The following is a 55235-nucleotide window of genomic DNA, read 5'->3' as shown; positions in this document are numbered from 1 at the left end:
CGATGCCCGCGCCGCGCGCCCAGTCGACCTGCCCCGAGTCGTCGCCCTTGCCGGTGAACCAGTCGCGGCGCGCGAACACCGCCGCCGGGTCGATCCGGTCGCCGACCGGCACGCCCGGCACCCGTTTGGCGGCGGCGAGGAGATTTCCCGGCCGCAGCAACGCCTTGCTCGGGATGCAGGCCCAATAGGAGCACTCGCCGCCGAAGCGTTCGTGCTCGACGAGGGCGACCTTCAGGCCTCCGCGGGCCGCCCGTTCGGCGGCCACCTCCCCCACCGGACCCGCACCGATCACCACTACGTCAAAAGTCTGTCCAGACATGGGTTCAGGTCACACCACTACGCGGGATCACGCAAGCCAACGCTATCCTCGTGCTGAGAAGCTGCAAGTTATCGGCGGCACCGGGTGCCGTCGGGCCCGGTGCGCGCGAATACCACGTTCGAGCACGGGAGGTTTGTCGTGGCCAAGAACACGGCTGTGCAGGTGCTGGATGATCTGACCGGCGAGCCCGCGGGAGAGACCGTCGGGTTCGGCCTGGATGGCATCGACTACGACATCGACCTCTCCTTCGCCAACGCCGAGGCGTTGCGCGGATTCCTGCAGCGGTACGCCGACGCCGGCCGTCGCACCGGCGGCCGCAAGAACCGCCCGCGGCTCGTCCCGGGCGCGAAGCTGCCACGAGCCAAGGCGACGGCGAAGACGGCGAAGCCGGTCGCCGGCCGCGCGGCCGCGAAGAAGGCCGAGCCCGTCAGAACCCCGGCGCCGAAGCCCGCCGCGAAGGCCAAGGCCACCACGGCGAAGGAGACCCCGGCCAAGGCCACTCGCGCGAAGGCCACGGCGAAGGCGGAGCCCGCGAAGACCACCCGGGTCCGCAAGGTGGCGGAACCGAAGAAGGCCACCCCCGCGTCCACGCGCAAGGTGCCCACCGTCACGTTCTCCGCGGCCGAGTAGGTCCACACCGGACAGAGGTGCCAGGAGGGGCACCTTCATGGCTTTTGACGCCATGAAGGTGCCCCTCATGGCGTACGGGGTCAGGCCGCGCGCTGGGCGCCGTCCGCGTGCCAGGAGGGGTAGCGGTAGCGGGTGTGCAGCAACGCCCGCTGCCGCGCCAGTTCCGCCGCCGACGGCGGCCTCGGCACCAGCGTCCCGAGCAGCTGCGACGCCGCCGCCCGCACCGCCGCCTCGACCGCCGGGAAGCCGGGCCGCAGGCCGTGCTCGGCCAGTGACGCCACCGGGCTGCGGTGGGAGTCGAGCGGCCGCGGGTCCGGCGGCGCGCTCGTCAGGTAGCGGCCGACGAGCCCGGCGGACGTCTCGACCAGCAGCGTCGAGTGGGCCAGCAGCCCGGTCTTCGTGCGGAACACGGCGAAACCACACAGCTTGGCGTCGCCGACGAACAACCCGCGGTCGCCGATCCGCGGCACCAGCCCGAGCTGGTCGACGGCGGCGCTCATCACCTGGCCGAGCGCTTCCAGGGGCCGGTCGGCCGGACCGGGCAAGACCAAAGTCACGTTCAGGTTGCCCGGGTCGTGGAACACCGTGCCGCCGCCGCTGGCCCGGCGCAGCACCGGGACGCGGTCGCGGGCGCACTCGTCGACGCGCACCTCGCGCGCGATCCGCTGCCCGCGGCCCACCACGACACACACGGGGTTGCGCCAGAGCCACAGCACCGGTGACCCGGGCGCGACCCGGAGGAGTGCTTCGTCGAACGCCAGGTTTTCGGCCGGGTCCGTGAACGCGGCACGGACGTCCGACCCCGTCGTCATAGCGCTTTGAGTTCCTCCACGATCTCGCCCACCGACGACTTGGCGTCCCCGAAGAGCATGCTGGTCTTCGGATCGTAGAACAGGTCGTTGTCGATGCCGGCGAACCCGGAGCTCATCCCGCGTTTCAAGACGATCACGGACCGGCTTTCGTTGACCTTGAGGATCGGCATCCCGTAGATCGGTGAGCTCGGGTCGGTCTGCGCGGCCGGGTTCGTGACGTCGTTCGCGCCGATCACCAGCGCGACGTCGGTCTGGGCGAACTCGGAGTTGATCTCGTCCATCTCCTTGAGCTGCTCGTACGGCACGTCGGCCTCGGCGAGCAGCACGTTCATGTGCCCCGGCATCCGGCCGGCCACCGGGTGGATCGCGTAGGCGACCGTGATGCCCTTCTTCTCCAGCAGCTTCGCCATCTCGCGGACGGTGTGCTGCGCCTGCGCCACGGCCATCCCGTACCCGGGCACGACGACGACCTTGCTGGCGTAAGCCATCTGGATCGCGGTGTCGGCCGCGCTCGTCGAACGCACCGGCCGGGCTTCCTTCGTCCCGCCACCGGCCGCTACCGGGGGTCCGCCGCCGAAGCCGCCCGCGACGATCGCCGGGATGGACCGGTTCATCGCCTTGGCCATCAGGTTGGTCAGGATCGAACCGGACGCGCCGACGATCATGCCGGCCACGATCAGCGCGGTGTTGTCCAGCGCCAGGCCCATCGCCGCGGCCGAGAGCCCGGTGAAGGCGTTGAGCAGCGAGATGACCACCGGCATGTCCGCGCCGCCGATCGGCAGGACGACGGTGAGGCCGAGGATGCCCGCCGCGACGAGCAGCCCGATGATCAGCAGCTCGTTGCCGCCGCCGGCGATGATGACGACGGCACACACGACCGCGATCAGCAGGAGCAGCGCGTTGACCGGCTGCTGCAGCTTGCCCATGGTGACCGGGCGGCCGCTGATCAGCTCCTGCAGCTTGCCGAACGCGACGTTCGAGCCCCAGAACGAGATCGACCCGATGATCGCGGCGAACAGCGACGCGATCGCGATGTAGGCAGGTTCGTGCGCGTAACCGTCGGTGGAGTTGAACTCGACCCACGCGATGAGCGCGACCGCGCCGCCGCCGACGCCGTTGAACAGCGCCACCATCTGCGGCATCGCGGTCATCTTGACCTTGCGCGCCGACGGGACGCCGACGAGCGCGCCGATCGCGACGCCGAGGACGATGAGCAGCCAGTTGCCCATGCCCGGGGTCAGCAGGGTGGCGATGACGGCGACGCCCATGCCGACCGCGGCGATCCAGTTGCCGCGGACCGCGGTGCGCGGACCGGTCAGGCCCATCAGGCCGTAGATGAAGAGGGCGAACGCGACGATGTAGAGGATCGCGACGAAGTCGGTCACTTCTCGTCCTCCTCACCGGGAGCGGGTTTCTTGGCCTTGAACATCGACAGCATCCGGTCGGTGACGAGGAACCCGCCCACGACGTTGATCGTGCCGAAGGCGATGGCGATCACCAGCAGGATCTTGTTGAACACGCCGTCGACGCCGAGGCCGAGCACGACCAGGCCGCCGAGCAGCACGATGCCGTGGATGGCGTTGGTGCCGGACATCAGCGGCGTGTGCAGGGTGTTGGGCACCTTCGAGATGACGGCGAAGCCGACGAACCCGGCGAGTACCAGCACCGCGAGGTTCTGCACGAGCGGGCTCACGCGACACTCCCTTCGCGCCCGGCCACGCAGGCACCGGCGACGATCTCGTCCTCGAAGTTCAGCTCCAGCGCGCCTTCCTTCGTCACCAGGAGCTCCAGCAGCTCGGTGACGTTGCGGGCGTACAGCTCGCTGGCGTGCGAAGGCATGTCGGCGGGCAGGTTCAGCGGGGCGGAGATGGTGACGTCGTGCTCCACGACGTCCTCCCCCGGTTTGGTCAGCTCGCAGTTGCCGCCGGTCTCGCCGGCCAGGTCGACGACGACCGAGCCGGGTGGCATGCCCTTGACCGCGTCCGCGGTGACCAGCGTCGGCGCCTTGCGGCCCGGCACCAGCGCGGTAGTGATCACGACGTCGAACTTCGTGATGGCTTCGGTGAGCCGCCGCTGCTGTTCCTCGCGCTCCTCGGCCGTCAGCTCGCGGGCGTACCCGCCTTCGCCGACCGCCTCGATGCCGAGGTCGAGGAACTGCGCGCCGAGTGACTTGACCTGCTCGCCGACCTCGGGCCGGACGTCGTAGCCGGTGGTCTGCGCGCCGAGCCGTTTCGCCGTGGCCAGCGCCTGCAGCCCGGCGACGCCGGCCCCGAGCACCAGCACCTTCGCCGGCGGAACCGTGCCGGCCGCGGTGGTGAGCATCGGGAAGAACCGCGGGAGCTTCTGCGCGGCGAGCAACACCGCGCGGTAGCCGCCGATGCTGGCCTGCGACGACAGCGCGTCCATCGCCTGCGCCCGGGAGATCCGCGGGACCGCCTCCATCGCGAAGGCGCGTAAGCCCGCTTCTTCGAGCTTCGCGAGCCCTTCCGGGTTGCCACGGGGATCGAGGAAGCCGACGAGCACGGTGCCCCGGCTCAGCTTCGCGATTTCCCCGGGCGTGGGCGGGTTGACCTTGACGACGATCGGCGCGCCCCACGCGTCGCCGAGTTCGGCGCCCGCCTGGGTGTACACGTCGTCACTCAGGTACGCCCCGGCCCCGGCGCCCGGCTCGACGACGACGCGCAGCCCGCGCTGCACGAGCCGCCCGACCAGTTTGGGCACCATGGCCACCCGCCGCTCCCCAGGGCGTGATTCGGCCACCACACCCACGGTGAGCTGCTGACTCTGTTCGCTGTCCGCCACACGACCTCCTCATCGGCGAGGCACGATCCGAGGGTTGTACCACGCCGGACCGACAGTCCCCAGTGACGTGGGTCGCAAGTCCCGCCGGTTTGCCGGAAGATACGAGCGCCGAGGAGGAAACGTTCAGCTCGATTTCCAGTGCGGGACGCCGAGCAGGACCAGACGCAGCCGTTTTTCCGCCGTTCCGGTGATTTTCCCGTCTTCACCAGGGCGGGCTTCCAGCAGTTCGACAATCGTCGTGAGCATCACGGAAACGATCAAGTCGGCCAGCATGTGCAGGTCTTCGGTGCTCCACTCGCGCAGCTTCGGGAACCGGGCGAGGTCGATGGCGAGGTCGCCGGAGAACAGGCGCAGTTCGACGCCGATCGCCTGGGCGAGCGGGCCGCCGGCGTACCGCTCGCGGGTCAGGAACCGGAAATGGTCCTCGTGCACCCGGACGAATTGGTGCAGCGTCGTCACCGACGCGCTGATCATCCCCTGGTAGGTGTCCGGATCCGTGCGGGCGGAGCGGATCATGCCGCGCAGCGTGCGCGTCGCCTCTTCGACGAGGGCGACGCCCAGGTCCTCCATCGAGGCGAAGTGCCGGTAGAAGGCCGTCGGGACGATGCCGGCGCCTTTCGCGACCTCGCGCAGGGAAAGCGTGGCGAACGGGCGGTCGGCCAGGAGTTCGAGGGCCGTGTCCAGCAACGTCTGCCGGGTGCGCAGTTTGCGCTCTTGGCGGCTCACCGGCGTCAGTGGTTCGGACACGGGTTCCAGCGTACGGATGTCCACCGCGTTGCTCACGTCACATCCTCGGGGTCTCGCGTTGACAGGACGTCTACTCCTGCAGTGCACTATTGAGTGTACAAGCGTTCACTGTAATCGAGGAGGTCCCCGATGACGGCGCTCATCCCCCGGCGGGTGCGCGGCCTCGCCTCGCTGGCCGAGGCACTGCTGACGCCGCACGGGATGGACCGGTACCTGGAGCTCGTCGACCCGATGCTGGTCCGCCGCGAGATCCGCGGGCTGGTCACGGCGGTGCGCAAGCAGACGCCCGACAGCGTCACGCTCACCGTGAAGCCCAGCCGCGCGTGGCCCGGCTTCACGGCCGGCCAGTACGTCCGCCTGCAGGTGGAGATCGACGGCGTGCGGCGCACGCGCTGCTACTCGCCGTGCGGTTCGCAGTACGACGGCGAGCTGGAGTTCACGATCAAGGAGCAGGGCCTGGTCTCCGGGCACCTGAACCGCGCGATCGGCGTCGGCTCGGTCGTCAATCTGTCCACTCCGGACGGCGGGTTCACGGTGCCCGCCACCCGGCCGGATCGTGTGCTGCTGGTCAGCGGCGGCAGCGGCGTCACGCCGGTGCTCGCCATGGCGCGCACCCTGGTCGCGGAGGGCCACCCGGGCGAGATCGTGTTCCTGCACTACTCGAACGGCCCGGCCGACGCGCTGTACCGCACCGAGCTGGCCGAGCTCGCCGCCCGGCACCCCGGGCTGCGGGTGGTGCACGCGTACACCCACTCGAAGGGCGGCGACCTCACCGGGTTCTTCGCGCCGGAGCACTTGGAGCGGGTCGCGCCGTGGTACCGCGACGCTGAAGCGTTCGTCTGCGGCCCGAAGCCGCTGATGGACGCCGTGCGGGAACAGCTGGGTGAACGCGTGCACACCGAAGAGTTCACGCCGCCGGCGCTGACCTTCGACACGGCGAACGCCGAAGGCCAGGTCCGCTTCAAGCGCAGCGGCCGCGAGTGCGCGAACTCGGGGAAGCCGTTGCTGGAGCAGGCCGAGGAAGCCGGGCTGTCGCCGGAGCACGGCTGCCGGATGGGCATCTGCTTCTCCTGCACGCAGCTGAAGACCGCGGGGCGCGTCCGCAACGCGAAGACGGGCGAGATCTCCGGCGAAGAAGACGAAGAAATCCAGCTCTGCATCTCCGTCCCGGTCGGGGACGTCGAGATCGACGCTTAGGGAGTTTCACCATGACCGGTCTGCAGGACCGCCTGACCCCGGAACAGGTCGAGGAATTCGGCCGCGAGCTCGACGCGCTGCGGCAGCGGATCGTCGACGACCTGGGCCAGGAAGACGTCGACTACATCCACGACATCATCAAGAAGCAGCGCGGCCTGGAGGTCGCCGGGCGGGCGTTGCTGTTCGCCGGGTTCTTCCCGCCGGCCTGGCTCGCCGGCGTCGGCGCGCTGTCGCTGGCCAAGATCCTCGACAACATGGAGATCGGCCACAACGTCATGCACGGCCAGTACGACTGGACGCGCGACCCGGCGCTGAGCTCGCAGCGCTTCGAGTGGGACACCGTGGCGCCGGCGGAGAACTGGCGGCACTCCCACAACTACATCCACCACACGTACACGAACATCCTCGACAAGGACCGCGACGTCGGTTACGGCATCCTGCGGATGGACGACGCCCAGAAGTGGCACCCGTACTACCTCGGCAACCCGGTGTACGCGACGCTGCTGGCGCTCTTCTTCCAGTGGGGCGTCATGCTGCACGACCTCGAGATCGAGAACGTCGTCAAGGGCGAGCGCACGTGGGCCGAGAACGCGCCGGTGCTGCGTCGCATCCTGCGGAAGGCGGGACGGCAGATCGGCAAGGACTACGTCCTGTTCCCGCTGCTGACCGGGCCGCTGGCACCGCTGACGTTCCTCGGCAACGCGACCGCGAACCTGACCCGCAACCTGTGGGCGTTCGCGATCATCTTCTGCGGCCACTTCCCGGCCGACGTCGAGAGTTTCACGGAGGACGAGACCGCGGAAGAGACGCGCGGTCAGTGGTACCTGCGCCAGATCCTCGGTTCGGCGAACATCAGCGGCAGCCCGCTGTTCCACATCATGAGCGGGAACCTGTCGCACCAGATCGAGCACCACCTGTTCCCGGACATCCCGGCGCGCCGCTACCCGCAGATCGCCGGCGAGGTGCGCGCGATCTGCGAGAAGTACGGCCTGCCGTACCACACGGGCCCGCTGCACAAGCAGCTCTGGTCGGTGGCGAAGAAGATCGTCAAGCTGGCTCTCCCGCAGAGTTCGCCCGCGCCGACTACCGTGGAACCCGACCGGCAGCTCCGAGCAGCGTGAGGGTGACATGGTGGGTCAGTTCGAACGGGAGAAGGACACCCTGCAGGTGATCACCGAATCGGCCGCGACGCACGTCGGCAACATCGCGAGCATCATCACCGGGGCGATCCGCGACATCGCCCGCGAGACGGGTGACTGGCTCACCGACGTGATCGAGATGCGCGAAGCCGCGCAAAAGGCCCGGGACGACGACCCGGACACTCTCTGATCCGGGGGCGGGGCGGACCACGGTCCATCCCGCCCCTCCGGATGTCACCAGGGGACGACACCCTCGTGGAAGACGGGGGGGGGCGCCCCCGCGGGCCCGTCGCCGAAAACAAGCCGGCGCACTCCACGCGGCATTCGCGAAGCACGGCGGCTTCCCCGATCCGCAGTAGGGGGAAAACCGGATGGGCGCGCCCGCCGAACCCGGCGAGACTGGAGCGGTGACCAGCCTCGACCTGCCGCCTCCCCACCCGCTGCGCCGCGTGTTCGGCCCGCTCGCCACGCGGGACTTCTTCGCCGAGTACCTCTGGCTCTGGCTCTCCGCGCCGCTGACCGTGTTCGCCCTGATCAGCTTCCTGGTCGTGCTCGCCATCGGCGTCTGGCTGACGCCGGTCCTGCTCGGGTTCCTGGTCCTCGCGGGCGCCGTCTTCTACGCCCGCGGCCTCGGCGCCGCGCACCGGCGGCTCGCTCGAGGGCTGCTCGGCGTGAGCGTGCCCGTCCCGGGCCGTCCCCAGCTCAAGCCCGGGCTGTGGAGCTGGGTCAAAGCCCGCGTCGGCGATGCGGCGGGCTGGCGCGCGGCCGGTTACCTGCTGCTGCGTCTCCCGCTCAGCCTCGCCGGGTTGTTCACGGTCTTCACCGCGACGCTCTACGGCTTTGCCGCGACGACCTACTCGTTCTTCTGGTACCCGCTGGGCGAACGGCAGCTGCCGGTCTTCGACATCCACGCCGAGAGCTGGCTGGGCGCGCTCGCCTCGTCCGCGTCCGGGCTGCTGGTCCTCGTCGCCCTGCCGTGGGCGGTCCACGCCTTCACCGCGCTCGACCGGCTGCTGATCGTCGGCCTGCTCGGCGAGCGCGTGCTGTCCGAACGCGTCCGCGACCTCGAGGCGAGCCGCGCGACGGCGGTCGAGGACGCCGCCCTGCGCTTGCGGCGCATCGAACGCGACCTGCACGACGGCGCCCAGGCCCAGCTCGTGGCGCTCGCGATGAAACTCGGCCTGGCCAAGGACGAGCTGGCGGACGTCGACCTTCCCGAGGTCGAACAGCTGGTCACCGCCGCGCACGCCAACGCGAAGCAGGCACTGACCGAGCTGCGCGACCTCGCCCGCGGTATCCACCCGGCCGCTCTGGACGCCGGTCTCGACGTCGCCCTCGCCACGCTGGTCGCGACGTCGGGGATCGACGCGCGGGTCACCGTCGACCTGCCGCGCCGCCCGCCGCCGTCACTGGAGACGATCGTCTACTTCAGCGCCGCCGAGCTGCTCACGAACGCCGCGAAGCACGGCGGGACGACCCTGGTCGAAGTCGCCGAAGAGCGGGACGTCCTGTGGCTGCGGGTCCGCGACAACGGCCGAGGTGGCGCGCGGATCGTGCCGGGCGGCGGGCTGGCCGGCGTCGCCGAACGGCTGCGGACGGTCGACGGTGAGTTGGCCGTCACGAGCCCGCGGGGCGGTCCGACCGAAGTGACCGCGCGGGTGCCGCTGCCCCGCTAGGGTCGCCTCATGCGGATCGTCATCGCGGAGGACTCCACCATCCTGCGCCAGGGCCTCTTCGAGCTGCTGACTTTCCGCGGCCATGAGGTCGTCGCCGCGGTGAAGGACGCCGACGCGCTGCGAGCCGCGGTCGACGACCACACCCCCGACGTGTCCATTGTGGACATCCGGATGCCGCCGACCCACACCGACGAGGGCCTGCGGGCGGCGATCGCGCTCCGCCGCGAGCTTCCGGGCTGCGCGATCCTGCTGTTCTCCCAGTACGTCGAGACGAAGTACGCGGCCCAGCTGCTGGCCGGCCGCGCGGGCGGCGTCGGGTACCTCCTGAAGGACCGCGTCGCCGAGGTGTCGGACTTCCTCGACGCGCTGCGCCGGGTAGCGGACGGCGAAACGGTGCTCGACCCCGAGGTCGTCCGCCAGCTGTTCTCGGCCACGCGCCGGACCGACGCACTCGGCGGGCTGACTCCGCGCGAGCGCGAAGTGCTGGGCCTGATGGCGGAAGGCCGGTCGAACTCCGCCGTCGCCGCGAAGCTGTTCCTGTCCGCCGGTTCGGTCGAGAAGTACGTGTCGTCGATCTTCGGCAAGCTCGGCCTGCCACCGTCCGAAGGGGACAATCGCCGGGTGCTGGCGGTGTTGCGCTACCTGGACTCCTGAGCCCGTGGCTCCCTAGGCTGGGGCACATGTACTCCACCGAGATCGAGGTCCGCACCGGCTCCGGAGCCGTCGTCCACGACCTCACCCACGAGGCCGAAGCGTTCCTGCGCCACGCCGACGCGGCCGACGGGCTGCTGCACGTCTGGGTCCCGCACGCCACCGCCGGCCTGGCGATCCTCGAGACCGGCGCCGGCAGCGACGAGGACCTGCTGACCGCGCTCGACGAGCTGCTCCCCCGCGACGGCCGCTGGCGGCACCGGCACGGGAGCCCGGGTCACGGCCGTGACCACGTGCTCCCGGCGCTGGTGCCGCCCTACGCGACGATCCCGGTGCTCGGCGGCGTGCTGGCGCTGGGTACCTGGCAGTCGATCTGCCTAGTGGACACCAACCTCGACAACCCGGTCCGCAAGGTGCGGTTCAGCCTCCTGGCGGGCTGAGGCACCCGGCCACAGCGTCACCAGCAGGCCCGCGGCCAGGAGGGCGCCGAGCACCCAGAGCCCGGTCGTGACGTCGGGCGCGCCCGGCACGCCCTGCAGCAGGCTGCGCAGGCCTTCCGTGGCGAAGCGGAACGGCGTCCACGACCACAGCAGCGCGCGATAGGCCGGGTTCAGCAGCTCCGGCACCTGCCCGGCCACCGCGGGCGCGACCAGGTACAGCGGGCCGAGGACGGCCATCGCACGCAGGCCGAGCAGGCGCAGCAGCCCGGCTTGCAGGGCCGCGAACGCCGTCGCGGCGAGGAAGACGAACCCGAGGACGCCGGCGTCCAGCGGCAGCGCGGAGTCCCACAGCGCGAAGAACCCGGCCACCACCGCCGTGACGAGCACGCCGATGCCGATGACCTGCAGGAACCGTTCGCCGGCGCCGACCGTGCGGCCGGTGCGCTTGGCGAGCTGCGGCAGCGCCAGGCCCGCGACGAGCGCGCCGATCCAGGCCAGGGCGCTCGCGGCCAGGGGCGCGACCCGGCCGGCGAGGCTCACCGGGTGCAGCACCTCCTGCTTGGGCGCGCCGGCGAGCGCGGACGCGGCGCCGGTCAGCGCCTGCTGCGCGACCTGGGTGCCCGCCGGGTTGACCGCGCCCGACGTCACGACCGTCGCGGACGGTCCCGGCGCGAGTTCGAGCACGCCGTAGACCTTCTTGTCCTCCAGCAGTTTCCGCGCTTCGGCCGGGGTCGTGACGGTCCAGGCGAGCTGGCCGCCGCCGTGCGCGGCCAGGCGCTGGGCGATCTCCGGCGGCCCGGCGACGGCGACCGGGACGCCGTCCGGCGCGACGGTGGCCTGCGCGCCGAAGGTGAGGAATCCGAGCACCACCGCCACCAGCGCGCCGGCCAGGGCGGCGACCAGGGCGAGCACCCCGGCGGGGCGCCGGGCAGGACTGGTCATGAGAGCCTCCAGTTATTCGTCGCTTGTTGAATTCATGCCCAAGGTACGACTCGGCTCCCAGAAAGTCAACGCTTGTTGAATAAGACCCCCGGTAACCTCGATCCCGTGACGAAGACGCGCCTGGTGCTCTGGGACATCGACCACACGCTGGTGGACTTCACCGAACTGGGCTCCGCCTGGTACTCGGCCGCGTTCACCGCCGCGACCGGGGAAACCCTGCGCGTGCACCCGGTTTTCGGCGGCCGCACGGAGCTGGCCACGACGACCGACCTGCTCACCGCGAACGGCCTGGAGGCCGCGCGGGAGACGATCGACGCGCTGTTCAAAGCCCTGGTGGCGGAGTCGGAACGGGCGGCACACCGCTTCCCGGCCGAGGCCCGCGTGCTGCCGGGCGCGGCCGAAGCGCTGACCGCGTTCGCCGGGCACGACGGCGTCGTCCAGACGCTCGTCACCGGCAACCTCCCGGAGATCTCGCGGCACAAGCTCGCGGCGTTCGGCCTGCACGAGTACCTGGACCTGGAGATCGGCGGCTACGGCACGCTCTCGGTGCACCGCCCGGACCTGGTCCCCCACGCGGTGGAGCTGGCGTCGGCCAAGCACGGCACGGAGTTCGACGCCGCCGCGGTGGTCGTCATCGGCGACACCCCGAACGACGTCAAGGCGGCGCTGGACAACGGCGCGGTCTCCGTCGCGGTGGCCACCGGCCACTTCTCCGCCGACGAGCTGCGGGCGGCGGGGGCGCACATCGTGCTGCCGGACCTGGCCGACACCGACGCCGTCCGGGCCGCCGTCCTCGGCTGAGCACATCCTCCTTGGGAGGGGGATGACCCTCAGTCGAAAGGACGATTCCCCTAGGGGAAATCTCGTTCTGGTGCCCGATGTTGCCTCGGACGGGAACTCGCAAGACTCTTCCCATGACCGAAACAGCGCCGGCGGTCGAGCCCGCCGCAGGGGGACGCGTCCGCGGCACCGTCGCGGTGCTCAGGCAGCGGCTGCCGTTCACCAGCAGCGTCACGCTCGCCATGCTCGTGCTGGCTGTCGCGAGTGGAGCGCTCTGGAACGCGGCCGAAGACCGGGCGGCTTACCCGTTCGTCGCCTACGGGCTGCCGTCGCTGGAGGCGGGCCGGTGGTGGACCATGCTCACCGGGCCGTTCTTCGCCGTCATCCCGTGGTACTACCTCCCGATGGTCGGCAGCTTCGCGCTCTGCGCCGGCTTCGCCGAGTGGCAGCTGGGGACGCGGCGCGCGATGGCGGTGACCATCGGCGGCCAGTTCGCCTCGGTGCTCGTCGCGGTCCAGTTCCTCGCGCTGAGCCGCAACTCCGGCTGGCTGTGGGCCGAGCGGGTCGCGGGCAGCCTCGACGTCGGGTTCTCCGGCGGCGCGCTCGCCGCGGTGGCGGTCGCCAGCGCGACGCTGCGGCCGCCGTGGGCGCTGCGGCTGCGCGCCGGGCTGTGCGTGTACGCCGGAGTCGCGATCGTCTACGTCGGCACCCTGGCCGACCTCGTGCACTTCTTCGCGCTGCTGCTGGCGATCCCGCTCGGGCGGCGTCTGGTGGGGACGCGGCGGGCGACCGACACGGCGGGCCCGAACCTGCGGGAGTGGCGGCTGCTGACCGTCGCCGGCCTGCTGCTGCTCACCATCGCCGAGATCGTGATGTACCTGGTGCCCGGCGACGGCCCGTTCGGCTCGACCGAAGGCGTTTCGCTCTCGGGGCCGGAGCTGGCGATCCTGGTCCTGCTGGTGGTGCCGATGCTCAACGGGCTGCGCAAGGGCGGCCGCGTCGCGTGGCGCTGGGCCGTCGCGCTGTCGGCTTTCGTGACGCTGCAAGGGCTCGCCGTCGCCACGGTCATCGGGCTGGCCGACGTGTTCGGCGGAGACTACGACACCGCGGGCCTTCCGCTGTTCTTCGTGGACAATCTCCTGTGGACGGTCGAGCTGGTCGTCCTGATCGCCGCGCGGCACGCCTTCCGCGTGCCGTCGCGACGCCGGCTGCGGCGCCACGCGCAGGGTCCGGGGCCGGCGCTGGCCCGCACCTTGCTGGACCGCCACGGCGGCAGCACGCTGTCGTGGATGACGACCTGGCCGCGCAACACCTACTTCGTCCGCGAAGACGGCCGTTCGTACCTCGCCTACCGGCGGCACGCGGGGGTCGCGGTCGCCCTCGGCGACCCGATCGCGCCGGACGGCACGGCGGCTGCCACCGTCACCGAATTCACCGTGATGTGCGAGAACTCCGGCCTGGTGCCGTGCGTGTTCTCGGCGACCGAGGCCACCGTCGCGGCGACAGGCGAGCTGGGCTGGCAGCACGTCCAGGTGGCCGAGGACAACGTGCTCGACCTCGACGGCCTGGAGTTCCGCGGCAAGGCGTGGCAGGACGTCCGGTCGGCGCTGAACAAGGCCGCCAAACAGGAGATCGACTTCCGGCTGGTTCGCTTGGCCGACCAGCCGGAACCCATCCTCGCCCAGGTCCGGGCGCTGTCGGAGGAGTGGATGTCCGGCAAGGCGATGCCGGAGATGGGGTTCACCCTCGGCGGTCTCGACGAGGCGATGGACCCGGCCACCCGGGTCGGCCTGGCGGTCGACGCGGAGGGCACGGTCCACGGCGTGACGTCGTGGCTGCCGGTGTACACGGGCGCGGGCAAGGTCGGCGGCTGGACACTGGACGTCATGCGCCGCAGCGCGCACGGTTTCCGCCCGGTGATGGAGTTCCTGATCGCGTCGGCGTGCCTGGCGTTCCGCGAGGAGGGCGCGCGGTTCGTGTCGCTGTCGGGCGCCCCGCTGGCGCGCAGCGACTCCGATGCCCCGGCGCGTTCGGTGGACCGGGTGCTGGAGTCGCTGGGCCGGGTCATGGAGCCGTACTACGGTTTCCGGTCGCTGCACGCGTTCAAGGCGAAGTTCCAGCCGCGGCACGTCCCGCTGTACCTGGCTTTCCGCGACGAAGCCGACCTTCCGCGCATCGGGCTGGCGCTGAGCCGGGCGTACCTGCCCGACGTCCGGCTGCGGCAGCTGGCGAAGCTGGTCAGTAGCTCTCGGGCACGCTGATCGACTGGGGGAACCAGATCTTTCGACGCTTGATAACGTTCGCTTCTTTCTCGATGAGGGTGCCGTCCGCCAACCGAAGCCAGTGGCAGTTCCGAGAGTCGGTGAAGGCAAGCATGACTCCCGGAAATGCACTCATCCCACGCCAGCCTGGGCGAACCGGCATCCGCCACTTGCCTGGCGGAAGCGTGGCGTACAGGAACTCGTCCGGCTCAATGTCTTCGTGTCGGTGTATGTACGAGCCGTGCATCGGCAAGCCCTTGATGATGTCGAACGACACCACGACATGGTTGATCGCTTCCGAATTCGAATTGGAAACGATCATGAACACGTCGACTTCCGACCCATCGGGAAGGTAGGTATTGGGTTCGGCGTTCTCGATCCAGGCGGTGACCTTCGCGGCCTGTTCCTGCCGCTCGCGCTGTTCGCGTTTCGTCCGGTCCGCCCGCGCGACCCGCCCGTCCCGGATGGCGATCCACAGGGCGACGACGACGGCGCCGATCGTGCCGATGCCCCCGACCCACTGGCCGGAGGCACCCCACCAGTTGGGATCCCGCGGCTGGACGAGCCAGATCCACAGCCGTGCCAGCAAAGGTCCGAACAGGAGCACGAACCCCGCGACGGCCAGCACCCCGAACGCTCCGATCCGGATCCGCCCGAGCCGTCTGTCCGCATCCCCGCTCATGGGGTCACAGCCTGCCGAAGTCCGGCGGTCAGCGGTAGGTCGTCGGCGGCGGAGTGGTCGTGCTGCGGTCCTTCGCCGGGACGAACCGGTAGCTCCGCACGATCCGCACCAGGTCGTCCCGCACCGAAGGCCCGCCGCGGTCGCTGTCCGCGTACGCCACCACCACGCCGGACGTACCCGAATCACCACCGAAAGCCATCGCCGCCACCAGCGCGTGCCGGGCCACGCACTCCCCCGTCTCCGCCGGTGTCACCTCGGCGACCACGACCCTGGCGGGGGTCGCGGTGCCGTCGGCCTTCGTGACCTGCGCGTCCGTACCCGGGCCCACCTGCGGTGTCCCGCCATACGCGCCCGCCGCCACATCCGTCGCGGCCTTGCGCGCCGCCGCGTCCGGGTCGGCCAAGGGCTCCGTCGTGACGCCCGCGCCGCCGAGGTCCTTGGTGCTGCAGAAATTCCTGCCCAGGAACGCGCTCGTGATCAGCCTGATCCCGTGCTCGTCCCAGCCGTGCTGCGTGCCCGGGGCCGGTGCCCAGTTCGGCGGGACGTCGTAGGCGTACGCGCCGTCGCGACCCGCCACGGACTGCCAGCCCGCGACCGCGGGAGGGACCGTCACCCGCGGCGAAGGCGTCACCACCGGCGTCGAAGGCGGCGGCGAAGAGGACGCCGGGTGCGGCCTGCCGACGCCCAGCGCGTTGAGCACACCGGCGACCAGGGCGATGAATGCCAGCCCGAACCACGGCGCCCGCCGCCACTTCAGCGGCTTCGGTCTCGGGCTGATCCGCTTCGGCCGGGCGCGCGGCGCGTCCGCGGGTTCGTAACCGCCGAACCCGCGAAGCGCCGCGTTGTCCTCGTACCCCGGCTTTGCGTCTTCGCGGCGCCGGGAGAACCGGCCCATCAGGACCGGACGAGCTTGACCAGGTGCTCGACGATGGCGTCGACCGCGATCTCCTCGCGCTCGCCGGTTCGCCGGTCCTTGACCTCGACGACGCCGTTGGCCAGGCCGCGCCCGACCACCAGGATGGTCGGGACGCCGACCAGCTCGGCGTCGGCGAACTTGACGCCGGGCGACGCCTTGCGGTCGTCGAGGATGACCTCGATGCCCGCCGCGTCCAGGTCGGCGGCGATCTTCTCGGCGCCGGCCGCGACCGCCTCGTCCTTGCCCGCGATGACGATGTGCACGTCGAACGGCGAAACGACGCGCGGCCAGATCAGCCCCAGGTCGTCGTGGTTCTGCTCGGCGAGCACGCCGACCAGCCGCGAGACGCCGACGCCGTAGGAGCCCATCGTGATCCTGATCGGCTTCGAGTCGGGGCCGAGCGCGTCGACCTCGAACGCGTCGGTGTACTTGCGGCCGAGCTGGAAGATGTGCCCGATCTCGATGCCGCGCGCGGCGACGAGGGTGCCGTGCCCGTCCGGCGACGCGTCGCCCTCGCGGACCTCGGCGGCCTCGATGGTGCCGTCCGGGATGAAGTCGCGGCCGGCGAGGAGGTCGACGACGTGGTGGTCGACCTTGTCGGCGCCGGTGACCCAGGCGGTGCCGGGGGCGATCCGGGGGTCGGCGAGGTAGCGCACGCCGTTGTCCTGCAGCGCCTTCGGGCCGATGTAGCCCTTGACCAGGAACGGGTTCTTCGCGAAGTCGGCCTCGTCGAGCAGCGCGACCTCGGCGGGCTCCAGGGACGCTTCGAGGCGCTTCATGTCCACTTCGCGGTCACCCGGGACCGCGACGCAGACCAGGTCCCACTCCTTCGCGCCCGGCTGACGCGTCTTGAGCATGACGTTCTTCAGCGTGTCCGCCGCCGTGAACGTGCGGCCCAGGCCGGCGGTGTTGAGGAAGTTGACCAGGGTTTCGATGGTCGGCGTGTTCGGCGTGTGGTGTACCTGCGCGTCGGGGCGGCCCTCGACGGGCTGCGCGGCCGGCGCGGGCGTGACGACGGCTTCGACGTTCGCCGCGTAGCCCGACTCGGTGCTGCGGACGTAGGTGTCCTCACCCGTCTCGGCGACCGCGAGGAACTCTTCGGACGCCGAGCCGCCCATGGCGCCCGACGTCGCCTTCACGACGACGTATTCGAGGCCGAGCCGGTCGAACAGCTTCACGTAGGCGTCGCGGTGGGCCTGGTAGGAGCGCGCCAGGCCGTCGTCGTCGAGGTCGAAGGAGTAGGAGTCCTTCATGACGAACTCGCGGCCGCGCAGGATGCCGGCGCGGGGGCGCGCCTCGTCGCGGTACTTCGTCTGGATCTGGTACAGCGTGACCGGGTAGTCGCGGTAGGAGTTGTACTCGCCCTTCACGGTGAGCGCGAACAGCTCCTCGTGCGTCGGGCCGAGGAGGTAGTCGGCGCCCTTGCGGTCCTTCAGGCGGAAGAGGCCGTCGCCGTACTCCGTCCAGCGGCCGGTGGCCTCGTAGGGCTCCCTCGGCAGCAGCGCGGGGAACTGGATCTCCTGCGCGCCGATGGCGTTCATCTCCTCGCGCACGACGGCCTCGATGCGGCGCAGGACCCGCAGGCCCAGCGGCAGCCACGAGTACCCGCCCGGGGCGACCCGGCGGACATAGCCGGCGCGTACCAGGAGCCGGTGGCTCGGTACCTCGGCGTCCGCCGGGTCCTCGCGCAACGTGCGAAGGAACAACGACGAAGTCCTGGTGATCACTGCGGGGCTCCCTGCGCCGGGCGGGTGTGAAAGTCCCGCTCAGGGTAGTCAATCGCCGCGCCGTGACTCCAACGGGTTATTCGTGGCCCGTTTTTGTCGGTGGTGCCCGCTAGCTTCGGGGGCATGGCGATCCGCATGGGCATGATCACGATCGACTGCGCCGACCCGCAGGGGCTGGCGGAGTTCTGGACAGCAGCGCTGGGCACGAAGGTGGCGAACGACTACGGCGAGTTCGTGATGCTCGCGGCTCCGGAGGGCGGGCTCCCGCTGGGGCTGCAGCGCGTCCCGGAGCCCCGGGCGGGCAAGAACCGCGTCCACGTCGACTTCGGCGGCGACGATCGCGGGGCGGAGGTGAAACGGCTGGTCGGACTGGGGGCCAAGGAGGTGGCCGAGCACCAGGTGCCGGGGCTGGCGTGGACGGTGCTGACCGATCCGGAGGGGAACGAGTTCTGCGTGTCGGCGCGGGAGGGCTGAGCACCCGGACCATTGCCTGACCGCCACCAAGGCTCGACGCACCTGGTCGTCGACCTGCCGGGCTGCTACGCGGGTAGAAAGGCGGCATGAGCGCTCGCGTACTGCTGCCGTGGACCGACATCGACGTGCCGGAGGGGCTGGAGGCCGCCTACTACGACGGCGTCAAGCCCCCGCCGGCCGGCCTCGGCGGAGTCGAGTTCTACGTGCTGCCGTACGACCGAGGGCCGGAACCGCCGAAGCTGATCGACCAGCTGCCGTCGCTGCGGGCGGTGCAGTCGCTGTCCGCCGGGGTCGAGGCCCTCGTGCCGCTGCTGCCGGCGGGCGTGCGGCTGGCGAACGGGCGCGGGTTGCACGACCTGAGCGTCGCCGAGCACGCCCTCGCGCTGATCCACGCGTCGCAGCGGGACCTGCCCCGCTGGTTCGCGCAGCAGTCGAGGGGTGAATGGGCGCGCGAGCACACGCGGTCGCTCGCCGACAGCCGGGTGCTCCTGGTCGGGTACGGCTCGATCGGGCAGGCGATCGAACGCCAGCTCGTCGCCGCGGAAGCGCTGGTCACGAGGGTGGCGAGCCGTCCCCGCCCGGAGGAGGACGTCCACGGCGTCGCCGAGCTGCGCGAGCTGCTGCCCGAAGCCGACATCCTGGTGCTGATCCTGCCGGACAACCCCGCGACCCGAGGGCTGATCGGCCCGGCCGAGCTGGCCGCCCTCCCCGACGACGCCCTGGTGGTCAACGTCGGCCGCGGCACGGCGATCGACACGGACGCTCTCGTCGCCGAGACCCGCACCGGACGGCTGCGCGCGGGTCTCGACGTGATGGACCCGGAACCCCTGCCCGCCAACCATCCACTGTGGACAGTCCCGGGCGTGATCATCACCCCGCACATCGCGGGCGGGTCGGCGTCGTTCTACCCGCGCGCGAAGAAACTCGCGACGGAGCAGCTGCGGAGGTACGCGAAGGGTGAGGAGCTGCTCAACCTCGTGGTGAACTGACGGCGGCGGCCGCGCTCCGGGCCCGGGTGTCCCGGATCCCGGCGGCTCGATCAAGCTTCACCTCGGCACACTCCGGCTGGCCGCTGTCGCTCGGCTTGCGCCGGACCGTGTCCCTTACGCCGAGGCCTCCCGGGCTATCGCGCGACCTCCCGAAGCAGGGCCCGGGTGTCGTCTTCACTCAACGCTTTGCCGGCCAAGACCTGAGCCTGACGCCGGTAGCCGCGGACAACATCCGCGTCGTTGAGGAACGCGGTGGCATGGGAGCTTTCCAAGTGCACGATGGCCGGTAGAGTGCCGAACTCGTAGACCACGAAAGGGCCGACAAGCCCGGGGTGATAGCCAATGTTCCGCGGCACTATTCGCAACGAGACATTGCGCAGCCCGGCCATCTCGATCAGATGGTCGATCTGGTCGGACATGATGTCGACGCTGCCGATCTGCTCACGGATCGCCATTTCGCCGAGGAATGCGGTCAGCCGGACCGGCTCGGGCTTCACCAGGATCCGCTGGCGGTCCAATCGCGCCACCAACATGGCATCCGCCTGCTCCAGGCCGATTTCGACATTGCTCAGCACGTCGCGGGCATAGTCCGGCGTCTGCAGGATTCCCGGCAGAATCGCGAGCGACCACATCGTGATGCGGGTGGCGGTGCGCTCGTACTCGACGATGCCGCTCAGCGCGGGCGGCAGATCCGACGGGTTCGAGTCCAGCCAGTTGTCGTCCCTGGCGTGCCTGGCCAGGCGCATCATGCGGTCGTAGGTCGCGTCGTCGACCCGCAGCGCGCCGAGCAGCCGGGCCACGTCTTCCGGGCCGGGAACCCGTTGTCCCTTTTCCCACGCCGACAACAACTGCGGCAGAATGCGCACCATCCGGGCGAGTTCGCGAAGTCCTTCACCTCTCGCCACACGCACTTCGCGCAACGAAGCGGCCAGTGCTCGCGAACCGGGGGAAGCGGAAGTCGGCTTCATGACGTGATGGTACGAAGGCCGTCCATTCCCCGATCGGCGGTGGGGCGTCCCAATTTCAGGACAGCACGTACACGTGCCATTCGTCGTCGACGCGATAACCGCACCGTTCGTAAACACCCAGGGCCCGGTGCGCATTGTCGACGTCGACGTTGAGGGCCGACCGGTCGAATCCGGCGTCCTTCGCCGCCCGGAGCGTGTGCCCCAGCAGCCCCGACGCGACGCCGCGGCCGCGCAGCGCCTCCCGCGTTCCCACCCAGCTGGCGTAGTGCTCGCGGATGCCCGTCGCCTCGGCTTCGGACTCGTAGAAGTGGCTCAGCACGAACGCGAGGACTTTGTCGCCGTCGAGGACGAGGAACGACACGTCCGGCCGGAAGTCCTTCGAGCCGGTGACCAGGTGGCGCCAGGCGCCGGGCTGGTAGATCGTGCTGCCCCAGTGGCCGGCGAAGGTGTCGTTGCGGGCGTCGAGCACCGCGAGGTCGTACTTGAAGTCGAAGGGCACCGCTTCGAAGCCGTCCGGCAGCGGGGGCTGCGGCGGCAGGTCGGCGAGGCCGACGCGCATGGTCACCATCGTCCGGTCGTGCGTGTAGCCCGCGCCGCCGAGGACGCCGGCGATCCAGCGCTCGTTCTGGTGGAGGCCGTGGTGCAGTTCGAGCGGCGCGCCCGGGAAGGTGCGCTCGTGGACCTCGCGGCTCGTGCGCGCGAACCACTCGACGAGGTGAGTGCCGACGGCGTCGTCCCGGTGCTCCGGGTGCACGATCGACTGGAGCCGGATCATGTGCACCGGCTCGGCGGCGTCGCGGCGGCGGACCAGGCCGTAGCCGATGAGCCGGTCGCCCGCGAAGGCGCCGACGGTGGCGCGGGCCAGGTCGATGTTGGGACCTTCGAGCTCTTCACGGAGGTCGTCCGCGCTGAAGTGCTCACCCGTCCGGTCGACTTCCTCGGCCGCCGCGTACAGCCGGGTGAGGGCGGGGACGTCGCCGAGGGTCAGCGGGCGCCAGGTCAGGTCCATGCGGGGAGGCTAGGCCGGACGGCGGCGTCCCCGCACCCCGATTTACGCTCGGGGCGTGCTGGTGCTCCTCCCCCCTTCCGAGACCAAGGCCGACGGCGGCCGCGGCGGCCCGCTCGACCTGGGCGCGCTGTCGTTCCCCGAGCTGAACCCGACCCGGGCGAAGCTCGCCGACGCGCTGGTTGCACTGGCGGCCGACGTCCCGGCCGGCATCGCGGCCCTGGGCCTCACCGAGCGGCAGGCGGGGGAGGTGACGCGCAACGCTCAGCTGTGGTCGTCACCGACGATGCCGGCACTGCGCCGCTACACCGGCGTCCTCTACGACGCGCTCGACGTCCAGAGCTTCACGAAGGCCGGCCTGGAGAAGGCCCACCGGCGGCTGGCGGTGACGTCATCACTGTTCGGCGTGGTCTCGGCAACCGACCCGATCCCGGCGTACCGGCTTTCGGGCGGCAATTCGCTGCCCGCGCTCGGGACGGTCCGAGGCCTGTGGAAGCCGGTCCTCGAGCCGGTGCTGCAGGCGGTCGAGGGCCTGGTGGTGGACCTGCGTTCGGGCACGTACTCGGCATTCGCCAAGCTCCGCCCGGACGCGGTGACGGTCCGGGTGGTGACGGAGAACGCCCGCGGCGAGCGCGTGACGGTCAGCCACTTCAACAAGGCGTACAAAGGCCGCCTGGCCCACGTACTGGCGGCGACACGCGCCGAGCCGTCCACTGTGGACCAGCTGGTGAAGGTGATCACGAAAGCGGGCCTCACGGTCGAACGCACCGGCGAGCACGCACTGGAACTGGTCACCGAGGGCTGACAAACCCTGCGAAGCGCAGCCCCCGCCCTTCCCGGGGGGCGTCCCCAGGTCCAGTCTATCGGCCCTGACCTGCAAAAACGGGTCGTCGGGAAATCTGTGGACAACTCCGGTCCCGGCCGGGCCGGGACCAGCGGCCGGGCCGGCCGGAGCGGGGGCCTGTGGACAACGGATTTGACATCCGGCTCAAAACCGGTCCGGGGCGAACGGACTCAGGTCGAAGCCCGGATCCTCGCCCAGCGCCATCGCCGCGACGAGCTTCCCCGCGAACGGCGCGTTCGTCAGCCCGCCCGCGCCGAAGCCCGTCGACACCGCCAGGCCCGGGCGGAGCAGGCCCAGGATCGGCAACCCGTCCGGCGTGCCCGGGCGGAAGCCCACCCGCGTCTCCGTGAGGGTCGCGTCCGCGAGGCCGGGCGCCACCGTCAACGCGTTCTCCAGCACTTCACGCTGCCCCGCGACGGTGACGCGATAATCGAAGCCCGATTCCGCCTCGCGGGTCGCGCCCGCCACGACACGGCCGCCGCCGAAGGCCAGCAGGTAGTGGCTGGTGCGTGGCAGGACCACCGGCCATGCCGCCGTGTCCGTGTCCGTGTCCGGGAGGTCGAAGTGGCTGATCTGGCCGCGGTGGGGCGTCACCGGCAGGTCGATGCCCAGCGGCGCCAGCAGTTCGCGGCTCCACGCGCCGGCCGCGACGACGACGCTGTCCGCTTCCAGGGGACCGTCCGGGCTCACCACCGTGCCGTCGGCCCGGAACGCGACCTCGCCCTCCACGAACTTCGCGCCCCGGCGCTCGGCGGCGGACAACAGCGCGCGGCGCAGGAGGTGCCCGTCGACCCGGCCCGCGCCGGCCAGGTGCACCGCGCCCAGCCCGGGCGCCAGCGCCGGGAACAGCTCGCGGGCCTGCGCCGGGTCGAGCCGCCGCACCTCGCCGATCTCCGGTGCGTCCGCCGCTCGCGATGCCAGCCGTTCCTGGGCCTCGGCCAGCTCGGCGTCGTCCGCCGACACGATCATTCCGCCGACGACCTCGAACGACGAATCCGCCAGTTCGGCCGTGAACTCGCGGTAGTACCGGCCGGCGGCCGCCGCGAGCGGGTACAGCGCGTCTTCCCAGCGGGACGTCCACGGGCTGACGATGCCGGCGCCCGCCTCCGTCGCCGTTCCCGGCCGCGCCGCGTCCGCCACGACCACTTCCGCGCCGCGGGCCGCCAGGTGCCAGGCCGTCGCCGCGCCGCCGATCCCGCTTCCGATCACGAGCACTCGCATGCTTCCCACCCTGCCCGAAAATGCCGCGCCCGGGCCAACGGGATGCGCCGCGCGCGCAGCCGGCCGGCCGTATGCTGCGCGCCATGCCGAGCCGTGCCGAGCGGTATGTCGCCCATCTCGACACCCTTACCGGGACCACCGCGCCGCGATTGCAACCCATCCCGTCGACCCACGCCAGGCTCGACGACGTGATCGCGCTCGTCTACGCCGACGAACCCGAACCGCGGTACCTGACCGGCGCGACCTACGGCCTCTCCCTGGCCGACCACCCGGACTGGCACGGCGTGAAGCCGGAGCTGTGGATCAGCGTCCGGTCCGACGACCCCGTGTGGGCATTGGCGATCGGCTACCTCGCCGAGCAGCTGCGCGGCACCTGCCCGTTCGTCTACGGCGACACGATCGACTTCGGGCAGCCGATCGCGCCGGATTCCGCCATGACGGCGTTCGCCGTCTCGGCGCCCGCGGGCCTCGATGCGCACCAGTACACGCTGATCGACATCGGTGGCGCGCCGATCAGCATCGCCGGCTGCTACCCGGTGCACGACACCGAGCGGAAGTACATCCGCGAGCACGGCATCGACGCGTTCTGGCAGCTGGACTGGGACCTCTACGACGTCCGCCGCGCACCGGTGGTCTAGACACGAGGCCGCACGAGTTCACCGACAGCGGTCACGAACGCCTCGGCGTCCAGGTCGTCGTCCCAAGATGCCTGCAGCAGCAGCCCCTGGTAGATGGCGACGAGCACGCGGATCAAGGCTTCCGGCGCCACCTCCCCGAACGCCTCGAGCTGGTCGTCCACGCCCTGCCGCGCGAGGGCGCGGATCCGGGGCTCGCGGACGGTCTCGGCCCACGCCTGCATCCCGAGGTTCCGCTGCCGCGCCGCATCGGGGTCCGCGATGGCCCGCAGGAGGCCGAGGTAGGCGGCGAGGGGATCGCTCGCGGTCCCGAGGCCGGCCGACCGGGCTGTGTGCCATTCCTCGACGATCGCGAGGATCATCTCCTCCTTGCCGGTGAAGTACCGATAGATCAGCCCAGCGGAGAGACCGGACTCCTTGACGATGTCCTGCATCGACGTGCGATGGAAACCGTTGCGGGCGAAGCAGCCGGCCGCGGCGTCGAGAATCTGCCGGCGGCGGTTCGTCAGGTGCTCGGCGCTGACTTTGGGCATCTACCGGACCACCGCCCACGCGATCCGGTAGAAGCCGGCGGCGGGCTCGTCCCGGTGGTAGCGGGCGGCTGCTTCCTTCGCGGACAGGTCGCCCTCGAGGTCGAGGCCACGTTCGGCCAGGTAGCCGGGCACGTCGGCGGGGTGGAGGCCGAATGTCCACGGCTCGCCGGCCTTTTCGACCTCCCGGTGCCACGCGGTGTCCGCGCCGAGCGCTGCACGGTCGACGTAGGTGAAGATGATCCTGCTGCCCTGAGCCACAATCGTGGTCAGGTCGCGGGGGGTCGCATCGACGGCCTGCTCGGTGAGGTAGTTGGTGACGCCCTCCCAGATGACCACGGTGCGCCGGGCGGGGATGCCGTCGAGGGCCACGGCGAGGCTTTCGGAGTTCAGATCGACCGGAACGTAGTGGACGTGCGGGCGGTGGGAGATGTGCTGCCGCTTGGCCCGCTGGGTGGCCGGGTGATCGACCTCGTAAGTGGGCGGCATCCCGGGGATGCGGTGGGCACGGCTGTCGTAGCCGGCGCCGAGCAGGAGGACCTGTTCCGGTTCGGCCTCGGCGAGGAGATCGTCGATCAGCCGGGTGCGGGCGACGGCGGACGTGCGGGGGCCGCCCGGGTAGCGGTGGTCGATGAGCCGTGCGATGCCCTGGCCGAGGGGCGGCACCCTGGCGGCCAGCACGAGCCAGCGGTAGCGGGCGGACAGGAACCGGATGGCGTGTTCGTCGGCGAAGAGCCGGTCGCGGCGCCGGGTCTCGAGGGCGCGGAAGAGAGCGACGTGCTCGGCGGTGCGGCTGGCAGTGCGCATGCGGCCAGCATAGTGAATGAACGTTCGTTTTCAAGAGGTGCTCGCGCTCGTTCGCTGGTCTCGGCGGATCCGAAGGTTCAGCCGCGGTACGCGGCCGTCGCGAGCCGGGCGAACGACCGCACCAGCGGGGTGGCGGCCTTCCATGCCACCACCACGGGGTTCGGTGCCAGGTCGAGCAGCGGCACCACGACCAGCTCACCAGGCGGCCGGTGGCCGAGCGGCATCAGCCCGACCGTGCCGTTCCAGAGCACGGCCTGCAGGCATTCCTGGACCGCACGCACCACCGGCCCTTCACGGGGTTCGCCGCCGTGCCAGTAGGACTGCCAGAGCGGATCGGTGCCGTCCGGGAACCGGAACCAGCGCCGGCCGGCCAGGTCGGCCAGCTCCAGGTGGTCGCGGCCGGCCAGCGGGTCGTCGGCGCGCAGCACCGCGCCCACCGGATCGGTGCGCAGCCGGTGCACCGTCAGACCGGTCTCGTCGAACGGCCCGCGGGTCAGGGCGACGTCGACCAGCCCGGCGCGCAACCCGCACGTCGGGTCGGTCAGGTCGGCGTCGCGGACGCGGACTTCGACGTCCGGGTGCCGCCTGCGGTAGGCGTCGGCGAGCCGCGTCGCGCCCGGGTCGGCGCCGTCGCCCAGGATGCCGACGGTGAGGGTGGCCGCGCCCGCCGCCGCGGCCACGCGCACGCGCGCCCGGTCGGCCTGGTCGAGCAGCGTCCGCGCCTCGTCCAGCAGCGCCGCCCCAGCCGGGGTCAGCGTGACGCCCGCGGCGGAGCGGAGCAGCAGTTCGGCACCGACGTCGGCCTCCAGCTGCTTGATCGCCCGGCTCAGCGGCGGCTGGCTCATGTGCAGCCGCACGGCGGCCCGGCCGAAGTGGAGTTCTTCGGCGACGGCGACGAAGTACCGAAGCGTGCGCAGCTCCATGACCGGCGACGATATTCGCCCGGTATCGGCACCACCGAACCGGTCTTGGACGGCCGCGGCCGGACGGCGGTGAAATCGGGGCATGACCGAACTGACCGATCCCGCCGTGCACGTCGGCGGCGCCCGGGAGATCGCCCCGGACCTGCTGGTGATCCCGAACGACCGCGTCGACCTGGTGCCCAACATCGGGGTGGTGGCGGGCACGGAGGCCGTCCTGGTCGTCGACACGGGCATCGGCACCGCGAACGCGTCCCAGGTGCTCGCCTTCGCGTCGGAGGTGGCGAAGGGCCGCCGCCTGTACCTGACCACGACGCACTTCCACCCGGAGCACGCGTTCGGCGCCCAGGTGTTCGCCGGCGAGGCCACGTACCTGGTCAACCGCGGCCAGGCCGACGACCTCGTCACCAAGGGCCCGGGTTATCTGGAGATGTTCCGCGGCCTGGGCGAGCCGATCGCCCGCCGCCTCGAGGGCGTCCGGCTGCCCACCCCGGACGTGGTCTACGACGGCGAGTACGCGCTCGACCTCGGCGGCCGGACCGTCCGGCTGCGCCCCACCGGCCGCGGCCACACGAAGGGCGACCAGGTCGTCGAGATCCCGGACGCCGGCGTGCTGTTCACCGGCGACCTGGCCGAGACCGGGCAGTTCGCGATCTTCCCGTGGTTCCCGCCGCACGACACCGACGTCTCGGGCGTCGGCTGGCTGGCGGTCCTCGACCGGCTGACCGCCGCCGGGCACCAGGTGGTGGTCCCCGGGCACGGAGAGGTCGGTGGCGGGGCGGTGCTCACCGACGTCCGTGACTACCTGCGGGAACTGCGGGACGAGACTTGGCACCGGCGGGACTCGGCGATGGGCGTGGACGAAATCACCGCCGAGGTCCGTTCGCTGCTCCTCGAGCGCCACCCGGAGTGGGCCGGACGGGAGTGGATCGAGCCGGGCGTCGCGTGTCTGTGCACCGAACACGACGCCTGACCCGGATCACCCGGCGCCGAGGACCGCCATAGCCGCGTTGTGGCCGGGAATACCGCTTACACCACCTCCTCTCGCAGCTCCCGCACCACAGAGCAGGATGCGCTCGTGCGGCGTCTCCACGCCCCAGCGGCCGGCCTGGGCCGGGTCCTCCGCGAAGGGCCAGGAGAGGTCCCGGTGGAAGATGTGCCCCGCCGGCAGACCCAGCTCGGCTTCCAGGTCCACCGGGGTTTTGGCTTCCACACAGGGTTTTCCGTCCGGCCCGGACAGCAGGCAGTCCTCGATCGGCTCGGCCAGCACGCTGTTCAGCGAAGCCAGCGTCGCGCTCAACGCCGCTTCGCGTGCCTCCTCGTTGCGCCCCTCGAAGAGACGGGCCGGCATGTGCAGGCCGAACAGGGTGAGCGTGTGCGTGCCGGCCGCGCGTTCGGCCGGGCCGAGGATCGACGGATCCGTCAACGAGTGGCAATAGATTTCGCACGGCGGCAGCGCGGGGATCCTTCCCGCCGCCGCCTCGCGGTACGCCGCCTCCAGCTGGGTGAAGGTCTCGTTGACGTGGAAGGTGCCACCGAACGCCTCGGCCGGGTCGACGTCCGGGTCACGCAGCCTCGGCAGCCGCGTCAGCACCATGTTCACCTTCAATTGCGCGCCTTCCGGGCGTTCCGCCGGTTCTTCGCCCAGCAGCCGCGCGAGCGTCGCCGGCGCGACGTTCGCCAGGACGTGCCCGGCCCGGACGACGAGTTCGGCGTCGTCACGCCGATAGCGCACCTCGCCGTCCGGGTCGACCGAGAGCACCTCCGCATCGGTCACCAGGCGCGCGCCCGCCGCGGCGGCCACCGCCGCTAGCGAACGGGTGACCGCGCCCATGCCGCCGACCGGGACGTCCCAGTCGCCGGTGCCGTTGCCGATCACGTGGTAGAGGAGGCACCGGTTCTGCCGCAGGTCCTCGCTGTCCGCCGGGGCGAACGTGCCGATCAGCGCGTCGGTGAGCACCACGCCGCGCACAGTGTCGTCGCCGAACCACGACATGAGCGCTTCGCCGATCGGCCGTTCGAACAGCAGGGACCACGCCTCGGCGTCGCCGAGGCGTGCACGGAAGTCCACTTCGGACAGCAGTGGTTCGGTGAGCGTGCCGAACGCGCGCCCGGCGACGCGCCCGGTCAGCTCGTAGAACCGCTGCCACGCCGAGAAGTCCGATGTGGACCCGGTGACCGCCCGGAACGACGCCGCCGTCCGGCCGGCGTCGCCCGTGTCGACAAGGAGACCGGAGCCGCCCGACGGGGTGTAGGACGACATCCGGCGCCGTCGCAGCTCCACGTCGAGGCCGAGGTCGGCCACGATCTTCTTCGGCAGCAGGCTGACCAGGTACGAGTAGCGCGAAAGCCGGACGTCCACGCCCTCGAACGCGCGGAACGAGACGGCGGCGCCACCGGTCTCACTCCGCCGTTCGAGCACGAGCACCGACCGGCCCGCCCGCGCCAGGTACGCGGCCGCCACCAGGCCGTTGTGCCCACCGCCGACGATCACCACGTCGTAGCTGTTCATCCGCCCCTCCTGAGTTCTGCCTGCCCGTTCATCGTGACCACGCCGCCGGGCCGAATTCAAGGAAACGTCACGAACGGACCGTTCGCGCTATTCGGTTGCGCGGTCCCGGATCGGTCCGGCAAGCTGGACCCGTCCGGCAGGGAGCCGGTGTGTGCGACACAGCAGGGAGGTGCCTGACGTGATGACTGTCCGGGCCCTCTCGCGCCCGCACCCACTCGCCCCCCGGCGCTGACCACGCGCCCGGTGGGGCATCCCTGACCAAGGAGAAACCCACCAGTGCGCCAGCACGACTTCGAAGACTCCGACCTGTTCGACGAACAACCGTCCCGCCACCGCGAAGCGCGTTCGCGGCGGCGCGGGCGGCTCGACGAACCCGAACCCACGCGCAGCGGCCGGCTGACCGAAGGCGAACGCGTCCGCCTCGCGAAGCTGCGCGATGACGCCTACACCGAACGCCTGCTGCCCGACGGCGCCGACCGCTGGTCCACCTGGGACGACGCCGAGCACGGCCCGCTCCCCCGGCCGGACTGGGTCGTCACCGAGCTCGCCGCAGTCGACACCGACCTCGGCGTGCTCAAGACCGGCAAGGAGGCCGACGTCCACCTGCTGCGGCGGGGCCTGCCCGGCACTCCCGGCACCCTGCTCGCGGCGAAGCGCTACCGCAGCGACGAACACAAGCTGTTCCACCGCGACGCGGGCTACCTCGAAGGACGGCGGATGCGCCGGTCCCGCGAGATGCGCGCGATCGAGCACCGCACGACGTTCGGCCGCAACCTCATCGCCGAACAGTGGGCCGTCGCGGAGTTCGCCGCGCTGAGTCGCTTGTGGACGCTCGGCGCGCCGGTCCCGTACCCGGTGCAGCGCGAGGGGACGGAACTGCTGCTCGAGTTCCTCGGCGAGGACGACGGCTCGGCCGCACCCCGCCTGGCCCAGGTCCGCCCGGACCCGGGCGAGCTGAAGGACCTGTGGTTCCAGGCCACCGCGGCGCTCGAGCTGCTCGCCTCCGAGGGGCTCGCGCACGGCGACCTCTCGGCGTACAACCTGCTGGTGCACCGCGGCCGGCTGATGGTGATCGACCTGCCCCAGGTCGTCGACGTCGTCGCCAACCCCGGCGGTGTCGAGTTCCTGGCGCGGGACGTGCGCAACCTGGCCGGCTGGTTCCACGGCCGCGGCCTCGGTGAGCACGTCACGAATACCGGAGAACTGCTGGCAGAGCTGGTATCCACCGCCGGGATCGGGTGAATCCGGGGGCGGCGCCGCGGCTGTGGCGTACGACACGGCTGCGACGCCGCCCACAACCGGTGACCTCGATGAGCAGTTCCAGCTCCGGCTCGGGTACAGTAAGCACAGACCGCAACCGGCGGCGTGGATGAGTTGGTGTCCGTCGCCTCCAGAGCCACCGATCGGCTCGCGGTGATCCGTAAACCAAGCGGCGCGCAGTGTCGGCAAGCGATGACACGGTGTGCCGGGGTCCGTCCCTGTGAACGCCCATCGCACACCATCTTGCCTTGCCTGCGCGCGGGCAGCCCGGGCCTCCCTTGCGACGAACCACGTCCGAGAGGCATTTGTGACCGTCACGTTCAACTCCGGCCCTTCCTCGACGTCCGCTCACGCGGGCCGTCCCGACCGCAAGCCGCGCACCCGCCCGGCCGGCGGGGACATGCTGCGCGACGACGCGGTCGAGCTTGTGGCCACCAAGACCTTCGCCGAGCTGGGCCTGCCGGAGCCGCTGCTCCGCGCGCTCAGCGAGGCGGGCATCAACAGCCCGTTCCCGATCCAGTCCGCGACCATCCCGGACGCCCTGGCCGGCCGCGACGTGCTGGGCCGCGCCCAGACCGGCTCCGGCAAGACCCTCGCCTTCGGCCTGGCCATGCTGGCCCGGCTCGCCGACGGCAAGGCCCGTCCGAAGCGCCCCCGCGCGCTGATCCTCGTCCCGACCCGCGAGCTGGCCATGCAGGTCGCCGACTCGCTGACCCCGCTGGCCAAGTCGCTCGGCCTGTGGTGCCGCACGGCCGTCGGCGGCATGGCCTTCGCCCGCCAGGCCGACGCGCTGTCCCGCGGCGTCGACCTGCTGATCGCCACGCCGGGCCGGCTGTCGGACCACGTCCGCCAGGGCACCGCGCACCTGGGCGACTGCAACTTCATCGCCCTCGACGAGGCCGACCAGATGGCGGACATGGGCTTCATGCCGCAGGTCCGCGAGATCATGGACCTCACGCCGCCGGGCGGGCAGCGGCTGCTGTTCTCGGCGACGCTCGACGGTGACGTCAACCGCCTGGTCAAGCAGTACCTGAGCGACCCGGTGACGCACTCGGTCGCGCCGTCGACCGCCAGCGTGACGACCATGGACCACCACGTGCTCCAGGTCTCGCACCAGGACAAGCAGGACGTCATCGTCCAGATCGGCGCCCGCGAGGGCCGCACGATCATGTTCGTGCGCACCAAGCACCACGTCGACCGTCTCGCCGAGCGGCTGCGCGAGCAGGGCGTGAACGCGGCGGCGCTGCACGGTGGGAAGACGCAGGGACAGCGCAACCGCGTCCTCGCCGACTTCAAGGAAGGCCACACCCCGGTGCTGGTCGCGACGGACGTCGCGGCTCGCGGCATCCACGTCGACGACATCTCGCTGGTGCTGCACGTCGACCCGGCGGCCGACCACAAGGACTACCTGCACCGCGCGGGCCGCACGGCACGCGCCGGGGCGTCCGGGGTCGTCGTCACGGTGGTCACCAACGACCAGCGCCGGATGGTCCGCCGGCTGACCGACCGCGCCGGCGTGCGCGCCGAGTCGACCACGGTCCGCCCGGGCGACGCCGAGCTGTCCCGCATCACCGGCGCCAAGGAGCCCAGCGGCGAGCCGGTCGTCGAGCGGCGGCGCGAAAGCCCGCGTCGCGGTGGCGGCGGTTACCGCGGCGGCGAGCGCGGCGGCGGCTACAGCCGCGGTGGCGAGCGCAGCCACACCGGCGGCGACCGTGACCGTGGCGGCGAGCGCGGCGGCGACCGCGGTGGTTACCGCGGCGGCGACCGCGAAGGCCGTCCCGGCGGCTTCGGCGGCCGCGGCCGTCAGCCCCGGTCGGGCAACGGCGGTGGCTACGGCCGCCCGAGCCGTGGCCCGCGTCGCGGCTACGACAGCTGATCGTCCTCTTCGGAAGCCCCGGACCGCCTGGTCCGGGGCTTCCGGCGTTTCCGGGCCCGCTTCGCGGCCGCGCGAAGTCCGGATGGGAGACTGCGGGACGTGACTACGCCGCCGACGCCCCCGCCCGACGAGGTTTTCGACTGGCTCGACATCGAGGCGGAGAAGCGCGCGAACGCGGGACTCGTGCGGCAGCTGCGGCCGCGTCCGGCCCGGGCCGACGAGCTGGACCTGGCGGGCAATGACTACCTCGGGCTGGCCCGCGACAAGCGCGTCGCCGGGGCCTCCGCGGCCGCCGCGCTGCGCTGGGGCGCGGGTTCGACCGGATCCCGGCTGGTCACCGGATCGACCGAGCTGCACACCGAACTGGAGCTGGAGCTCGCCCGGTTCTGCGGCGCGCAGGCAGCGCTCGTGTTCTCCTCCGGTTTCACCGCGAACCTCGGCGCGGTGACGGCGCTGTCCGGGTCCGAATCCGCGATCGTCACCGACAAGTACATCCACGCGTCGCTGATCGAGGGCTGCCGGCTGTCGCGGGCCGACGTCGCCGCGGTCGCGCACTCGACGCCGTCGGCGATCGAGCACGCGCTGGCGACCCGGCGCAAGCCGCGGGCGCTGGTGGTGACCGACTCGGTGTTCTCGGTCGACGGCGACCTCGCGCCGCTCGGCGAGCTGGCCGGGATCTGCCGTTCGCACGGCGCGGCGCTGCTGGTGGACGACGCGCACGGCTTCGGCGTCCTCGGCGAGGGTGGCCGGGGCGCGGTCCACGCGGCCGGGCTGTCGAGCGCACCCGACGTCGTCACGACGTTGACGCTGTCGAAGTCCCTCGGCGCCCAGGGCGGCGCGGTGGTGGGGCCGCGTCGCGTGATCAAGCACCTCGTGGACACGGCTCGCAGCTTCATCTTCGACACCGCTCTGGCGCCCGCGAGCGCCGCGGCCGCCTTGGCCGCGTTGCACGCGCTGAAGGAGGAGCCGGGTCTGGCGGAGAAGGTGGTCGAGAACGCGGGCAACCTGGCGATGTCGCTGAAGGCGGCCGGGTTGAAGGCGAGCCTGCCGGACGCCGCCGTCATCTCGGTCCAGGCGCCGTCCGCGGAGGCGGCGGTCGCGTGGGCCGCGGCTTGTGCCGAACAGGGCATCCGCGTCGGGTGCTTCCGGCCGCCGTCGGTGCCGGACGGGATCTCGCGGCTGCGGCTGACCGCGCGGGCCGACCTCACGGAGTCCGATGTGGACCGTGCGGTGAAGGTGATCACCGCGACGGCGCCGCGGGGTGCGCTCGCCTGAGCCATACCCGGAGGGTCGGCTCGCGTGATCCTGTGCCGTTCTCGCGTGATCCGGGGCGGGATTCGCGTGATTGAAGGCGGAACTCGCGTGATTGAGCGCGGAACTCGCGTGATTGAGGGGACGACACGGCCTAGTGCGGGAGGCGGCGCATTTTAATGTGGGGGATTCCGTCTTCGTCGATGTACTCCGGGCCTTCCGCGACGAAGCCGTAGCGGGCGTAGAAGCCCTGGACGTATGTCTGGGCCTCGAGGACGTACTCGCCGGGGACCGTCAGGGCCGCGTCCATCAGCCCGGCCGCCAGGCCCCGGCCGCGCGCCTGCGCGGCCGTGACCACGCGGCCGATGCGGCGGACGCCGTCCGGGTCGAGCAGGACCCGCAGGTACGCCGTGACGCCGGTGTCCTCCTCGAACCACAGGTGCCGGGTGTCCGGCCGCAGATCGTGGCCGTCGACGTCGAGGTACGCGGCCTTCTGCTCCACGACGAAGACTTCGGCGCGCAGGCGGAGGATTTCGTGCAGCTGGGCAGCGGTCAGCTCGGGACCGGTCGCGTCGTGCAGAGTCGGCATACCCCTGCCTAGCACGCTCAGCCGAGCAGGCGGGGGGTGGCCTGGGTTTTGATGTCGTCCGCGTACGCCGAGACGCGCGTGTAGACGCCCGGCTTGCCCGCCTTGGCGCAGCCTTCACCGAAAGAGACAATCCCGATCAGCGTGTCGCCCACGACGAGCGGGCCGCCGGAGTCGCCCTGGCAGGCGTCGACGCCGCCCTCGGCGTACCCCGCGCACACCATGCTCCGCTGGTCGTAGACGGTGTAGTCGGAGCGGCATTCACTGTCCGAGACCACCGGGACCTGGGCGCTGCGGAGGTAGTCGGAGCGGGCGCCGCCGTCGGCGATGCGGCCCCAGCCGAGCACGGTCGCCTGAGTGCCCTTGTTGTACAACCCCGCGTCACCGCTTTCGGGCAGCTTCGCGGGCCGGTAGCCGAGCTGGCCGCGGACGGTCAGCACCGCGACGTCGCCGCCCTGGGTCGGGTCGCTGTAGCCCTGGCTGATCCAGACCTTCGAGACGCCGAGGGCCTCGCCGTCGCTGGTGCGCTTGTCCTCCCGGCCGGCCACCACGCGGATCTCCTGCTTCGCCACCGCTTTGGCGCAGTGTGCCGCCGTCGCCACCGCCGTGGAGCTGACGATCACCGCACCGCAGAACTGGTTGCCGCCCGCGTCGGTCAGGTACACCGCGTACGGGTGGTCGGCGAGGGACGCCTGGTTGCCGCCGACGATCCGGGGCTGGTTGGCGGAGGCCTGCTCCGCCGACGCCGTGCCGACCACGACCGGAACGGCCACCGCCGCGACCGCCAGGAGCGCGCCGCACGCGAGCAGCAGGGATCGGCGGGACTTCACGGACATGGGTCTTCCCCTTTTCGACGCGGCACAGGGCAAAGCACCCGGCAGTCAGACGACTCCGGTGCGTGAACGAGTGGCCCTGAATACCCTAATCCGAGTGGGCCCGAAACGGTGTCACTGGAACGGGTGGACTCCGCGGTCACCCACCGCTTCTGCCAAGCTGGCCGGATGCGGCGGAGAGCGGCGACGGCGGCGTGGGCGCTTCTGCCCCTCACCCTGACCGCGTGCTCGCCGGAAGTCCCGTCGGCGCCGCAACCGGCCCCTTCGGTCACGACCACGACGAGAGTCGGCACCCCGCCGGCGACGACGTCGAGCGCGCCGGCCGTCACCTGGCAGGTGGGCACCCGTCCGCTCCCCCGCCGTCCCGACGGCTTCGGCGAGATCGAACCGACGCCACCCGAACTGGTGAACCGGGCACTTCCGACAAAAGACCTCCTGCCACCGCCGGCCGGCGACCACTACGCCGCGACGATCGCCGCCGTGCCCGCCGACGTCCTCGCGCGCAGCACGTGGCGGCCCGCCTGCCCGGTCAAGGCCACCGACCTCCGCTACCTGACGCTGTCCTTCTGGGGTTTCGACGGCCGCGCGCACACCGGCGAAATGCTGGTGAACGCCTCCGGCGCGGCGGGGATCGCCAAGGTGTTCGGGATGCTCTTCGCGGCCCGGTTCCCGCTGGAAGAGATGCGCGTGACCAGCGCGAGCGAGCTCACCGCGCCGCCGACCGGCGACGGCAACACGACCAGCGCGTTCGTCTGCCGCCCGGCGCGGGGCCGGACGACGTGGTCGGCGCACGCGTACGGGCTCGCCGTGGACGTCGACCCGTTCTGCAACCCCTACACCCAGGGCGACCTCGTGCTGCCCGAGCTGGCCTCGGCCTACGTCGACCGCTCGCGCGTCCGGCCGGGCATGGTCCTGGCCGGCGACGCGACCGTGCGCGCGTTCGCGGCGATCGGGTGGAGCTGGGGCGGGAACTGGCACAGCCCGACCGACCGGATGCACTTCACCGCCACCGGCCACTGACCGCGTAATACGACGTTAAGCACAACCAGGAACACCCGCCCTCTCAGCGAGGTTGGCTAGGGTGAATCGATCGGACCCGGACCCGCGGAGGATGCAGTGCCCCACTACGACCTGGTGATCGTCGGGACGGGATCGGGGAACTCCATCCTCGGCCCGGACTTCGCCGGCAAGAAGACGGCGATCGTGGAGAAGGGCACCTTCGGCGGCACCTGCCTCAACGTCGGGTGCATCCCGACGAAGATGTTCGTGTACGCCGCCGATGTCGCGTACACGCCTTCGCACAGTTCGAAGTACGGCGTCGACGAAGAGCTGAAGGGCGTGCGCTGGCGCGACATCCGCGACCGCATCTTCGGCCGGATCGACCCGATCGCCGCGGGCGGCGCCGAGTACCGCCGCAGCCACGAAGACAACGCGAACGTCGACGTCTACGAAGGCACCGGCCGTTTCACCGGGCACAAGGAGCTGCGCGTCAGCTTCGCCGACGGGCGCCCCGACGAGGTGCTGAGCGCCGACCGATTCGTGCTCGCCGCGGGCGGGCGCCCGGTGATCCCCGAGATCCCCGGCCTGGACGCCGTCGACTACCACACCTCCGACACGGTGATGCGGCTCGACGAGCTGCCCGAGCGGATCGTCATCCTCGGCGGCGGGTACATCGCCGCGGAGTTCGCGCACGTCTTCGCCTCCTTCGGCGTCCACGTCACGCTGGTCAACCGGTCCGGGCGGCTGCTGCGCTCGGAGGACGACGACGTCAGCGAGCGCTTCACCGAGCTGGCTTCGGAACGCTTCGACGTCCGGCTGGACCGCAAGACCGTACGGGCGCGCAAGACCGACAGTGGCGTCGCGCTCGATCTCGAAGGGCCGCAGGGCGCCGAGACCGTCGAGGGCGACCTGCTGCTGATCGCCACCGGCCGCAAGCCGAATTCGGATCTGCTGGACGTCGCCGCCACCGGTGTGACCACATTGGACAGTGGGCACGTCGTGGTGGACGACTACCAGGAGACCGCGGTCGAGGGCATCTACGCGCTCGGCGACCTTTCCTCGCCGCACGAGCTGAAGCACGTCGCGAACCACGAAGCGCGCGTGGTGCAGCACAACCTCCTGCACCCGGGCGAGCGGATCACCGCCGACCACCGGTTCGTGCCGCACGCGGTCTTCACCCACCCGCAGGTGGCGTCGGTCGGGCTCACCGAGCGGAAGGCCCGCGCGCTGGGTGTGTCCTATGTGGTCTCGAAGCAGGACTACGCGGGGATCGCCTACGGCTGGGCGATGGAGGACACCACGGGCTTCGCGAAGCTGCTGGCCGACCCGGCGACCGGGCAGCTGCTCGGCGCGCACATCATCGGGCCACAGGCGTCATCGGTGATCCAGCCGCTCATCCAGGCGATGAGCTTCGGCCTCGACGCCCGGAGCATGGCGCGCGGCCAGTACTGGATCCACCCCGCGATGCCGGAGCTGATCGAGAACGCCCTGCTCAACCTGCCCCTGGACTGAGCCACAAGTTCGTGAAGGCCACCTTGAGGAACTTGAAGTTCCTGAAGGTGGCCTTCACGGCTTTCAGACGAAGCGGTGGCGGCCGGCCAGCACGCCGAACACGACCTGGACCAGCAGCAGGCCGAGCAGCATCGCCAGCGGGACGGTCCAGCCGCCCGCGACGTCGTGCAGCAGGCCGAACAGGAACGGCCCGAGCGCGGCGAAGAGGTAGCCGAAGCCCTGCGCCATCCCGGACAGCCGGGCGGTGTCCGCGCCGGTCCGCGCGCGCAGCGCGATCACGGTCAGGGCCAGTGAGAACACGCTCATCCCCAGCCCGACGAGGATGCTCCAGAGCAGCGGCGACCACGCCGGGGCCAGCATCAGCCCGGCCGTCCCGGCGAAGCCGAACACGCCCAGCCCTGCGATCCACGGCCCCTGCCCGCGCTGCCGGGCCGCCATCGGCGCGACGACCAGGCTGATCGGCACCGCGATCAGCGAGACCAGGCCGAACAGCAGCCCGGCGTCGCCGCGCGACACGCCCGCGTCCATCAGCACCTGCGGGAACCAGCCCATCGCCGCGTACGCGTAGAACGCCTGCAGGCCGAAGAAGACGGTGACGACCCAGGCCAGCCGGTTGCGCAGCAGCGACCGTCCGGCTTCGGCGGCGCCGGCGTGACGCGGTGCCCGGCCGGTGCCGCGGGCTGCGAGAATCCACGCCAGCAGTGCGACGACGGCCAGCACCGCCCAGCCACCCAGTGCCGGGCGCCAGCCGCCGAACGCGTCGCCGAGCCGCGGGGTCACCGCCGACCCGAGCGCGCCGCCGCCCTGCAGCGCGGCGGTGTAGACGCCGGTCAGCACGCCGATCCGGGCCGGGAAGGAGTCCTTGATGACCACTGGGACGAGCACGTTGATCAGGGCGATCCCGGCGGTGGCGACGAGCGTTCCGCCGAGCACCACGGCCGGGCCGTCGAGCACGCGCAGCGCGAGCCCGGCCGCCAGCGCGGCAAGTGCGATCGCGATGGCGGCGCCGATCCCGGCCCGGCGGGCGAGCAGCGGCGCGGCCAGGCCGGCACCGGCGAAGCAGAGCGTGGGCAACGTCGTGAGCATGCCCGCCCAGACCACGGACGCGCCCAGGTCCGCGCGCATTTCGGCGAGCATCGGGCCGACCCCGGTGATGGCCGGGCGCAGGTTGAGGGCGGTCAGGACCACGGCGACGGTGAGCAGCGCCCCGGCCGCGACCACGCCCGGCGTCCGCGTGGCGACGACGCCGTCCAGCTCGGGTTCACGGTGTTCGACGCGCATGGCGGTACTATCGCATACATAGGATGATTGGATGAAGGGATAAATCCTGTGCCTCTGGCCACCCCCCGGCGAGCAGGCCTCGTCGACCAGGTCATCGAGCAGCTGCGGACCGCGGTCACGCAGGGCGAATGGCCGATCGGCGAACGCATCCCGACCGAGACCGAGCTCGTCGAGCAGCTCGGCGTCGGGCGCAACACCGTCCGCGAGGCCGTGCGCGCGCTCGCGCACACCGGGATCCTCGAGGTCCGGCAGGGCGACGGCACCTACGTGCGCGCGACCAGCGAGGTGTCCGGGGCGATCCGCCGGCTGTGCGGGCCGGAACTGCGCGAAGTCCTGCAGGTCCGGCGCACCCTGGAGGTCGAAGGCGCCCGGCTGGCCGCGGCTTCGCGCACCGACGACGAGGTCGCCGAGCTGAGGGCACTCCTGGCTCGCCGCAACCGCGAGCAGCGCGACGGGCGCTGGGAGGACTTCGCGCGGACCGACGCCGACTTCCACCTGGCGGTCGTGCGTGCCGGGCACAACGGGCTGCTCACCGAGCTCTACCGCGGGCTGACCGAGGTCATCACGGCCAGCGTCGCGGCGACGTCGAGCATCACGCCGGGCGTCGGCTACGTGCCCGAGATCGGCCACGAAGGCCTCGCCGACGCCATCGCCGACCGCGATCCCGACCGGGCCGCGGCCGAAGCGTGCGGCTTCCTGGACGAGCTCCTGGACCGCATCGAACGCGCCTGACCGCACCCGCCCCGTGCGCCCCCATGTGGCATTGGGTGCGTTGAACGCAACCCACGCCTCATTGGGGCGTTTGACCGGCACCGCGGCTGAGCTGCGAATTCGCCGCGATGGCACCACTGGTGACCCCTAAGGGTGCCATTTCAGGGTTGTCGTGGTGCCACGATGGCGCCATAGTTGTGCCATGGACCTGACGCCCTTCGTAGACGAACTCCGCCGGGAGCTCGCGGTCGCCGCCGAGGCGGCGGGCGAGGAGGCCGTCGCCCTCGCCGAGCGGCTCACCGCGCCGCTCGAGTCGGCGATCCGGCTCACCCTGCTCGACGCCCTTTCGGCCGCGGCCGACGAGATCACCCGCGACCTCGCGCCCGGCTCCGTCGAAGTCCGCCTCCGCCGCCGTGACGCCGAGTTCGCGGTCGCGCTCCCCACGACAACCGAGCCTGCCCTCCAGGAGGAGGAGCCGCCACCCCTGCCCGAGGCCGACGACGGCGCCGTCGCGCGGATCAACCTGCGGCTGCCCGAGCAGCTCAAGCAACGCGTCGAGGAGGCCGCGAGCCGCGACCGGCTCTCGACCAACGCCTGGCTCGTCCGGGCCGCGAACGCCGCGCTCGGCCCCGACAAGAGCGCCACGCGGCGCCGCTCGCTCTACGGCGACAAGTACACCGGCTGGGTCCGCTAGACCCGGCCGCTCCGGCCAGCAAGAACACCCCAAGGCACCCCAGGAGGGCACCGCCATGCCATTTTTCGCCACCCCCGAGCCGATCACGGCCACTCTCGACTTCAGCGTCGCCGACGTCCGGATCGTCGCCGGCGACCGCGCCGAAACCACCGTCGAGGTCGAGCCGGCCGACCCGGGCGACACCGAGGACGTCAAAGCCGCCGCCAAGACCCGCGTCGAGTTCACCGACGGCGAACTGCTGGTCAAGGGCCCGAAGTACACCCACAAGCTGTGGGGCAAGGGCGGCGCGCTGCACGTCGTGGTCGAGCTGCCCGCCGGTTCGCGGCTCAAGGGCACCTCCGCGATGGGCGACTTCCGCGTCAGCGGCCGCATCGGCGACAGCCGCCTCAAGACGTCCATGGGCAACATCGACGTCGGCGAGACCGGCCGGATCGAGGCGAGCACGGCGATGGGCGACGTCACCGTCGACCGGGCCACGGGCCACGCCGAGGTCGGCACCGGCTCCGGCGACGTGCGGATCCGCGAGATCGACGGGACCGCCGTGCTCAAGAACTCCAACGGCGAGACCCGCGTCGGCGAGGTGACCGGGGACCTGCGGGTCAGCACCGCCAACGGCGACATCCTGGTCGACGTCGCACACACGGGCGTCGACGCGAAGACCGCCGCCGGCGACATCCGGATCGGCCAGGTCGTGCGCGACGCGGTCGTCCTCGAAACCGCGGTCGGCGAGATCGAGGTCGGCATCCGCGAGGGCAGCGCCGCGTGGCTGGTCCTCAACACCGTCACCGGCACCGTGCACAACACGCTCACCGCGGCCGACGGCCCCGGCGGGACCGACGAGACCGTCGAGGTCCGTGCTCGCTCCACCACCGGCGACATCGTCATCCGCCGGGCCTGAAGACTCCACAAGACAAGGGGAAGATCCATGGCAGACGCCATCGTGGCCGAGGGGCTCGTCAAGAAGTACGGCACCGTCACCGCGCTCGACGGGATGTCGCTGAGCGTGCCCGAAGGCACCGTGCTCGGCGTGCTCGGGCCGAACGGTGCCGGGAAGACCACCACCGTCCAGATCCTCACGACACTGCAGAAGCCGGACGCGGGCCGGGCGACCGTCGCCGGGTTCGACGTCGTGAAGGACGCGCACGAACTGCGTTCGCACATCGGTGCTTCGGGGCAGTACGCCGCCGTCGACCCGGAACTGACCGGCGCCGAGAACCTCGAGATGGTCGGCAGGCTCTACCACCTGGGCACCAAGCGCGCCAAGGCCCGCGGCCGGGAGCTGCTGGCCCGGTTCAGCCTCGGCGACGCCGCCGACCGGCCGGTGAAGGGCTACTCCGGGGGCATGCGGCGCCGGCTCGACCTGGCCGGCGCGCTCGTGGCCAACCCGCCGGTGCTGTTCCTCGACGAGCCCACCACCGGGCTCGACCCGCGGGCCCGCACCGAGCTGTGGGACGTCATCACCGAGCTGGTCGCGGGCGGCACGACGCTGCTGCTCACCACGCAGTACCTGGAGGAGGCCGACCGGCTGGCCGACAGCATCGCCGTCGTCGACCACGGCCGCGTGATCGCCCGCGGCACCGCCGACGAGCTCAAGGACCTCGTGGGCGGCGAGCGGATCGAGCTGACCGTCGGCACCCACGCCGACGTCGGCGTCGCGCGGGCCACGCTCGCCCGGCTGGCCAGCGGCGAGCCGCAGGCCGAAGGCTTCCGGCTCACCGTGCCCGTGTCCCACGGCGCGAAAGCGCTTACCGAAGCGCTGGCCCTGCTCGCCGCGGAAGGCGTCGACGTCCGCGACGTCGGCGTCCGGCGCCCCACCCTCGACGACGTTTTCCTCACCCTGACCGGCCACGAGACGGCCGAACCCGCGAAGGAGGCCGTGTGATGAACGCGGTGCAGCTCGCCGTGACCGACGGCGTCACCATCACCAAGCGCAACTCGATCAAGATCTTCCGGTCGCTGGACCTGCTCGGGTCCCTCGTGTTCACGCCGGTGATGTTCGTGCTGCTCTTCGGCTTCGTGTTCGGCAGCGTGATCGACGTCCCCGGCCTGTCGTACCGCGAGTTCATGCTGCCGGGGATCTTCACCCTCGCGGTGGCCATGGGCGGCATCGTCACCGGCTACGGGCTGACCGACGACCTGCAGAAGGGCATCATCGACCGGTTCCGCTCACTGCCGATGTCGCCCGCCGCCGTGCTGATCGGGCGGACGACCGCCGACCTCATCCTCAGCACGGCGAGCCTGCTCATCATGGGCCTCGTCGGCCTGCTGGTCGGCTGGCGCATCCACACCGGCGTCCTCGAAACGCTCGGCGGGGTCGCCCTGCTGCTCGCCTTCTCCTACGCGCTGTCGTGGGTGATGGGCACGCTCGGCCTGGCGGTGCGCAAACCCGAGGTGTTCAACAACGTGTCGATGGTCGTGGTCTTCCCGCTCACCTTCCTGGCCAACACGTTCGTCGACAGCGGGCGGCTGCCCACGCCGCTGCGGGCGATCGCGGACTGGAACCCGGTCTCGGCGGTCACGCAGGCGGCGCGGGAGCTGTTCGGCAACACCAGCGCCGCGATGCCGACGCGCGACGTCTGGCCGATGCAGCACGCCGCCCTCGCGTCGGTGCTGTGGATCGCGCTGCTGCTGGCGATCTTCGTGCCGCTTTCGGTGCGCTGCTACAAGAAGGCCACCAGTCACTGACGCTCAGGGCAGCGTGAGGATCTCGCTGCCGTCGGCCGTCACCACAAGGGTGTGCTCGAACTGGGCCGTCCACTTCTTGTCCTTCGTGGTGACGGTCCAGTCGTCGGCCCAGATGTCGTAGTCGATGGTGCCCAGGGTGATCATCGGCTCGATCGTGAAGGTCATGCCCTCCTCGATGATCGTGTCGACGGAGGGCTCTTCGTAGTGCAGGACCGTCGGCGGCGTGTGGAACGCGGGGCCGACGCCGTGGCCGGTGAAGTCGCGGACCACGCCGTAGCCGAAGCGCTTCGCGTACGCCTCGATGACCCGGCCGATCACGTTGAGCTGGCGGCCCGGCCGGACCGCCTTGATCGCCCGCAGCGTCGCCTCGCGGGTGCGCTCCACCAGCAGGCGCGCCTCCTCGGAGACGTCGCCGGCCAGGAAGGTCGCGTTCGTGTCGCCGTGCACGCCGCCGATGTAGGCGGTGACGTCGATGTTGCAGATGTCACCGTCCTCGATCACCGTCGAGTCCGGGATGCCGTGGCAGATCACCTCGTTCAGCGAGGTGCAGCACGACTTCGGGAACCGGCGGTAGCCCAGCGTCGAGGGGTAGGCGTGGTGGTCGAGCAGGAACTCGTGCACCACCTTGTCGATGTCGTCCGTGGTGGCGCCCGGCTTGACGGCCTTGCCGCCTTCCTCCAGGGCCTGCGCCGCGATGCGGCTCGCGATCCGCATCGCCTCGATCACCTCGGGCGTGCGCACGCCGTTGCCGGTGTCCCGCTTCGGCGCCGGCTTGTCCACGTACTCGGGACGGGCGATGGAACTGGGGACGTCACGGCGCGGCGTCTGGACGCCGGGAACGAGCGCGGCACGAACGGACATGCCTCCACCTTACGACGGCCCGGTCAGCCGATCCCCGCCAGGAACCGGTGCGCGGCCTGCACCGCCGGTTTGGACGAGCCGGCGTCGGTCAGGAGCACGGCGAACGCCAGGTCACCGCGGTAGCCGGCGAACCAGCCGTGCGCGCGGGAGCCGTCACCGAACTGGGCGGTCCCGGTCTTGCCCGCGACGTCGGGCAGGTCGCGCAGGCCCGTCGCGGTACCCACCGCGACGACGTCCCGCATCATGCCGCGCAGCGCGTCGAGGACCTGCCGCGACGGCGCGTCGCCGACGTTCTCGGCGGTCGACGGCATCCCCTTGACGATCGACGGCGCCGGCACCTTCCCCGCCTGCACGGTCGCCGCGACCAGGGCCATGCCGAACGGGCTGGCCACCACCGTGCCCTGGCCGAAGCCGTCCTCCGCGCGCTGCACGGCCGAGTCGCCGGCCGGGACGCCGCCGGTGACCGTGGTCAGGCCGGGGACCACGAAGTCGGCGCCGAGCCCGAAGGACCGGGCGGCGTCGGTGAGCGCCGACGCCGGAAGACCGGCGGCGAGCCGGGCGAAGGTCGTGTTGCAGGACCGCGCGAACGCCGTCTTCAGCGGCACCCGGCCGAGGTCGAACCGGCCTTCGTTCGGCACGACGCGGTTCTCGATCGCCGTGGTGCCGGGGCAGTCCACCGGGCTGCCGGGCTCGACGTCCCCCGTCGACAGCGCGGCCGCCGCCGTGACGATCTTGAACGTCGACCCCGGCGGGTAGCGCCCGGACAGGGCCACCGGGCCTTCGTCGTCGGCGGCGTCGTTCTGCGCCACGGCGAGGATGTCGCCGCTCGACGGCTGGATCGCCACCAGCGCGGCCGGGTGGATCTCGGTCTCGAGCGCCTTTTCGGCGGCGGCCTGGATCCGCGCGCTCAGCGTGCTGGTGATGGCGGGCCCGGGCCGCGGCGGCTCCGCCCGCAGCTCCGACACCTCGCCGCCGGTGACGTCCCGGGTGACGATCCGCCAGCCCGCCGCCCCGGCCAGCTCCTGCTCGACCAGCGCGCGGATGGCCGCCAGGACCTGCCGCCCGGACCCGCGGGTCACCGGCAGCAGCCGCTCCTGGCTGGCGAACCGGACGCCGGGCAGGTCGTAGATCACCGGCTTGACCTGGTGGTACTCCCCGGCGCGCAGGGTGATCACCGGGTAGGCGTCGCCGGGCTTGGTCTTGTTCATCCCGTCGAGCACCGACCGGCCGGTGACCGATGGTTCGAACCGGTGCAGCGCCTTGGCCAGCGACCCGGCGACCGCGCTCGGGTTGCCGGTCTTCTGCGGGTCGACCACCACGCCGATCACGGTCTGCGGGCGCATCAGCGGCACGCCGTCGCGGTCGAGCACCGGCGCCGTCTCCGGCAGCTGCGGCAGCAGGCCGATGGTCTGGCCGACCGTCAGCTGCGGGTGCACGACCGTCGGCTGCCAGTGCACCTGCCAGCCGTGCTCGGCCGCCCGCAGCTGGACGTCGGCGCGGTAGGACCAGGTGCGGCCGTGCGACAGGTGCCAGGTGAGCCGGTAGCCCGCGGTGACGACGTCGCCGTCCGGCTGTTTCACCTCTTCTTCGTCCGCTTCGAGGGATTCGGGGTCGAGCGCCCCGCGGACCTGCGAGAGCACGGTCCTGGCGGCGTCCGGCGAGTCGGTGTCCGCCGCCGCGGCGGCGATGTCCCCGGACGCGAAGGCGTCGAGGAAGGCGGAGAGGGTGTCATCGGGCCCACCGCCCGAGCACCCGGCCGTGGTCGCGGCGGCGAGCAGCAGCACCGCGAGCGCACCGCGGCGTCGACGTGCACTCATGGCGGGATAGTGCCTGGTCAGCGGGTTGGCCGCGGGCTGAAACGCCGCCACGGAAGAGTGGCCGGCGTCTCCTTAGAACAGCACTGTCGCGTACTGGCCGACCTGCTTGAACCCGATCTTGCGGTACGCCGCGAGGGCGGGGGTGTTGAAAGCGTTGACGTAGAGGCTCGCGGTCCGGCCGAGGCCGCGGACGAGCCGGTGCACCACCGCGGCCGTGCCGGCGGTGCCGAGCCCATCGCCCCGGCGTTCGGGGTGCACCCAGACGCCCTGGATCTGCCCGACGGTCGCCGACATCGCCCCGATCTCGGCCTTGAACACGACCTCGCCGTTTTCGAACCGGGCGAACGCGCGCCCGGCGCCGATCAGCTCCGTCACCCGGGCGCGGTAGCTCGCGCCGCCGTCGCCGCTGCGCGGGTCGACGCCGACCTCTTCGATGAACATGGCGACGGCCGCGGGCAGGTACCGCTCGAGCTCGTCCGGCCGGACCGCGCGCACCAGCGGATCGGCGGCGACCAGCGGCATCGCGTCGAGGGCCATCAGCGGCTGGTCGCCGCGGACCTCCCGGGCCGGGCCCCACTCGTCTTCGAGCTCGTCCCAGAGCCCGAGGACCTGCTCGGCCGGGCCGACGAGGGAGGAACACGTCCGCTGCCGCCGCAGCGCGCGGTCGGCGAAGGAGCGGAGGGCGGGCGCGTTGCCGCGCAGCGGGATGAGGTTGGGCCCGGAAAAGCACAGCCCTTGGAGCCGCCCGGCGCGGACCGGGCGGCTGTCGGCGGCCCAGAGCTCACCACCGAGCCGCCACGGATCAAGGCCCGCAGCCTCGACCCGGGCGCTGACCATGCAGCTGCCCACCGGGTCGGCGGCGAGCGCGGCACGGACCGCCGGATAGTCCCGATCATCGAGCAGCCGTGCACCTGCAAGCCGCAACACGGGCTCCAGGGTGCCAGATCCGGCTCCTAAACGGAACGCAAGGCTTTCGACACGCTGAGATGAAGCGCCCAGGTCGGAGCTTCCGGGCAGGATGGGACGTATGCAGCGGTACACGTACAAGGTCGTCGAAGTCCGGGAGAAGCTGCTCGGGGGCAAGATGTCCGGCGGAAAGCTCGAGAAGCTGCTCAACGAGCACGCCGCGGACGGGTGGCAGCTGAAGGCCATCACCTCGGCGGAGGTGAAAGGCCGCGTCGGCCCGGGCGGGGTCGAAGGACTGCTGGTCACGTTCGAACGGCCGGCGGAGTAGCCCGGTGGTCCGTGAATGGCACATTCACGGACTTGAAGTCCCTCGATGTGCCATTCACGGCCTTCCGGCCGTCAGGGTGCGCCGCGGTAGGTGCCGATCGTCCAGGAGTTGCCCTCCGGGTCGCGGAGGCTGAACGTGTGCGAGCCGTAGTCCGTGTCGGTCGGCTCCGCCGTGATCTCCGCGCCCGCCTGCCGGGCCCGCGCGTGGATTTCGTCCACTTTGTCCGATACGACGTAGACCGCGCCGGCGCCGGGTTTCATCGCGTCGTGGACGCCGTCCGGCGGGCGGACGCTGCCCAGCATCACCGCGCCGCCTTCGGGCCACCGCAGCTCCGCGTGCGCGACGAGGTCGCCTTCGGGCACCACCAGCGTCTCGGTGAAGCCGAGGACGTCGACCAGGAAACGGATCGCCGCCGGGGCGTCGGCGTAGCGGAGGGCGGGCCACACGTTCGGTTCAGGAGTCATGCCCGGGAGTCTTGCCCCGCCGCCACCTCCTCGTCTTGGAGGAACGGGAGCTCCTCGGCGATCCACGTCCCCGGCGTGCACCCCGCCAGCGCACGCCACTCGTTGGTCAGGTGCGCCTGGTCGTAGAACCCGCACTCGGCGGCCACCGACGCCAGGCCGAGCCGGCCACCGCGCAGCAACCGGCCCGCCCGCTCGAACCGCAGGACCCGCGCCGCCTGCTTCGGGGCCAGGCCCAGCTCCGCCCGGAACCGCTCCCCCAGGTGCCGGCGGCTCCAGCCGACCTCGCCCGCCAGGTCCGCGACGCGCACCCGCCCGTCCGCGCCACGCATCCGGCGCCACGCCTCCCCCACCTCCGGTGGTGACGCCACCGGCTCCACGGCCCGGGCGGCCAGCACGTCGTCGAGCAGCGCGAACCGCTCGCCCCAGGCCGGCAGCTCCCGCAAGCGGTCCGGCAGCGTCCCCAGGCCGAACTCGGCCAGGTCCGCGACCTCGCCGCTCAGCTCCGCCGCCGTGACGCCGAACAGGGTCCGCACGCCCAGCGGGTCCAGCTCCAGCTGCAGCCCTTCCTGCACGCGGTCCTGCCGGATCAGCACCGCGCTCGTGTGCAGCCCGCCGACGAGTCCCTGCAGGCTGCGCCCGGCCATCCGCACCGGCCCGGCCAGGCTGATGACGAGCGTCACATGCCGGGACGGCAGCCCGCGGTGGACGGCCAGCGTGACGTCGTCCTGCGCGTACCCGACATAGCGCGTGACCAGGGGCCGCACCACCGGGTGCGGCTGCCGGACGGCCCAGGTCACGCTCACGAATGCGAGCGTAATCGTCACCACCGACAGTTCCCGCGTCTGCTAACACGGACAGTGGTCCCCACCGCGGAAGGAACTCTCGATGACGATCCAGGAGCAGGCGCAGCAGCTGGAGCTGCTCGCCGACCAGGTACCCACCGGCATCGCGCTCGCCACGAAGAGCGACCTCGAAGACCTGCAGGCCCAGGTGCTCGGCTTGCTCGGGGAGACGTCCACCGCGACTTCGATCCAGGGCGCGATCCAGCTGGCGTCACAGCAGATCGACGAGGTGGCGGCCGCGCTGGAGAACGTCCGCCTGCAGATCCGCGACGCCGCCCAGCACCACCTGCAGGGCTAGCCGCCCAAGTCCGTGAAGGCCACCTTCAGGAACTTGAAGTTCCTGAAGGTGGCCTTCACGGACTTGCGGAAACTCAGCCGGCGGTGACGACCGGGGCGCCCTCGCCGAGGGCCTCGCCCGCCTCTTCGGCGATGCGCATGGCCTCTTCGATGAGCGTCTCGACGATCGCGTGCTCGGGCACGGTCTTGATGACCTCGCCCTTGACGAAGATCTGGCCCTTGCCGTTGCCGGAAGCGACACCGAGGTCGGCCTCGCGGGCCTCGCCCGGGCCGTTGACGACGCAGCCCATGACGGCCACGCGCAGCGGGATCTCCATGCCCTCGAGCCCGGCGGTGACCTGCTCGGCGAGGGTGTAGACGTCCACCTGCGCGCGCCCGCACGACGGGCACGACACGATCTCCAGCTTGCGCTGCTTGAGGTTCAGCGACTGCAGGATCTGGATGCCGACCTTGACCTCTTCGACCGGCGGCGCGGACAGCGAGACGCGGATCGTGTCGCCGATGCCCTGGCGCAGCAGCGCGCCGAACGCGACGGCCGACTTGATCGTGCCCTGGAACGCCGGGCCGGCCTCGGTGACGCCGAGGTGCAGCGGGTAGTCGCACTGCTCGGCGAGGAGCTCGTACGCGCGCACCATGACCACCGGGTCGTTGTGCTTCACCGAGATCTTGATGTCGTGGAAGTCGTGCTCGGCGAACAGCGACGCCTCCCACAGCGCCGACTCGGCCAGCGCCTCCGGCGTCGCCTTGCCGTACTTGTCCATGATCCGCTTGTCCAGCGAGCCGGCGTTGACGCCGATCCGGATCGGCGTGCCGTGGTCCTTCGCGGCCTGCGCGATCTCCTTGACCTGGTCGTCGAACTTCCGGATGTTGCCCGGGTTGACGCGCACCGCCGCGCAGCCGGCCTCGATCGCCGCGAAGACGTACTTCGGCTGGAAGTGGATGTCGGCGATCACCGGGATCTGCGACTTCTTCGCGATCGCCGGCAGCGCCTCGGCGTCGTCGGCCGACGGGCAGGCGACCCGCACGATGTCGCAGCCCGCGGCGGTCAGCTCGGCGATCTGCTGCAGGGTCGCGTTGACGTCGGAGGTGAGCGTCGTCGTCATCGACTGGACGGAGATCGGGAAGTCGCTGCCGACACCGACCGAGCCCACCTGGAGCTGGCGGGTCTTGCGGCGCTCGGACAGGACGGGCGGGGGCAGGGCGGGCATACCGAGTGCGACGGTCACGGCTTCCAGCGTACCTACCCCTAGTGGGCCACCTTCACCATGTCAACCGTCACGGTGAGCAGCATTACGGACGGTGTGAACCGCCACGGAGGGGCCGGAACCCCTCCGGGGCGGCTCACTACTGCAGACGGATCGGGTTGACGATGTCCGCCGTCACGGTGAGCAGGGTCACGGCGCCACCGACGAGTACCAGGGCCATCGTGATCCCGGACAGCTTCGTGTAGTCCACTGGGCCGCCGGCCGCCGGCCGCCTTGCCGCGCAGCCCGCGGATCCAGTCGCGGACACGCTCGTACCAGACCACCGCGATGTGCCCGCCGTCGAGCGGCAGAAGCGGCAGCAGGTTGAACACGCCGATGAAGAAGTTCAAGCTCGCCAGCAGCAAGAAGAACAGGATCCAGATGCCCTGCTCGACGGCCTCGCCGCCGAGCCGGCTCGCGCCGACGACGCTGACCGGGGTGTTCGGGTCGCGCTCGCCGCCGAAGATCGCGGTGACCACGGCGGGGATCCGCTCGGGGAACTGGACGAGCCGCTGCGCCGTCTCGGCGAACATCGAGCCGGTGAAGCCCAACGTGGCACCGATCGCGGAAACCGGGCCGTACTGGACGGTCAACGGCAGCTGTTTCGGCGAGGCGCCGATCATGCCGACCTCCTTGGTCCCGGACGGGGTCCAGCGCTTCACCTTCGGCACGTCGACGACGAGCCACAGCTGCTCGGCGCCACGCTGCACCTCGAACACCGTCCGGCCGCTGGTGGCCTGCACGGCGGCGAGCATGTCGTCCCAGGTCGAGACCGGTTTTCCGCCGACCGCGAGTACCTTGTCGCCAGCTCGCAGCCCGGCCTCCGCCGCCGGGGCCGGTGCGCCCGCCGGGCAGGCGGTGTTGGCCTGGGCCTGGACCTGTTCCTTCGTCGCGGCCGAGCGGGCGCAGGAAGTCGAGTCCAGCACCGGCCGGGTCGGGGCGGCGGCCGCCGGGTTCGGCAGGCCCATGGTCAGGGCCATCAGGTAGAGGACCACGAAACCCAGGATGAAGTGGGTGATCGACCCGGCCGACATCACGACGGTGCGCTTCCAGGTCTTGAACCGCCACATCGCGCGCGGCGCCTCGTCCGGGGTGACCTCGTCGAGGGCGGTCATGCCGGCGATGTCGCAGAACCCGCCGAGCGGGATCCACTTGAGGCCGTATTCGGTCTCGCCGCGACGCCAGGAGAACACTGTGGGCCCGAAGCCCACGAAGTACCGGCGGACCTTCATGCCGAAGGCCTTCGCGGTGACCATGTGCCCAGCCTCGTGCAACGCCACGGAGACACAGATCCCCAGCGCGAACAGCACGATGCCGATGATGTAGGCGAGCACCCGCTACTTCCCCTCGATGATCGACCCTGCCCGGGCGCGAGCCCAGCGCTCGGCCGCGAGTACGTCTTCGACGTCGCGTGGTTCGCGACGCCATTCGTCGGCGGCTCCCACCACCTCGGAAACAGTGTCCACTATCGACGTGAAGCCGGTGTTCTGCGCGAGGAAAGCGGAGACGAGCTCCTCGTTCGCGGCGTTGTACACCGCGGGCAGGCAGCCGCCGGTGGTGCCGCAGTGCCGAGCCAGCTCGACGGCCGGGAAGGCCTCGTCGTCCAGCGGCTCGAACGTCCAGGTGGCGGCCTTGTCCCAGGTGCAGGCGGGGGCGGCGTCAGGGACACGGTCGGGCCAGTGCAGCGCCAGCGCGATCGGCAGCCGCATGTCGGGCGGGCTCGCCTGGGCGATCGTCGAGCCGTCGGCGAAAGTCACCATCGAGTGCACGATCGACTGCGGGTGCACGGTGACGTCGATCTTCTCCGGCGCGATGTCGAACAGCAGCGCGGCCTCGATCAGCTCCAGGCCCTTGTTGACCAGGGTGGCGGAGTTGATCGTGATGAGCGGGCCCATGGACCAGGTCGGGTGCGCCATGGCCTGCTCGACGGTGACCCCGGCCAGCTCGGCGCGCTTGCGGCCGCGGAACGGGCCGCCGGAGGCGGTGAGCACGAGCCGGGCGACCTCGCTGCGGTGCCCGGCGCGCAGGGCCTGCGCGATGGCGGAGTGCTCGGAGTCGACGGGCACGAGCTGTCCCGGCTTGGCCGCGGCGAGGACCAGCGGCCCGCCGGCGATGAGCGACTCCTTGTTGGCCAGGGCGAGCGTGGCGCCCGTGGCAAGCGCCCGCAACGTCGGCTCGAGGCCGCGCGAGCCCGGGAGCGCGTTGAGGACGGTGTCGACCTTCACGGCGTCGATCAGCTCGGTAACGGCGTCGGAGCCGGCGAAGAGCCGCGGGAGCTTGAACTCGCCCTGGGCGTAGCCGCGCTGCTGCGCCTCGGCGTACAGCGCGAGCTGTACGTCTTCGGCGGCCGTGGCCCTGGTCACGGCGACGGCCTCGACACCGTGGGCGAGTGCCTGCGCGGCGAGGGCGGCCGGATCGGCCCCGCCCGCGGCGATCCCGGCCACCCGGAAGAGGTGCGGGTTGCGCGCGGCGACGTCGAGGGCCTGCACGCCGATGGACCCGGTCGAGCCGAGCACGAGAACGCTTCGCGAGGTAGTCATCGCCGGTCATTGTCGCGCGGGGCGTCTCCTCGGCGCACCCGGAGGTGTGGGATCATCGGCGGGTCCGAGGTTCACGGGGTTTGAGGAGTTCATCGTGGCAGGCAAGGCGGTCGAGAAGAGGCGGCCCGAGGTCGACCCGCGCGACGAGCCGTCCGCGGCCTGGGGCTGGCACGGCTCGTTCCCGAAGGCCACCCGCATCGCCGGCTGGGTCAGCGCGATCATCCTGCTGGTGATGATCAAGGGCAACCACGAGAACAACACCGAGAACGTCTGGCTGGTCGGCCTGGCGCTGTTCCTCGTCCTGCTGCTCGTGCTGGACATCCGCAAGCGGCGCACGGCCTGGCGCAAGTAGTTCGTTACCCGCTAACGTCCCCGGCATGAAGCTGCGCTGGGGCCTGGCTGTGCTTTCCGTTTTGGGCGCTTTGGTGGTGCCCGCTGCTCCGGCCTCGGCTTCGGTGCCGTGGGTTCAGTGCTCGTTCACACCGACCCCGGACAACCCGGCGGCGCGGCCCGTCGTGCGTCCGCTGCCGTTCGCTTCGACCCGCGGGACCGTCGACGTGACGTTCCGGTTCAACTACGGGCCGGTGACGGTGCGGCTGAACCGCGCCGGTGCTGCTCCTTGCGCGGTGCACAACATGGTTTCGCTGATTCTGCAGCGGTTCTACGACCGGTCCCAGTGCTGGCGCCTTTCCAACTCCGCTCGGCTTGGTGTTCTGCAGTGCGGAGACATCTACGAGGTCGAAAAGGGCGGGCCGGGGTACAAGTTCCCGGACGAGGCTTCGGGGGCGGAGACCTATCCGCGCGGGACCGTGGCCATGGGGAACCAGGGGCCCGGGACCAACGGGTCGGAGTTCTTCATCGTGCATTCGTTCGCGAACATCCCGGCGAACTACTCGGTGATGGGGCGCGTGATCCGGGGGATGTCCGCCATCGATCGGATGGTCGAGGACGGGATCATCCCCACCGACCCGAATGGGCCGCTGGACGGGGCGCCGGCCCACCCGGTGAAGATCCAGCGCGCCACGGTCGGCTGGTAGATCCGCCCGCCGACGGAAAAAGCCGGGTGCCACCCGGCACCCGGCTTCTCGAAACCGGTCTAGCGTTCGCTCGACGGTGACACCAATTCGCTCGGCCCGCCGCCCGACTCCCCGGCCACCGCGGCCAGCTCTTCACCCACCGACTCGGCGTCCGCGGGGCGGGCGTCCTTCGTCAGCAGGGATGCCACCGCGCCGATCAGGCAGACCACGATCGCGAAGCCGAACGCCACCGCCAAGCCCGACTGGAACGGGCCCGAGATCAGGTTCGGGAAGAAGCTGCGGCCCGTCAGGAACGCCGCCTGGTCCGGCGGCAGCGCCGAAAGCTGACCGCCCAGGAGCTGCTGGATCGGGTTGTAGCCCAGGAACGCCGCGAACAGCACCGCCACCGCCGGGAGGTTGGCGATCTGCGAAGCCGCCGCCGCGGGGACGCCGTGTTCCGTCAGACCCTGGCTCATCGTCGAAGGCAGGCTCGAAGACAGACCCGCGATGATCAGGCTGAAGAAGAAGCCGATCGACAGGACCATCGCCGCGTTCTGGAACGTCGTCATCATGCCCGCGCCGGAGCCGCGTGAGTCCGCCGGCAGGCTGTTCATCACCTCGGCGCGGTTCGGCGAGGAGAACATGCCCATGCCGATGCCGTTGATCAGCAGGATCCCCGCAAACGCCCAGTAGTCGAAGTTCACCGGCAGGATGATCAGCAGCAGGAACGTGATCGCGGTGATGAGCAGGCCGCTCGAGGCGAGCAGGCGGCTGCCGATGCGGTCGGCGAGGATGCCCGACGTCGGCGCGGCCAGCAGGAAGCCGACCGTCATCGGCAGCATGTAGATGCCCGCCCACAGCGGTGTCTGCTCGAACGTGTAGCCGTGCTGCGGCAGCCAGATGCCCTGCAGCCAGATGATCAGGATGAACTGGAGCCCGCCGCGGCCGAGCGACGCCGTCAGGTTCGCGACGTTGCCCCAGGTGAACGACCTGATCCGGAACAGCGACAGCCGGAACAGCGGGTTGTCGACCTTCGACTCGATGATCACGAACGCGACCAGGACCGCGAACCCGCCGATCAGGCAGCTCAGCACGAACGGGCTGCCCCAGCCGGTCGGCGACGAGCCGTACGGCTGGATGCCGTAGGTGATCCCGATCAGCACCGCGATCAGGCCCACCGCGAAGGTGATGTTGCCCCACCAGTCCATCCGCGCGTGCTTGCGGATGCCGGTGTCGTGCAGCTTGAGGTACGCCCAGATCGTGCCGATGACGCCGAACGGCACCGAGACCAGGAAGATCAGGTTCCAGTCGATCGGGGCCAGCACCCCGCCGACGACCAGGCCGAGGAACGAGCCCGCGATCGCCGCGACGCCGTTCATGCCGAGCGCGAGGCCGCGCTGGTTGGCCGGGAAGGCGTCGGTCAGGATCGCCGAGGAGTTCGCCATCAGGAAGGCGCCGCCGACGCCCTGCACGATCCGCCAGCCGATCAGCCACAACGCGGCCGCGTCGCCGTCGAACCACGTGATGGCCAGCATGACCGAAGAAACGGTGAAGACGGCGAAGCCGAGGTTGTACATCCTCGCGCGGCCGTACATGTCGCCGAGCCTGCCGAAGCTCACCACCAGCACCGCGGTGACCACGAGGAAGCCCATGATCATCCACAGCAGGTAGCTGGTGTTGGCCGGTTCCAGGGGGTTGATGCCGATGCCCTTGAAGATGTCGGGCAGCGCGATCAGCACGATCGAGGAGTTGATCGTGGCGATCAGCATGCCCAGCGTCGTGTTGGACAGCGCGATCCACTTGTACCGCGGCCCCAGTTCCGCGATCGAATACGTCCGGCGTTCCGCCACTGTGCAACCCTTCCGTTCATGTCCCTTAGCTAGGCTAAGCAACTTGGTTGCGGATGGCAATCAATGGCGCGGAACACGTGGGAGAGCATGGTCACAGTGGCTTGACTGTCCTTTGAGGACTATTTACCAGGCTCGCCGGAACGCGACGCGGCTGTGGACAACCCCGTCGCGCGGGCCGGGAACTGCCGGTGCTTGCCGGTAACGTTGAAACCGGGGGTCCCCCGCGCCGCCCGCGGTCAGCGCAGCAGCTTTCCCAGCAGCGCGACACCCTCCGAAATCTCCGTCGCCGTCCGCGCGGCGTAGCCCAGGACCAGCCCCGGAGACCCCGGGAGCTGGCGGTGCCACGACAGCGGCTGCACCTTCACCCCGTCCGCCAGCGCGGCCGCCGCCAGGGCGACGTCGTCCACCTCGCCGCCGAACGTGATCGTCAGGTGCAGCCCCGCCGCCGCGCCGTGGACCACCGCCGACGGCAGTGACTCCGCCAGGGCACGGATCATCGCGTCGCGGCGGCGGCGGTGGCGGGCCCGCACCACCCGCAGCTGCCGCTCCAGCTCACCCGTCTCCATGAGCCGGGCCAGCACCAGCTGCGGCAGCACCCCGTTGCCGAGGTCCGCGAACCGCTTCGCGGCCACGAGGTCGTCCCGGAACCGCGGGGGCGCGAGCAGCCAGCCGATGCGCAACGCCGGGGCCAGCAGCTTCGAAACGCTGCCCAGGTAACACACTTCGGGCAGCATCGACCGGACCGCGGGCACCGG

The 55235-nt window shown here is 71.3% G+C and carries 57 protein-coding genes and 1 pseudogene (2 of these 58 cut by a window edge); 28 read left to right on the top strand and 30 right to left on the bottom strand.

All coding sequences use genetic code 11. From position 1 onward, the window contains the following. Positions 1-319, bottom strand: partial view of a dihydrolipoyl dehydrogenase family protein gene (locus A3CE_RS0134075; RefSeq protein ID WP_043791233.1) — the 5' portion only. 1076 nt of this gene lie to the left of the window's left edge; only the first 319 of its 1395 coding nucleotides appear in the window; its start codon is at positions 317-319; the stop codon falls past the left edge of the window. Positions 320-457: 138 nt separating this feature from the next. On the opposite strand from A3CE_RS0134075, the gene A3CE_RS0134070 reads away from it, so the two are divergent. Beyond that, complete coding sequence (locus A3CE_RS0134070) at positions 458-949, top strand: Lsr2 dimerization domain-containing protein (protein ID WP_020644584.1); 492 nt, start codon at positions 458-460, stop codon at positions 947-949. 80 nt (positions 950-1029) lie between these two features. On the opposite strand, the gene A3CE_RS0134065 is transcribed toward A3CE_RS0134070, so the two are convergent. From A3CE_RS0134065 to A3CE_RS0134045, 5 genes are all read right to left on the bottom strand, one after another. Beyond that, on the bottom strand, positions 1030-1761 hold the full coding sequence (locus A3CE_RS0134065; protein ID WP_020644583.1) for a lipoate--protein ligase family protein: 732 nt from the start codon (positions 1759-1761) through the stop codon (positions 1030-1032). Then, on the bottom strand, positions 1758-3146 hold the full coding sequence (locus tag A3CE_RS0134060; RefSeq protein WP_020644582.1) for an NAD(P)(+) transhydrogenase (Re/Si-specific) subunit beta: 1389 nt from the start codon (positions 3144-3146) through the stop codon (positions 1758-1760). Before A3CE_RS0134060 ends, A3CE_RS0134065 begins: the two co-directional genes overlap by 4 nt. Continuing rightward, complete coding sequence (locus A3CE_RS0134055; RefSeq protein WP_020644581.1) at positions 3143-3454, bottom strand: NAD(P) transhydrogenase subunit alpha part 2; 312 nt, start codon at positions 3452-3454, stop codon at positions 3143-3145. Before A3CE_RS0134055 ends, A3CE_RS0134060 begins: the two co-directional genes overlap by 4 nt. Further along, positions 3451-4563 (bottom strand): Re/Si-specific NAD(P)(+) transhydrogenase subunit alpha, encoded by a 1113-nt coding sequence (locus A3CE_RS0134050; protein WP_020644580.1) that lies wholly within the window; start codon positions 4561-4563, stop codon positions 3451-3453. The genes A3CE_RS0134055 and A3CE_RS0134050 overlap by 4 nt, the downstream gene beginning before the upstream one ends. 123 nt (positions 4564-4686) lie before the next feature. Next, positions 4687-5346 (bottom strand): TetR family transcriptional regulator, encoded by a 660-nt coding sequence (locus A3CE_RS0134045; protein WP_020644579.1) that lies wholly within the window; start codon positions 5344-5346, stop codon positions 4687-4689. A gap of 93 nt (positions 5347-5439) precedes the next feature. Here A3CE_RS0134045 and A3CE_RS0134040 point away from each other — a divergent pair, with 93 nt between their 5' ends. From A3CE_RS0134040 to A3CE_RS0134015, 6 genes are all read left to right on the top strand, one after another. Further along, positions 5440-6507, top strand: coding sequence for a ferredoxin reductase (locus A3CE_RS0134040; RefSeq protein ID WP_020644578.1), 1068 nt, complete (start codon positions 5440-5442; stop codon positions 6505-6507). An 11-nt stretch (positions 6508-6518) separates the two neighbouring features. Continuing rightward, positions 6519-7628 (top strand): fatty acid desaturase family protein, encoded by a 1110-nt coding sequence (locus A3CE_RS0134035; RefSeq protein ID WP_020644577.1) that lies wholly within the window; start codon positions 6519-6521, stop codon positions 7626-7628. A gap of 7 nt (positions 7629-7635) precedes the next feature. Next, positions 7636-7836 carry a hypothetical protein gene (locus tag A3CE_RS0134030; RefSeq protein WP_020644576.1) on the top strand — a complete coding sequence of 67 codons (201 nt, stop codon included), beginning with the start codon at positions 7636-7638 and terminating at the stop codon, positions 7834-7836. Between the two features lie 181 nt (positions 7837-8017). Next, entirely contained in the window at positions 8018-9322 is a 1305-nt protein-coding gene (locus A3CE_RS0134025) for a sensor histidine kinase (protein ID WP_020644575.1), read from the top strand. A gap of 9 nt (positions 9323-9331) precedes the next feature. Then, positions 9332-9976 (top strand): response regulator, encoded by a 645-nt coding sequence (locus A3CE_RS0134020; RefSeq protein WP_020644574.1) that lies wholly within the window; start codon positions 9332-9334, stop codon positions 9974-9976. 26 nt (positions 9977-10002) lie between these two features. Beyond that, positions 10003-10413: a secondary thiamine-phosphate synthase enzyme YjbQ gene (locus A3CE_RS0134015; protein ID WP_020644573.1), complete on the top strand. Its 411-nt coding sequence runs from the start codon at positions 10003-10005 to the stop codon at positions 10411-10413. Here A3CE_RS0134015 and A3CE_RS0134010 read toward each other — a convergent pair. After that, the gene (locus A3CE_RS0134010) at positions 10351-11355 is read right to left on the bottom strand and encodes a YhgE/Pip domain-containing protein (protein ID WP_084641877.1); all 1005 of its coding nucleotides are present in this window, start codon (positions 11353-11355) and stop codon (positions 10351-10353) included. The genes A3CE_RS0134015 and A3CE_RS0134010 overlap by 63 nt on opposite strands. A gap of 105 nt (positions 11356-11460) precedes the next feature. Between A3CE_RS0134010 and A3CE_RS0134005 the strand changes: the two genes are divergently transcribed. Together A3CE_RS0134005 and A3CE_RS0134000 are read left to right on the top strand one after the other, a co-directional pair. Next, positions 11461-12156 (top strand): HAD family hydrolase, encoded by a 696-nt coding sequence (locus tag A3CE_RS0134005; RefSeq protein WP_020644571.1) that lies wholly within the window; start codon positions 11461-11463, stop codon positions 12154-12156. 113 nt (positions 12157-12269) lie between these two features. After that, the gene (locus A3CE_RS0134000) at positions 12270-14396 is read left to right on the top strand and encodes a bifunctional lysylphosphatidylglycerol flippase/synthetase MprF (RefSeq protein ID WP_020644570.1); all 2127 of its coding nucleotides are present in this window, start codon (positions 12270-12272) and stop codon (positions 14394-14396) included. Here A3CE_RS0134000 and A3CE_RS0133995 read toward each other — a convergent pair. From A3CE_RS0133995 to A3CE_RS0133985, 3 genes are read right to left on the bottom strand one after another with little or no spacing between them, the layout of a single operon-like run. Then, positions 14374-15078: a hypothetical protein gene (locus tag A3CE_RS0133995; RefSeq protein ID WP_020644569.1), complete on the bottom strand. Its 705-nt coding sequence runs from the start codon at positions 15076-15078 to the stop codon at positions 14374-14376. The two genes, A3CE_RS0134000 and A3CE_RS0133995, sit on opposite strands and share 23 nt — an antisense overlap. 28 nt (positions 15079-15106) lie before the next feature. Further along, the gene (locus tag A3CE_RS0133990) at positions 15107-15973 is read right to left on the bottom strand and encodes a DUF8017 domain-containing protein (protein ID WP_020644568.1); all 867 of its coding nucleotides are present in this window, start codon (positions 15971-15973) and stop codon (positions 15107-15109) included. Then, on the bottom strand, positions 15973-17721 hold the full coding sequence (locus A3CE_RS0133985) for a proline--tRNA ligase (protein ID WP_020644567.1): 1749 nt from the start codon (positions 17719-17721) through the stop codon (positions 15973-15975). Before A3CE_RS0133985 ends, A3CE_RS0133990 begins: the two co-directional genes overlap by 1 nt. Before the next feature lie 123 nt (positions 17722-17844). On the opposite strand from A3CE_RS0133985, the gene A3CE_RS0133980 reads away from it, so the two are divergent. Next, entirely contained in the window at positions 17845-18195 is a 351-nt protein-coding gene (locus A3CE_RS0133980) for a VOC family protein (RefSeq protein WP_020644566.1), read from the top strand. Positions 18196-18281: 86 nt separating this feature from the next. Next, positions 18282-19184: a 2-hydroxyacid dehydrogenase gene (locus tag A3CE_RS0133975; protein ID WP_020644565.1), complete on the top strand. Its 903-nt coding sequence runs from the start codon at positions 18282-18284 to the stop codon at positions 19182-19184. Positions 19185-19318: 134 nt separating this feature from the next. Here A3CE_RS0133975 and A3CE_RS0133970 read toward each other — a convergent pair whose 3' ends face one another. Beyond that, positions 19319-20152 carry a Scr1 family TA system antitoxin-like transcriptional regulator gene (locus A3CE_RS0133970; RefSeq protein ID WP_125592044.1) on the bottom strand — a complete coding sequence of 278 codons (834 nt, stop codon included), beginning with the start codon at positions 20150-20152 and terminating at the stop codon, positions 19319-19321. 55 nt (positions 20153-20207) lie between these two features. Further along, a complete protein-coding gene (locus tag A3CE_RS0133965) occupies positions 20208-21161 on the bottom strand; it encodes a GNAT family N-acetyltransferase (RefSeq protein ID WP_020644563.1) in 954 nt (317 codons plus the stop codon). A gap of 55 nt (positions 21162-21216) precedes the next feature. On the opposite strand from A3CE_RS0133965, the gene yaaA reads away from it, so the two are divergent. Beyond that, positions 21217-21963 carry a peroxide stress protein YaaA gene (gene yaaA, locus A3CE_RS0133960; RefSeq protein WP_020644562.1) on the top strand — a complete coding sequence of 249 codons (747 nt, stop codon included), beginning with the start codon at positions 21217-21219 and terminating at the stop codon, positions 21961-21963. A 183-nt stretch (positions 21964-22146) separates the two neighbouring features. Here yaaA and A3CE_RS0133955 read toward each other — a convergent pair whose 3' ends face one another. Continuing rightward, a complete protein-coding gene (locus A3CE_RS0133955) occupies positions 22147-23223 on the bottom strand; it encodes an NAD(P)/FAD-dependent oxidoreductase (protein WP_026469132.1) in 1077 nt (358 codons plus the stop codon). 83 nt (positions 23224-23306) lie between these two features. Here A3CE_RS0133955 and A3CE_RS0133950 point away from each other — a divergent pair, with 83 nt between their 5' ends. After that, entirely contained in the window at positions 23307-23861 is a 555-nt protein-coding gene (locus A3CE_RS0133950; protein WP_245589631.1) for a suppressor of fused domain protein, read from the top strand. On the opposite strand, the gene A3CE_RS0133945 is transcribed toward A3CE_RS0133950, so the two are convergent. The 3 genes from A3CE_RS0133945 to A3CE_RS0133935 form a co-directional block, all read right to left on the bottom strand. Next, positions 23858-24391: a TetR/AcrR family transcriptional regulator gene (locus A3CE_RS0133945; RefSeq protein ID WP_020644559.1), complete on the bottom strand. Its 534-nt coding sequence runs from the start codon at positions 24389-24391 to the stop codon at positions 23858-23860. The two genes, A3CE_RS0133950 and A3CE_RS0133945, sit on opposite strands and share 4 nt — an antisense overlap. Further along, a complete protein-coding gene (locus A3CE_RS0133940; RefSeq protein ID WP_020644558.1) occupies positions 24392-25195 on the bottom strand; it encodes a class I SAM-dependent methyltransferase in 804 nt (267 codons plus the stop codon). Between the two features lie 77 nt (positions 25196-25272). Then, a complete protein-coding gene (locus A3CE_RS0133935; RefSeq protein WP_020644557.1) occupies positions 25273-26118 on the bottom strand; it encodes a LysR family transcriptional regulator in 846 nt (281 codons plus the stop codon). Between the two features lie 82 nt (positions 26119-26200). Here A3CE_RS0133935 and A3CE_RS0133930 point away from each other — a divergent pair, with 82 nt between their 5' ends. After that, a complete protein-coding gene (locus A3CE_RS0133930; RefSeq protein WP_020644556.1) occupies positions 26201-27088 on the top strand; it encodes an MBL fold metallo-hydrolase in 888 nt (295 codons plus the stop codon). 6 nt (positions 27089-27094) lie between these two features. Here A3CE_RS0133930 and A3CE_RS0133925 read toward each other — a convergent pair whose 3' ends face one another. Then, positions 27095-28627, bottom strand: coding sequence for a phytoene desaturase family protein (locus A3CE_RS0133925; protein WP_020644555.1), 1533 nt, complete (start codon positions 28625-28627; stop codon positions 27095-27097). 276 nt (positions 28628-28903) lie between these two features. Between A3CE_RS0133925 and A3CE_RS0133920 the strand changes: the two genes are divergently transcribed. The 3 genes from A3CE_RS0133920 (at position 28904) to A3CE_RS0133910 (ending at position 33038) form a co-directional block, all read left to right on the top strand. After that, positions 28904-29869: a serine protein kinase RIO gene (locus A3CE_RS0133920; protein WP_020644554.1), complete on the top strand. Its 966-nt coding sequence runs from the start codon at positions 28904-28906 to the stop codon at positions 29867-29869. 325 nt (positions 29870-30194) lie between these two features. Further along, positions 30195-31763: a DEAD/DEAH box helicase gene (locus tag A3CE_RS0133915; protein WP_020644553.1), complete on the top strand. Its 1569-nt coding sequence runs from the start codon at positions 30195-30197 to the stop codon at positions 31761-31763. Positions 31764-31862: 99 nt separating this feature from the next. Next, positions 31863-33038: an 8-amino-7-oxononanoate synthase gene (locus tag A3CE_RS0133910; RefSeq protein WP_020644552.1), complete on the top strand. Its 1176-nt coding sequence runs from the start codon at positions 31863-31865 to the stop codon at positions 33036-33038. Positions 33039-33168: 130 nt separating this feature from the next. Here A3CE_RS0133910 and A3CE_RS0133905 read toward each other — a convergent pair whose 3' ends face one another. After that, complete coding sequence (locus A3CE_RS0133905) at positions 33169-33603, bottom strand: GNAT family N-acetyltransferase (RefSeq protein WP_020644551.1); 435 nt, start codon at positions 33601-33603, stop codon at positions 33169-33171. A 17-nt stretch (positions 33604-33620) separates the two neighbouring features. Continuing rightward, complete coding sequence (locus A3CE_RS0133900; protein WP_020644550.1) at positions 33621-34436, bottom strand: S1 family peptidase; 816 nt, start codon at positions 34434-34436, stop codon at positions 33621-33623. Between the two features lie 165 nt (positions 34437-34601). On the opposite strand from A3CE_RS0133900, the gene A3CE_RS0133895 reads away from it, so the two are divergent. Continuing rightward, positions 34602-35453, top strand: a complete 852-nt coding sequence (locus tag A3CE_RS0133895) for a M15 family metallopeptidase (RefSeq protein ID WP_185839833.1) — start codon at positions 34602-34604, stop codon at positions 35451-35453. A 96-nt stretch (positions 35454-35549) separates the two neighbouring features. Continuing rightward, entirely contained in the window at positions 35550-36944 is a 1395-nt protein-coding gene (locus A3CE_RS0133890; RefSeq protein WP_020644548.1) for a mycothione reductase, read from the top strand. Between the two features lie 63 nt (positions 36945-37007). Here the strand turns inward: A3CE_RS0133890 and A3CE_RS0133885 are convergent, their stop codons facing one another. Beyond that, entirely contained in the window at positions 37008-38225 is a 1218-nt protein-coding gene (locus tag A3CE_RS0133885) for a CynX/NimT family MFS transporter (protein WP_020644547.1), read from the bottom strand. Positions 38226-38273: 48 nt separating this feature from the next. On the opposite strand from A3CE_RS0133885, the gene A3CE_RS0133880 reads away from it, so the two are divergent. The 5 genes from A3CE_RS0133880 (at position 38274) to A3CE_RS0133860 (ending at position 42315) form a co-directional block, all read left to right on the top strand. Further along, positions 38274-38957, top strand: a complete 684-nt coding sequence (locus A3CE_RS0133880; RefSeq protein WP_020644546.1) for a FadR/GntR family transcriptional regulator — start codon at positions 38274-38276, stop codon at positions 38955-38957. A gap of 181 nt (positions 38958-39138) precedes the next feature. Beyond that, positions 39139-39630 (top strand): hypothetical protein, encoded by a 492-nt coding sequence (locus A3CE_RS0133875; protein WP_020644545.1) that lies wholly within the window; start codon positions 39139-39141, stop codon positions 39628-39630. A 55-nt stretch (positions 39631-39685) separates the two neighbouring features. Then, positions 39686-40528 carry a DUF4097 family beta strand repeat-containing protein gene (locus A3CE_RS0133870; protein WP_020644544.1) on the top strand — a complete coding sequence of 281 codons (843 nt, stop codon included), beginning with the start codon at positions 39686-39688 and terminating at the stop codon, positions 40526-40528. Between the two features lie 27 nt (positions 40529-40555). After that, positions 40556-41512 (top strand): daunorubicin resistance protein DrrA family ABC transporter ATP-binding protein, encoded by a 957-nt coding sequence (locus A3CE_RS0133865; protein WP_020644543.1) that lies wholly within the window; start codon positions 40556-40558, stop codon positions 41510-41512. Further along, the gene (locus A3CE_RS0133860; protein ID WP_020644542.1) at positions 41512-42315 is read left to right on the top strand and encodes an ABC transporter permease; all 804 of its coding nucleotides are present in this window, start codon (positions 41512-41514) and stop codon (positions 42313-42315) included. Before A3CE_RS0133865 ends, A3CE_RS0133860 begins: the two co-directional genes overlap by 1 nt. A 3-nt stretch (positions 42316-42318) precedes the next feature. Here A3CE_RS0133860 and map read toward each other — a convergent pair whose 3' ends face one another. The 3 genes from map to A3CE_RS0133845 form a co-directional block, all read right to left on the bottom strand. Beyond that, positions 42319-43176, bottom strand: a complete 858-nt coding sequence (map, locus tag A3CE_RS0133855) for a type I methionyl aminopeptidase (RefSeq protein WP_020644541.1) — start codon at positions 43174-43176, stop codon at positions 42319-42321. Positions 43177-43199: 23 nt separating this feature from the next. After that, positions 43200-44993 carry a penicillin-binding transpeptidase domain-containing protein gene (locus A3CE_RS0133850; RefSeq protein WP_051183955.1) on the bottom strand — a complete coding sequence of 598 codons (1794 nt, stop codon included), beginning with the start codon at positions 44991-44993 and terminating at the stop codon, positions 43200-43202. 72 nt (positions 44994-45065) lie between these two features. Beyond that, positions 45066-45920 (bottom strand): GNAT family N-acetyltransferase, encoded by an 855-nt coding sequence (locus A3CE_RS0133845; protein WP_020644539.1) that lies wholly within the window; start codon positions 45918-45920, stop codon positions 45066-45068. Positions 45921-46020: 100 nt separating this feature from the next. Between A3CE_RS0133845 and A3CE_RS0133840 the strand changes: the two genes are divergently transcribed. Next, positions 46021-46227: a DUF4177 domain-containing protein gene (locus tag A3CE_RS0133840; protein ID WP_020644538.1), complete on the top strand. Its 207-nt coding sequence runs from the start codon at positions 46021-46023 to the stop codon at positions 46225-46227. A 71-nt stretch (positions 46228-46298) separates the two neighbouring features. Here the strand turns inward: A3CE_RS0133840 and A3CE_RS0133835 are convergent, their stop codons facing one another. Together A3CE_RS0133835 and A3CE_RS0133830 are read right to left on the bottom strand one after the other, a co-directional pair. Then, entirely contained in the window at positions 46299-46691 is a 393-nt protein-coding gene (locus A3CE_RS0133835) for a VOC family protein (RefSeq protein WP_020644537.1), read from the bottom strand. After that, entirely contained in the window at positions 46688-47494 is an 807-nt protein-coding gene (locus tag A3CE_RS0133830) for a helix-turn-helix domain-containing protein (protein ID WP_020644536.1), read from the bottom strand. The genes A3CE_RS0133835 and A3CE_RS0133830 overlap by 4 nt, the downstream gene beginning before the upstream one ends. A gap of 82 nt (positions 47495-47576) precedes the next feature. Here A3CE_RS0133830 and A3CE_RS0133825 point away from each other — a divergent pair, with 82 nt between their 5' ends. Then, a complete protein-coding gene (locus A3CE_RS0133825; protein WP_020644535.1) occupies positions 47577-47831 on the top strand; it encodes a hypothetical protein in 255 nt (84 codons plus the stop codon). A 73-nt stretch (positions 47832-47904) separates the two neighbouring features. Here A3CE_RS0133825 and ispG read toward each other — a convergent pair whose 3' ends face one another. The 3 genes and pseudogenes from ispG to dxr all read right to left on the bottom strand — a co-directional run bounded on the left by ispG (position 47905) and on the right by dxr (position 51614). Then, the gene (ispG, locus tag A3CE_RS0133820; RefSeq protein ID WP_026469129.1) at positions 47905-49056 is read right to left on the bottom strand and encodes a flavodoxin-dependent (E)-4-hydroxy-3-methylbut-2-enyl-diphosphate synthase; all 1152 of its coding nucleotides are present in this window, start codon (positions 49054-49056) and stop codon (positions 47905-47907) included. Between the two features lie 118 nt (positions 49057-49174). Then, positions 49175-50408 (bottom strand): annotated as a pseudogene (locus A3CE_RS52040) (M50 family metallopeptidase). A gap of 3 nt (positions 50409-50411) precedes the next feature. Next, positions 50412-51614 (bottom strand): 1-deoxy-D-xylulose-5-phosphate reductoisomerase, encoded by a 1203-nt coding sequence (gene dxr, locus A3CE_RS0133810; protein ID WP_026469128.1) that lies wholly within the window; start codon positions 51612-51614, stop codon positions 50412-50414. A 94-nt stretch (positions 51615-51708) separates the two neighbouring features. On the opposite strand from dxr, the gene A3CE_RS0133805 reads away from it, so the two are divergent. Together A3CE_RS0133805 and A3CE_RS0133800 are read left to right on the top strand one after the other, a co-directional pair. Next, positions 51709-51966, top strand: a complete 258-nt coding sequence (locus tag A3CE_RS0133805; RefSeq protein WP_020644532.1) for a DUF2631 domain-containing protein — start codon at positions 51709-51711, stop codon at positions 51964-51966. 25 nt (positions 51967-51991) lie between these two features. Continuing rightward, entirely contained in the window at positions 51992-52651 is a 660-nt protein-coding gene (locus A3CE_RS0133800) for a peptidylprolyl isomerase (RefSeq protein ID WP_020644531.1), read from the top strand. 59 nt (positions 52652-52710) lie between these two features. On the opposite strand, the gene A3CE_RS0133795 is transcribed toward A3CE_RS0133800, so the two are convergent. Then, complete coding sequence (locus A3CE_RS0133795) at positions 52711-54480, bottom strand: MFS transporter (RefSeq protein WP_020644530.1); 1770 nt, start codon at positions 54478-54480, stop codon at positions 52711-52713. Positions 54481-54716: 236 nt separating this feature from the next. Further along, positions 54717-55235: the 3' portion of a MocR-like pyridoxine biosynthesis transcription factor PdxR gene (gene pdxR, locus A3CE_RS0133790; RefSeq protein WP_026469127.1), read on the bottom strand. It continues 927 nt past the right edge of the window; only the last 519 of its 1446 coding nucleotides appear in the window; the start codon falls outside the window, past its right edge; the stop codon is at positions 54717-54719.

It is taken from the genome of Amycolatopsis balhimycina FH 1894 (assembly GCF_000384295.1).
Classification (GTDB): Bacteria; Actinomycetota; Actinomycetes; order Mycobacteriales; family Pseudonocardiaceae; genus Amycolatopsis; species Amycolatopsis balhimycina.
This window is presented reverse-complemented; position numbering and strand designations above follow the sequence as displayed.

Excerpts from the sequence above, each read along its gene's own strand:
- A3CE_RS0134025 (WP_020644575.1), top strand. The coding sequence starts at position 8,018 with ATGGGCGCGCCCGCCGAACCCGGCGAGACTGGAGCGGTGACCAGCCTC.
- A3CE_RS0133835 (WP_020644537.1), bottom strand. The coding sequence starts at position 46,691 with ATGACTCCTGAACCGAACGTGTGGCCCGCCCTCCGCTACGCCGACGCC.
- A3CE_RS0134065 (WP_020644583.1), bottom strand. The coding sequence starts at position 1,761 with ATGACGACGGGGTCGGACGTCCGTGCCGCGTTCACGGACCCGGCCGAA.
- A3CE_RS0133825 (WP_020644535.1), top strand. The coding sequence starts at position 47,577 with ATGACGATCCAGGAGCAGGCGCAGCAGCTGGAGCTGCTCGCCGACCAG.
- A3CE_RS0134000 (WP_020644570.1), top strand. The coding sequence starts at position 12,270 with ATGACCGAAACAGCGCCGGCGGTCGAGCCCGCCGCAGGGGGACGCGTC.
- A3CE_RS0133840 (WP_020644538.1), top strand. The coding sequence starts at position 46,021 with ATGCAGCGGTACACGTACAAGGTCGTCGAAGTCCGGGAGAAGCTGCTC.
- A3CE_RS0133850 (WP_051183955.1), bottom strand. The coding sequence starts at position 44,993 with ATGAGTGCACGTCGACGCCGCGGTGCGCTCGCGGTGCTGCTGCTCGCC.
- A3CE_RS0133945 (WP_020644559.1), bottom strand. The coding sequence starts at position 24,391 with ATGCCCAAAGTCAGCGCCGAGCACCTGACGAACCGCCGCCGGCAGATT.
- A3CE_RS0133800 (WP_020644531.1), top strand. The coding sequence starts at position 51,992 with ATGAAGCTGCGCTGGGGCCTGGCTGTGCTTTCCGTTTTGGGCGCTTTG.
- A3CE_RS0134010 (WP_084641877.1), bottom strand. The coding sequence starts at position 11,355 with ATGACCAGTCCTGCCCGGCGCCCCGCCGGGGTGCTCGCCCTGGTCGCC.
- A3CE_RS0133930 (WP_020644556.1), top strand. The coding sequence starts at position 26,201 with ATGACCGAACTGACCGATCCCGCCGTGCACGTCGGCGGCGCCCGGGAG.
- A3CE_RS0134020 (WP_020644574.1), top strand. The coding sequence starts at position 9,332 with ATGCGGATCGTCATCGCGGAGGACTCCACCATCCTGCGCCAGGGCCTC.
- A3CE_RS0133995 (WP_020644569.1), bottom strand. The coding sequence starts at position 15,078 with ATGAGCGGGGATGCGGACAGACGGCTCGGGCGGATCCGGATCGGAGCG.
- A3CE_RS0133870 (WP_020644544.1), top strand. The coding sequence starts at position 39,686 with ATGCCATTTTTCGCCACCCCCGAGCCGATCACGGCCACTCTCGACTTC.
- dxr (WP_026469128.1), bottom strand. The coding sequence starts at position 51,614 with ATGACTACCTCGCGAAGCGTTCTCGTGCTCGGCTCGACCGGGTCCATC.
- A3CE_RS0133935 (WP_020644557.1), bottom strand. The coding sequence starts at position 26,118 with ATGGAGCTGCGCACGCTTCGGTACTTCGTCGCCGTCGCCGAAGAACTC.
- A3CE_RS0134015 (WP_020644573.1), top strand. The coding sequence starts at position 10,003 with ATGTACTCCACCGAGATCGAGGTCCGCACCGGCTCCGGAGCCGTCGTC.
- A3CE_RS0133940 (WP_020644558.1), bottom strand. The coding sequence starts at position 25,195 with ATGCGCACTGCCAGCCGCACCGCCGAGCACGTCGCTCTCTTCCGCGCC.
- A3CE_RS0133900 (WP_020644550.1), bottom strand. The coding sequence starts at position 34,436 with ATGTCCGTGAAGTCCCGCCGATCCCTGCTGCTCGCGTGCGGCGCGCTC.
- A3CE_RS0133905 (WP_020644551.1), bottom strand. The coding sequence starts at position 33,603 with ATGCCGACTCTGCACGACGCGACCGGTCCCGAGCTGACCGCTGCCCAG.
- map (WP_020644541.1), bottom strand. The coding sequence starts at position 43,176 with ATGTCCGTTCGTGCCGCGCTCGTTCCCGGCGTCCAGACGCCGCGCCGT.
- A3CE_RS0133990 (WP_020644568.1), bottom strand. The coding sequence starts at position 15,973 with ATGGGCCGGTTCTCCCGGCGCCGCGAAGACGCAAAGCCGGGGTACGAG.
- A3CE_RS0133865 (WP_020644543.1), top strand. The coding sequence starts at position 40,556 with ATGGCAGACGCCATCGTGGCCGAGGGGCTCGTCAAGAAGTACGGCACC.
- A3CE_RS0133980 (WP_020644566.1), top strand. The coding sequence starts at position 17,845 with ATGGCGATCCGCATGGGCATGATCACGATCGACTGCGCCGACCCGCAG.
- A3CE_RS0133955 (WP_026469132.1), bottom strand. The coding sequence starts at position 23,223 with ATGCGAGTGCTCGTGATCGGAAGCGGGATCGGCGGCGCGGCGACGGCC.
- A3CE_RS0134030 (WP_020644576.1), top strand. The coding sequence starts at position 7,636 with ATGGTGGGTCAGTTCGAACGGGAGAAGGACACCCTGCAGGTGATCACC.
- A3CE_RS0133970 (WP_125592044.1), bottom strand. The coding sequence starts at position 20,152 with ATGAAGCCGACTTCCGCTTCCCCCGGTTCGCGAGCACTGGCCGCTTCG.
- A3CE_RS0134035 (WP_020644577.1), top strand. The coding sequence starts at position 6,519 with ATGACCGGTCTGCAGGACCGCCTGACCCCGGAACAGGTCGAGGAATTC.
- A3CE_RS0133965 (WP_020644563.1), bottom strand. The coding sequence starts at position 21,161 with ATGGACCTGACCTGGCGCCCGCTGACCCTCGGCGACGTCCCCGCCCTC.
- A3CE_RS0133950 (WP_245589631.1), top strand. The coding sequence starts at position 23,307 with ATGCCGAGCCGTGCCGAGCGGTATGTCGCCCATCTCGACACCCTTACC.
- A3CE_RS0133860 (WP_020644542.1), top strand. The coding sequence starts at position 41,512 with ATGAACGCGGTGCAGCTCGCCGTGACCGACGGCGTCACCATCACCAAG.
- A3CE_RS0133925 (WP_020644555.1), bottom strand. The coding sequence starts at position 28,627 with ATGAACAGCTACGACGTGGTGATCGTCGGCGGTGGGCACAACGGCCTG.
- A3CE_RS0133895 (WP_185839833.1), top strand. The coding sequence starts at position 34,602 with ATGCGGCGGAGAGCGGCGACGGCGGCGTGGGCGCTTCTGCCCCTCACC.
- A3CE_RS0133975 (WP_020644565.1), top strand. The coding sequence starts at position 18,282 with ATGAGCGCTCGCGTACTGCTGCCGTGGACCGACATCGACGTGCCGGAG.
- A3CE_RS0133875 (WP_020644545.1), top strand. The coding sequence starts at position 39,139 with ATGGACCTGACGCCCTTCGTAGACGAACTCCGCCGGGAGCTCGCGGTC.
- A3CE_RS0133885 (WP_020644547.1), bottom strand. The coding sequence starts at position 38,225 with ATGCGCGTCGAACACCGTGAACCCGAGCTGGACGGCGTCGTCGCCACG.
- A3CE_RS0134040 (WP_020644578.1), top strand. The coding sequence starts at position 5,440 with ATGACGGCGCTCATCCCCCGGCGGGTGCGCGGCCTCGCCTCGCTGGCC.